General features: G+C 60.0%; 46 protein-coding genes (1 of these 46 running past the window's edge). 19 read left to right on the top strand and 27 right to left on the bottom strand.

Annotated features, from left to right (window positions below):
• The 5 genes from qatC to WNB94_RS00210 form a co-directional block, all read right to left on the bottom strand.
• Nucleotides 1-647, bottom strand: the 5' portion of a protein-coding gene (gene qatC / locus WNB94_RS00230) for a Qat anti-phage system QueC-like protein QatC (RefSeq protein ID WP_290871139.1). The gene continues 622 nt to the left of window position 1, outside the view; 647 of the gene's 1,269 nt are visible here — the first part of the coding sequence; it begins with the start codon at nt 645-647; its stop codon lies beyond the left edge, outside the window.
• On the bottom strand, nt 644-1,210 hold the full coding sequence (qatB, locus tag WNB94_RS00225; RefSeq protein WP_341387568.1) for a Qat anti-phage system associated protein QatB: 567 nt from the start codon (nt 1,208-1,210) through the stop codon (nt 644-646). Before qatB ends, qatC begins: the two co-directional genes overlap by 4 nt.
• 269 nt (nt 1,211-1,479) lie before the next feature.
• Nucleotides 1,480-3,336: a KAP family P-loop NTPase fold protein gene (locus WNB94_RS00220; protein ID WP_290871141.1), complete on the bottom strand. Its 1,857-nt coding sequence runs from the start codon at nt 3,334-3,336 to the stop codon at nt 1,480-1,482.
• A 284-nt stretch (nt 3,337-3,620) separates the two neighbouring features.
• Nucleotides 3,621-3,887, bottom strand: a complete 267-nt coding sequence (locus WNB94_RS00215) for a hypothetical protein (RefSeq protein ID WP_290871142.1) — start codon at nt 3,885-3,887, stop codon at nt 3,621-3,623.
• On the bottom strand, nt 3,884-4,924 hold the full coding sequence (locus WNB94_RS00210; RefSeq protein ID WP_290871143.1) for a PRTRC system protein D: 1,041 nt from the start codon (nt 4,922-4,924) through the stop codon (nt 3,884-3,886). Before WNB94_RS00210 ends, WNB94_RS00215 begins: the two co-directional genes overlap by 4 nt.
• 1,214 nt (nt 4,925-6,138) lie before the next feature.
• On the opposite strand from WNB94_RS00210, the gene WNB94_RS00205 reads away from it, so the two are divergent.
• Complete coding sequence (locus tag WNB94_RS00205) at nt 6,139-7,332, top strand: phage integrase N-terminal domain-containing protein (protein WP_341387566.1); 1,194 nt, start codon at nt 6,139-6,141, stop codon at nt 7,330-7,332.
• A 61-nt stretch (nt 7,333-7,393) separates the two neighbouring features.
• Here WNB94_RS00205 and WNB94_RS00200 read toward each other — a convergent pair whose 3' ends face one another.
• Nucleotides 7,394-9,445, bottom strand: coding sequence for a ParB/RepB/Spo0J family partition protein (locus WNB94_RS00200; RefSeq protein ID WP_290871145.1), 2,052 nt, complete (start codon nt 9,443-9,445; stop codon nt 7,394-7,396).
• 302 nt (nt 9,446-9,747) lie between these two features.
• On the opposite strand from WNB94_RS00200, the gene WNB94_RS00195 reads away from it, so the two are divergent.
• On the top strand, nt 9,748-13,152 hold the full coding sequence (locus WNB94_RS00195; RefSeq protein ID WP_341387562.1) for a DEAD/DEAH box helicase: 3,405 nt from the start codon (nt 9,748-9,750) through the stop codon (nt 13,150-13,152).
• Between the two features lie 283 nt (nt 13,153-13,435).
• Here WNB94_RS00195 and WNB94_RS00190 read toward each other — a convergent pair whose 3' ends face one another.
• The 6 genes from WNB94_RS00190 to WNB94_RS00165 form a co-directional block, all read right to left on the bottom strand.
• The gene (locus WNB94_RS00190; RefSeq protein ID WP_341387561.1) at nt 13,436-14,845 is read right to left on the bottom strand and encodes a toll/interleukin-1 receptor domain-containing protein; all 1,410 of its coding nucleotides are present in this window, start codon (nt 14,843-14,845) and stop codon (nt 13,436-13,438) included.
• 107 nt (nt 14,846-14,952) lie between these two features.
• Complete coding sequence (locus tag WNB94_RS00185; RefSeq protein ID WP_341387559.1) at nt 14,953-15,846, bottom strand: hypothetical protein; 894 nt, start codon at nt 15,844-15,846, stop codon at nt 14,953-14,955.
• A gap of 16 nt (nt 15,847-15,862) precedes the next feature.
• On the bottom strand, nt 15,863-18,820 hold the full coding sequence (locus WNB94_RS00180) for a type I restriction endonuclease subunit R (protein WP_341387557.1): 2,958 nt from the start codon (nt 18,818-18,820) through the stop codon (nt 15,863-15,865).
• 14 nt (nt 18,821-18,834) lie between these two features.
• On the bottom strand, nt 18,835-20,124 hold the full coding sequence (locus tag WNB94_RS00175) for a restriction endonuclease subunit S (protein WP_300504133.1): 1,290 nt from the start codon (nt 20,122-20,124) through the stop codon (nt 18,835-18,837).
• On the bottom strand, nt 20,124-21,245 hold the full coding sequence (locus WNB94_RS00170) for a PDDEXK nuclease domain-containing protein (protein ID WP_341387555.1): 1,122 nt from the start codon (nt 21,243-21,245) through the stop codon (nt 20,124-20,126). Before WNB94_RS00170 ends, WNB94_RS00175 begins: the two co-directional genes overlap by 1 nt.
• Nucleotides 21,242-23,647: a type I restriction-modification system subunit M gene (locus WNB94_RS00165; protein WP_341387554.1), complete on the bottom strand. Its 2,406-nt coding sequence runs from the start codon at nt 23,645-23,647 to the stop codon at nt 21,242-21,244. The genes WNB94_RS00170 and WNB94_RS00165 overlap by 4 nt, the downstream gene beginning before the upstream one ends.
• Nucleotides 23,648-23,890: 243 nt before the next feature.
• Between WNB94_RS00165 and WNB94_RS00160 the strand changes: the two genes are divergently transcribed.
• The 7 genes from WNB94_RS00160 to WNB94_RS00130 all read left to right on the top strand — a co-directional run bounded on the left by WNB94_RS00160 (nt 23,891) and on the right by WNB94_RS00130 (nt 30,827).
• A complete protein-coding gene (locus WNB94_RS00160; RefSeq protein WP_341387553.1) occupies nt 23,891-24,922 on the top strand; it encodes a CBASS cGAMP-activated phospholipase in 1,032 nt (343 codons plus the stop codon).
• A gap of 12 nt (nt 24,923-24,934) precedes the next feature.
• A complete protein-coding gene (locus WNB94_RS00155) occupies nt 24,935-26,107 on the top strand; it encodes a CBASS cGAMP synthase (protein ID WP_341387552.1) in 1,173 nt (390 codons plus the stop codon).
• A complete protein-coding gene (locus WNB94_RS00150) occupies nt 26,107-27,816 on the top strand; it encodes a ThiF family adenylyltransferase (RefSeq protein ID WP_341387550.1) in 1,710 nt (569 codons plus the stop codon). Before WNB94_RS00155 ends, WNB94_RS00150 begins: the two co-directional genes overlap by 1 nt.
• Entirely contained in the window at nt 27,788-28,255 is a 468-nt protein-coding gene (locus WNB94_RS00145) for a Mov34/MPN/PAD-1 family protein (protein ID WP_341387549.1), read from the top strand. Before WNB94_RS00150 ends, WNB94_RS00145 begins: the two co-directional genes overlap by 29 nt.
• A gap of 905 nt (nt 28,256-29,160) precedes the next feature.
• A complete protein-coding gene (locus tag WNB94_RS00140; RefSeq protein ID WP_341387548.1) occupies nt 29,161-29,667 on the top strand; it encodes a hypothetical protein in 507 nt (168 codons plus the stop codon).
• A gap of 172 nt (nt 29,668-29,839) precedes the next feature.
• Complete coding sequence (locus WNB94_RS00135; RefSeq protein ID WP_341387547.1) at nt 29,840-30,070, top strand: hypothetical protein; 231 nt, start codon at nt 29,840-29,842, stop codon at nt 30,068-30,070.
• Between the two features lie 85 nt (nt 30,071-30,155).
• Nucleotides 30,156-30,827, top strand: coding sequence for a hypothetical protein (locus WNB94_RS00130; RefSeq protein ID WP_341387546.1), 672 nt, complete (start codon nt 30,156-30,158; stop codon nt 30,825-30,827).
• A gap of 26 nt (nt 30,828-30,853) precedes the next feature.
• On the opposite strand, the gene WNB94_RS00125 is transcribed toward WNB94_RS00130, so the two are convergent.
• Nucleotides 30,854-31,069, bottom strand: coding sequence for a hypothetical protein (locus WNB94_RS00125; RefSeq protein WP_304785865.1), 216 nt, complete (start codon nt 31,067-31,069; stop codon nt 30,854-30,856).
• 391 nt (nt 31,070-31,460) lie between these two features.
• Between WNB94_RS00125 and WNB94_RS00120 the strand changes: the two genes are divergently transcribed.
• Both WNB94_RS00120 and WNB94_RS00115 read left to right on the top strand, forming a co-directional pair.
• Nucleotides 31,461-32,042, top strand: a complete 582-nt coding sequence (locus WNB94_RS00120) for a JAB domain-containing protein (RefSeq protein WP_341387543.1) — start codon at nt 31,461-31,463, stop codon at nt 32,040-32,042.
• Nucleotides 32,043-32,102: 60 nt separating this feature from the next.
• On the top strand, nt 32,103-32,408 hold the full coding sequence (locus WNB94_RS00115) for a DUF5983 family protein (protein WP_058087153.1): 306 nt from the start codon (nt 32,103-32,105) through the stop codon (nt 32,406-32,408).
• Between the two features lie 21 nt (nt 32,409-32,429).
• Here the strand turns inward: WNB94_RS00115 and WNB94_RS00110 are convergent, their stop codons facing one another.
• The 11 genes from WNB94_RS00110 to WNB94_RS00060 form a co-directional block, all read right to left on the bottom strand.
• The gene (locus WNB94_RS00110; protein ID WP_341387539.1) at nt 32,430-34,916 is read right to left on the bottom strand and encodes an AAA family ATPase; all 2,487 of its coding nucleotides are present in this window, start codon (nt 34,914-34,916) and stop codon (nt 32,430-32,432) included.
• A gap of 486 nt (nt 34,917-35,402) precedes the next feature.
• A complete protein-coding gene (locus tag WNB94_RS00105; RefSeq protein WP_341387538.1) occupies nt 35,403-36,167 on the bottom strand; it encodes a hypothetical protein in 765 nt (254 codons plus the stop codon).
• A gap of 135 nt (nt 36,168-36,302) precedes the next feature.
• Entirely contained in the window at nt 36,303-37,265 is a 963-nt protein-coding gene (locus tag WNB94_RS00100; RefSeq protein WP_341387537.1) for an IS5 family transposase, read from the bottom strand.
• Between the two features lie 68 nt (nt 37,266-37,333).
• The gene (locus WNB94_RS00095) at nt 37,334-38,197 is read right to left on the bottom strand and encodes an SMODS domain-containing nucleotidyltransferase (protein ID WP_341387536.1); all 864 of its coding nucleotides are present in this window, start codon (nt 38,195-38,197) and stop codon (nt 37,334-37,336) included.
• Nucleotides 38,198-38,601: 404 nt separating this feature from the next.
• A complete protein-coding gene (locus tag WNB94_RS00090; RefSeq protein ID WP_341387535.1) occupies nt 38,602-39,486 on the bottom strand; it encodes a LysR family transcriptional regulator in 885 nt (294 codons plus the stop codon).
• Nucleotides 39,483-40,493: a phosphonate dehydrogenase gene (locus WNB94_RS00085; protein WP_009238667.1), complete on the bottom strand. Its 1,011-nt coding sequence runs from the start codon at nt 40,491-40,493 to the stop codon at nt 39,483-39,485. Before WNB94_RS00085 ends, WNB94_RS00090 begins: the two co-directional genes overlap by 4 nt.
• A gap of 24 nt (nt 40,494-40,517) precedes the next feature.
• Complete coding sequence (gene phnE, locus WNB94_RS00080) at nt 40,518-41,315, bottom strand: phosphonate ABC transporter, permease protein PhnE (protein ID WP_009238668.1); 798 nt, start codon at nt 41,313-41,315, stop codon at nt 40,518-40,520.
• A gap of 12 nt (nt 41,316-41,327) precedes the next feature.
• Nucleotides 41,328-42,188: a phosphate/phosphite/phosphonate ABC transporter substrate-binding protein gene (phnD, locus tag WNB94_RS00075; protein WP_004629229.1), complete on the bottom strand. Its 861-nt coding sequence runs from the start codon at nt 42,186-42,188 to the stop codon at nt 41,328-41,330.
• Between the two features lie 2 nt (nt 42,189-42,190).
• Entirely contained in the window at nt 42,191-43,009 is an 819-nt protein-coding gene (gene phnC, locus WNB94_RS00070; protein WP_020200553.1) for a phosphonate ABC transporter ATP-binding protein, read from the bottom strand.
• Nucleotides 43,010-43,442: 433 nt separating this feature from the next.
• On the bottom strand, nt 43,443-44,600 hold the full coding sequence (locus WNB94_RS00065) for a metallophosphoesterase family protein (RefSeq protein ID WP_341387532.1): 1,158 nt from the start codon (nt 44,598-44,600) through the stop codon (nt 43,443-43,445).
• Nucleotides 44,601-44,717: 117 nt separating this feature from the next.
• Nucleotides 44,718-46,013 carry a recombination directionality factor gene (locus tag WNB94_RS00060; protein ID WP_341387531.1) on the bottom strand — a complete coding sequence of 432 codons (1,296 nt, stop codon included), beginning with the start codon at nt 46,011-46,013 and terminating at the stop codon, nt 44,718-44,720.
• Between the two features lie 91 nt (nt 46,014-46,104).
• Here WNB94_RS00060 and WNB94_RS00055 point away from each other — a divergent pair, with 91 nt between their 5' ends.
• The 6 genes from WNB94_RS00055 to WNB94_RS00030 all read left to right on the top strand — a co-directional run bounded on the left by WNB94_RS00055 (nt 46,105) and on the right by WNB94_RS00030 (nt 53,778).
• Nucleotides 46,105-46,485 carry a YkvA family protein gene (locus WNB94_RS00055; RefSeq protein WP_125244135.1) on the top strand — a complete coding sequence of 127 codons (381 nt, stop codon included), beginning with the start codon at nt 46,105-46,107 and terminating at the stop codon, nt 46,483-46,485.
• A 104-nt stretch (nt 46,486-46,589) separates the two neighbouring features.
• On the top strand, nt 46,590-47,021 hold the full coding sequence (locus WNB94_RS00050) for a MerR family transcriptional regulator (protein ID WP_304795207.1): 432 nt from the start codon (nt 46,590-46,592) through the stop codon (nt 47,019-47,021).
• Nucleotides 47,018-47,434 (top strand): hypothetical protein, encoded by a 417-nt coding sequence (locus WNB94_RS00045; protein WP_230179408.1) that lies wholly within the window; start codon nt 47,018-47,020, stop codon nt 47,432-47,434. Before WNB94_RS00050 ends, WNB94_RS00045 begins: the two co-directional genes overlap by 4 nt.
• 137 nt (nt 47,435-47,571) lie before the next feature.
• Nucleotides 47,572-48,936: a TolC family protein gene (locus tag WNB94_RS00040; protein WP_341387528.1), complete on the top strand. Its 1,365-nt coding sequence runs from the start codon at nt 47,572-47,574 to the stop codon at nt 48,934-48,936.
• A 13-nt stretch (nt 48,937-48,949) separates the two neighbouring features.
• On the top strand, nt 48,950-50,620 hold the full coding sequence (locus tag WNB94_RS00035) for an efflux RND transporter periplasmic adaptor subunit (protein WP_341387527.1): 1,671 nt from the start codon (nt 48,950-48,952) through the stop codon (nt 50,618-50,620).
• Nucleotides 50,617-53,778, top strand: coding sequence for an efflux RND transporter permease subunit (locus WNB94_RS00030; protein WP_341387525.1), 3,162 nt, complete (start codon nt 50,617-50,619; stop codon nt 53,776-53,778). Before WNB94_RS00035 ends, WNB94_RS00030 begins: the two co-directional genes overlap by 4 nt.
• A gap of 14 nt (nt 53,779-53,792) precedes the next feature.
• On the opposite strand, the gene WNB94_RS00025 is transcribed toward WNB94_RS00030, so the two are convergent.
• Nucleotides 53,793-54,047: a heavy-metal-associated domain-containing protein gene (locus WNB94_RS00025; protein WP_125244032.1), complete on the bottom strand. Its 255-nt coding sequence runs from the start codon at nt 54,045-54,047 to the stop codon at nt 53,793-53,795.
• 177 nt (nt 54,048-54,224) lie between these two features.
• On the opposite strand from WNB94_RS00025, the gene WNB94_RS00020 reads away from it, so the two are divergent.
• Together WNB94_RS00020 and cueR are read left to right on the top strand one after the other, a co-directional pair.
• Nucleotides 54,225-56,684 (top strand): heavy metal translocating P-type ATPase, encoded by a 2,460-nt coding sequence (locus WNB94_RS00020; protein ID WP_341387524.1) that lies wholly within the window; start codon nt 54,225-54,227, stop codon nt 56,682-56,684.
• Between the two features lie 8 nt (nt 56,685-56,692).
• Nucleotides 56,693-57,139 carry a Cu(I)-responsive transcriptional regulator gene (gene cueR, locus WNB94_RS00015; RefSeq protein WP_125244136.1) on the top strand — a complete coding sequence of 149 codons (447 nt, stop codon included), beginning with the start codon at nt 56,693-56,695 and terminating at the stop codon, nt 57,137-57,139.
• 34 nt (nt 57,140-57,173) lie between these two features.
• Here cueR and WNB94_RS00010 read toward each other — a convergent pair whose 3' ends face one another.
• A complete protein-coding gene (locus tag WNB94_RS00010; protein ID WP_137839884.1) occupies nt 57,174-57,464 on the bottom strand; it encodes a CopK family periplasmic copper-binding protein in 291 nt (96 codons plus the stop codon).
• Between the two features lie 11 nt (nt 57,465-57,475).
• A partial coding sequence (locus tag WNB94_RS00005) for a hypothetical protein (RefSeq protein WP_341387520.1) occupies nt 57,476-57,671 on the bottom strand: 196 nt, incomplete at its 5' end.

The raw sequence follows: 57,671 nt of genomic DNA, 5'->3' as shown, positions 1-57,671 counted from the left end.
AACACAATCGAGCGAGCGCGAGTAGATAGTTCGTGATCCACCGTCGAACGGACGTTGCTATTCCACAGCAGGTGCCGGTCAGCGCCCCCCAAACGGCGAGCAAAATGGTGCTGATCCTCCCGGTTGCCCTTCACAAGCTGAGAGACAAACAATGGCTTCTTGCCAAGTACCGTGAGGTCGATTGCACCGACCAGGCTGTCCATTCCGCCTGACAAGAGGCACACGCAGTCAGCGTCGAAGCGCGCCGGAGCCGTGGAGAGTGCCCGCGGCCGCCCCCCTTCAAGAAAGGTCAGATGCCAAAAGTCCCCGGTTAGAAAGCGAAGCATCTCTTCAATGTCTCGCTTGCGTGCGCTGAAGGGCTCAGGATTCTGTAAGGCCACTTCCATTTCAATCACGCGTGTCCATCCGTCTGCGCTGTTAGACCGCTGAACAGCCAAGTCTGACGCCCCGACAGCCAGGGCGAAAGTTGCGAAATCCCACGCCGGCAGGCTTGGGTAAATGCCTTTGAGTTCGAGGTCGTCGAGCAGACCGGTGCCTACGGAGCCCACGTCTTGGCGCTGCGACGCGGTGTACATCGAGTAGTACACCGTACCGCGCTCCAAATCACGTGGCAACATCTGCTGGGGGAGACAGATGACTCGGCTCATATCGAATCCTCGAACACCATGAAGGTTGTCTGTACCGCCTCACGCAACACTGTTTCCAGCTGCTGGCGCGTCGGGTTCGGCGTCGCGTCCCGGATAGTCTCCAACTGTGCGGCCACGGAGTTCTTTAAGAAGCTTCGCATTTCATTGGTCCGCTGGACGATGGTCGAGGGAGAAAACCTCGCGCTCTCGAACAGTTGACCGATGTCTGCGTACATGCGGTTGCAGGCTTCATGCCCCAAATACAGTTGCATGAGGGTCCAGATCTGAGGGTCTTGCAACGCAAGCAGATCAACATCCGGGTCGAGAACCGTGAGTTCGGAAAGGGCCTGTGCCATTGAATCCTTCGCTGACTCCTCATCGACGCTGCCACCCTCCGGAATGATCTGAGCAACGATTGCATCGATAACGGTCTGTGCCGAGGGGCTGGTCGCGCGCAGGGTATCCATCCACTCGTTGATCCGGGGATCCGATCGCTCCCGTGCCGCCTGCAGGAACGAGCCTAGGCCGGCCCCCGCTTTTGTCGAAGTGCGCATACGCGCGGCAACGTTGCGCGCACCACCCATACCGGTCCGCGAGTATTGGCCGGCCGCGCGCCCTAGCGCTTGGGTGTCGCCACTGCGGGCGAAGGCTCCTAAACTGGCACGCGCACCTTTGAATCGACTTGCAGGGGCCACGCCCTCCGCAGCAGGTTGAGGCGACGCAGTCGCATCGCCACCTCCCGATCGAGCCTCCGCATCCACTTCGCCAGCTCCACCGACAGGAATGTCATTCAGCCATGGAGGGTCGAAAGAAACGTTGCCGCCTGGGCCAGCGCTTGACGCGGAAGTTCCCATTACGATTTCCCCCTCTTCGCGGAGATCGCTCGCTTGACTGGAGTCGGGGTATCAGCATCAACCTCCCAACGCTGCAACTCACTTGTGGCCCATGTCTCGTTCTGCAGAAGCGGTACAAGCGCGATGGGCCGACGGGTAGAAGGTATTTCACCCAACAAGAGAGCAAGTTGAGGTCCTAGCGCGGGGAAGGCCTTCGTAATGTTCAGGCAGCGTGCGACGGAGTCGGCAGTGAACTGCTCGGTTCGTGCCTTGCGACCCAAACGCATCAGCACGCGCTCGGCCTCGCTTTCGCCCAGGGCTTTGATCTGGTCGACCAGAGTTGGAATCACGGAGGTCGCCCCAAGAAGTGCATCGAGCATCTTCTGCGCTTCCTGGCTGAGTTCGTCGTACGCTGCGATCGCAAGCTTCCGATCACGACTTAAGTGCATGAGCGGACGCAGATCGACATCACCCAGTTGCGGTGCGAGCTTCACCCACTGCTCGTAAAAGGGCTGAGGCCAGGCCGTGGGCGCGACCCATGCGTCTCCCTTCTGCGCCGCAGCTTCCAAGTCAGCGATGAACTGCACCTTGCCGTCATCGCTCGCTGCCACAGCCTTGGCCAAGTGCTCAAAACCAACCGCGTTGGCGCACCTCTCAAACAGCTGAAGCTTCACCAGCTCGGGAAAGCCGATGCTCATACCTTGGGACTTAGCGATTGCCTCGCGAAGCACCAAGTTGTTGAGGAAGCGCTTGATCAACCGAGGGTTTCCGGCAATCTGCTCGGCGCTCGCAAGAATATGCGCGAGCTGGTCCGCTAAGTCGATTTCCTTCGCGACCTTGTCGACCTCGGCACCAAAGGCAGCGCGGATGTCTTTCGCGGACAATCCTGACCATCCTTTTTTTGCGAGTTCGAGGACCTTTCGCTGTGCCTCGTTCATGGTTTTTTCAGTGATCTGTTTGCGCCGACGAGCCAGATCGGTCAACAGCAGGACCAAGTACGCCTTGACCTCCGTGGTGCCTAAGCGCGGCACCTGCAGCGGAACTTGAATCAGCTTATCGAAATAGCTGGTGACAAGCTCATTGCTGATCTCAGCGTCCTTGAAGTGCGCGCGCACGGCGCTGCGGATCATTCCCTCATCAGCGGCAATGATGAAAGCCGTGCGCTCGACATGAAGAAGCAATCGCATCGCCTCCAGTGTGTCGATCGCGGTGTCTGGCAAGCAACGGTCCAAGTCATCGACAAGCACCACCAGGGTAACGTCCAGTTCTTTCAGCAGTTCAGTGAAGGCACCGCGAAGGGCCTCAATCTCCTGGGGCAAAGAGCGCTCGCTCTTCTCCTTGAGCAGACCGGCGAATTCGGGCTGCAGCTCACCATAGGCGGCCTTGACCTTCTCAATGTCCGCCGGAACAACCGAACCCGCCTGCACCATCCCGCTGACAGCACCTACAAGGGCTCCAAGTGGGCCGCCGAGAGTTCCACCGATCAGTGCTTGGACGCCAATGGGTGCAAGCATCCGGCCTACGCGCAAAAGCTTGATCCGTTTGACGAATCCCCAGGCTTTGTCGACGGCGGTTTTACGCGACTCAGCAACAGCGACCAGCTTGTCGGCCACAGCATCCAAAAGCGCCTGTCGAGCATCGTCGTATCCTTGGTAGAGCCAGGCATTGAATTCCAGGAAGATGTATTTCTCATCACCGGCGCTGGCCTTCAACTCGGCACCGATCATCTTCACCAATGACGATTTTCCGGCTCCCCAGTTTCCGGAAACACCGATGGTCAACGGTTCACCGCCAGCGTCCTGGATCAGTTGCGCGGCCGCTTTCGCCACATGTGAAAAATTGAGCAAGTCAATTTTGGCTTCGACATCGTTCCACATCCTAGATGGCTCCCTCATTCGTGCTTGGAATGCAAATATAGGCGAAGAAGATATTCGTGGCTGTTCGGCATTGAATGCCGGCATAACGACTTACGCATCGGCCCACCAAGACTTGTCGCTGCGTTCCGTAGTAATCGAGTTCCATCAGACGCCAGACCGGCTTATCCAAGATCACATTGAATACCCTGTCATTGCTCATGATGGCACCGCTGCGGGCGTAGTCACCGGCACTTTCGATCTTGCCCTTTTCAGTCGCGCCGCATCGAATTACGGGAGCAAACCACTCACTCGCTGGCCGATGGGCCAAACAGATCGTTGGTGATCATTGAGCCGCTGGACTCGGCCACCAATTCCCGATGACTTGAACCGCTGGGCACCAGGTGCCCACATTGGGCGAGCAATCCATCATAAGCAAGCACCCGCAGTCGATTGATCCTCTTCGTGCCCTTGGGGAACTGGATCAGATCGTCGTACAGCCTGGGGTGATCGGCACGCGCCAATTCAAACACCAGTCGGATCGGCTCCCCACTGACCTTGGCGTTGGCGCTCATTGCTTGCTCCCCGACGGCGTCGCACCTTCAGTCCGTGGCGCGGCCATCACCGTCCGCGCATAGTTCTGCCCTGCCAGTTGAAAGCCCCGCACATTGGCGAACATAGGTTCCTTGACCTCATGGATCTTGTGATTCGGGAACGCCGCCTTCACCGCCTTCTTGAACAGGAAGGCACCGCCGCCGACCAGGATGATGTTCTGCAAGCTGTGTGGCGATTCGATGTACTGCTTCATTGCCGACACGGCCTGCTGCGCCACCGCCTCAGCCATGGGCATGAATCTGGTGATGTCGTAGGACTTCTGGAAAATCACTGGCTGCTTGCCCGTTCGCAAGGCCAGGTCGATGGCGTCGAGGTCGCGATAGGGGCTGCCGATGTCCTTGGTGATCTCGGCGGCGATCAGGCGCAGCACATCCGACATGCCACGGTTGAACGAATGGCTTTGCTTTTGCACCTGCCTCATGCCCCTGGCCACCAACCAGTCGAAAGTTCTTGAGCCAGGGTCGATGATCAAGCTTTGCTCATTGCCGATGGTGGCCATCTTCTTGTGCACCGATGCGTAATGCGCCAATGCTCCCTGAGGCTGCGCCACAGCGAGTGCCTTGACGACAGTCACCGTCTTGCCACTCCCAACGTCATGCGTTCCCGTCATCGCCTTCTCCAGCGCCGCCTTCTTGAGGTGCAGCAGGGCCACAGGCAGGCCCACCACCAGGAGGTCGATGCGACTTTGCTTCATGAGATGCAGGGCGCCTCGAAGCAAGGCCATGTACTCGGGCGTGTCGGTGTACTCGTCGTGCAATTGGGTTGCACGCACGGAATCGGCCACCAGGTGGACATCGGGACCTACCTCGTAGAACAAGTGTCCGATGGGGATAGACACGGTTTTGCGCCGCTCGGATGCCGACCAGGCCTGAGTCTCGCTGGCGCTCGGGTAGGCAATGGAAGGAAAGCTGGCGCAGCGGATCTCGGTGCCCTCCGTGCCAACGACGTATTTGGTGTTGCCTGATCCGACATCCACCGCTCTGACGATCAAATCCATGATGAGCCTCCAAGGCGTGGGTTCATGAGCGATCAGCATCAGCAAGCTGACACGATCCCGCCACGGCAAACCCCGACTCAGAACACCCGATTTCGGCATCGGTGCAGATTCACTGTCAGCCCGCATGCGCCGCAATGACATTGGCCTGTTGCCAAACCTTCGGGCTCTGGGTTCTGGGGTCGCGTGTGTCACCACGTTCTCATTCGAATGACACTCGTCAACCCCTCTCGCCACGCCCGAGGCAGGCGCCGTCGATGTCCATCTCAGCCCATCGAGAACCTGTGTTGGGAACCAGAGGCAGGATTTTTTGATGTCAAGCCCACGGGCTGTCTGGCGCTTGAGCCCTATCAGTAAATAAGCACGACTCAAGGGCATGTTGCGCGCCCCTAGTTCGCCACGCTCAAACGCCCGGCTATGTGGGCCATTGCGGCTGTGGTCCTTGACCTAAGGGCCCCCGGCGATTCCACTACAGATTCCCGAGAGCCGTCCTGGCTCTGCTCCCGATGGAGCAAAAGGCGTCGCAGTCGTTACCTGCCCTCCAAGCTCCGGTCCTTGAACCGGAATTCGCCATCGCCCCTGAGGTGCTGGCCCTGAGGTCTTCTTCGCAGTGCATGCACCGATGGCCCTGCCAACTCCCTGAGTTGGGCGTTCCTGAAACGCGCCACGGTCTTCGAGCACGCAGTCGGCACCCGATGCTGAACCGCTGTTCCCGCCATCCCTTGAGCCTGCGCCTCGGCGCACCGCACGGTTGTGTTTGCCTCTTTAGGCTCCCCGTGCGACCTCGCTCATGAACTCGGCACCGCCCTGGATTTTCGGTCAGGGGTGGACCCATGCGAGTGGATGGCGCTCCGAATCCAGAACTGATCCACCACAGACGCGTGAGGCCAGACCTCCGCGCCGATGCCGTCCATGCCCCAGAGGCAAACCGGCATCACCAACCCCACGGCTGCAGAAATGCACGACTGGGACGGATCACCCGTTTCGTTTTTAAGAAAGACCGAGTTGGCCGGTGTCGATGCATCAACGCAGGCACACCGACCGACAAACCTTTGGGTAGGCGCCGCACCTGTCGTGGTCGCGTGCGGCGCTGAATGCTTGACCACGACCCGATGGGGCGACGGAATCCGCGCCATCGGCGATCTCCATGGGATTCCACCTTCACTCACGACCAACCCGCTGTTCGGGCGGCGGGCCCTTGACCATGGGCACACATCATGTCTGACTCATCCATCACTCGATCCACAAGGCCCAGATCATCACGGAGCCGGGTTCAGGAAGCATCCAGCCCTGGACGCTCAAGCCAGCACCAGCCCGCACGCCGTCAAAGCTGGGCGGGCAAGTCACCCCAGGACATCCTTGCCCACTACCCCACGGGCAAGACGCCACCGCTCAAGGTGCTGGAAGTGTTGATCGAACTGTTCAACGCCCTGCACACCTCGATGGCCAAGACAGTCTCACACAAGACACGGCAAGAGCGCGCCCAGTTCCTGCGCCGATTCTTTCGGGACTTGAAGACAAAGGCCGGGTTCAAGACGGTGCCTGACCCGCGCAACCTGGGGCAAAAGCACATCCGGGCCATGGTGCAGGTCTGGCAGCAGGAGCACCTGGCCCCGGCGACGATCCAGACCTACCTGAGCTTTCTGCGAGGCCTGGCCATGTGGATGGGCAAGCATGGCTTCGTGCGATCACCGGACCACTACGGCCTGAGCGTTGACGAATACCAGCGCCATGAGTACGCCAGCCGGGACAAAGGTTGGTCGGCAAATGGGGTGGACATCGACGCCTTGATCACCCAGGTCTGTGACCACGACCGCTTTGTGGGGGCTTCGTTGCGATTGATCCGCGCCATGGGCCTGCGCCGCAAGGAATCGGTGCTGTTTCGGCCGTTTGAGAGCGTCGTGCCCTTCGAGTCCACGGGCCTGCCGCCCGAGGACAAGTTGGCTGATCGGTACGCCAGGATCAAGGGCAAGGGAGGCCGGGTGCGCCACATCCCGCTGGACAGCCCTGCGCGGCTTGCCGCCGTAGCATTCGCGCAGGGCGTGGTCAGCAGCCAGGATGCCCACATGGGCAACCCCGCCCATGACCTGCGCAAGAACCTCAGGCACTTTGACTACGTGTTGACCAAGTTCGGCATCACCGTGCGCGAACGCGGGGTGACCGCCCACGGCCTGCGCCATGAGGTGTTGATCGGTCACTATGAGGCCCTTGTAGGAACCCCACCCCCGGTGCGTGGCGGGCAGATGGTGCCACCGGAACTTGACCGTCAGGCCAGGCAATCCGTGTCCAGATTGGCCGGGCATGCGCGCATACGCGCTTCGGGGGCCTACCTTGGTGCGGTGCGAGTGCAGCGCCATCCTGGATCACGTGATGCGGATGGCATGGACGACGCGCCGCCAGAGCGGGCGTGACCAACGCCAACGGCGCAGTGCCCTTGCCTGCGCCGGGTTGGTCGGAAAAGCTCTGTGAGCCTCAGGCCGCTGACTCCGCGAGTTCATCGACCTCAGAATGGGAATCGTCCAGGGTGGCAGCCCCGCCTTCGCCTATCGTCGCAACCGAGGCAGCTTGACCCCGCAGGCATGGAGGCAACCAACCGGAGCCCGCCAAGGCCAACTCAGCGGCCACCACGGCGGCATCCTTCTTCATACCTGCCAGCGGCGCTGCCGCGTTGATGTCCACCGCCTCGGTGACCACGTCCACCACGCGGCTCTTGGACACATGGTTCAGGTAGGAAGGGCCATTGGCTGTCCACCAGCGGCGCATGTCCAGACCCAAGGCCTCTGCCAACACATCGGTGCGTTGGGTGGGTGACTCCACGCCCTGAATGCCGGTGACCGAGCACGCCACCACCACGGTCAGCAGTTGGAGCACCGTGGCTTGATCTTGTGCCAGCAGCCAAGGGAACACGGCATCCAAGTCTTGCGGCAACTTCTGCGCCCAGGCGCTGCGCTCAGCCTCCATGCGCAACCATGCCGGGCAGGCCTCGATGTCATCGGCAGCGGATTGCAGCGCAGACTGGCTGTCCGTGACCGAGACATCCAGCACCTGTGGCTGCTGGTGGTAGCGGTAGTCGCGGCTCAGGAACAGCTTCTGGGCCAACTGAGCCGTGAGCGCGACCAAGGCCACATCAGGCCGTGCAATCAACTCGGCCTGCACGGCGGCGACCCGATGTGCCGTCAGGCGGCGCATCAGCTTGTCGGAGTAAACCGGGCGAACCTTGGCCGGTGGGCCGGACAGCATGTCCCCTTGTGCACCGCCCTCACCTGCCTGCCCAGCGCCCTGCGTCAGGACATGGGCCACGGCACTGCGGTCCTCCGGGCGGATCAGGCCACATTTCACCGTGGCCGCGCCGTTGTGCCCCACGTGGACCACGCACCCGGCCTGTGCCATCAGGTCAGCGGGCCACACGCTCAGTTCGTCGTTGAGGGCCTTGAGCCGCAGTTGCAAGGCTGCTTGCTCGCTTTCAAGCTCCTGGTATGCCGCGCCGTCACCCTGGTCCGCGTCATCGCCGTCCATGTCGTCCAGCACCTCCATGCGTTGTTGCACTGCCTGCATCGCAGCTTCCAGGTCCGCCAGCGCAGTGGCCTCTTGCTCTGTGGGTTCGCGCCGTACTTTGCGCAACTCGGTGTGGCCGGTGTACTCGTCACGGTCATAGCGCACCCGCACGTCCACCCACTTCCAGCCCTCGGCACGCACCTGCTTGGCCTTCTTGTTGAGTTTCTCCACGGCCAGACGTTCCAGCAACGGCGCATCCAACAGGTAAGCTTTCTTGTCATCGTCGCTGAACAGGTCACGGCGTGTGACCCCTCCTGCCTTCTCGTAGGTCTTGAGCGTCACGTACTTCGCCACCGGGTCACGGTCGGACTCGATGTCGCCCTGCGTCAGCAATTGCCGCAAGTAGTCGGGGCGGCGGTTCCATTGCGGCAAGCCAGCCCAGGCCTGTTCCTGCTTTTCGTGGTCATCGACCGAGGCCAGCACCATCAGGCATTCCAGGCTGATGTCATCCACCCGGAACTCGTCCATCAGCTTGGGCGACACGCTTGCCAGCTTCATGCGGCGCTTGACCACCAGGGGGGTGACCCCAAAGGCCGCAGCCACCGTCTCGACGGACTTGCCTTCGCCCAACAGGCGCGAGAAGGCCAGGTACTCGTCGGCGGCATGCATGGGCACATGGAAGATGTTCTCGGACAGGCTGGCCATCAGCGCCTTGTCGGCAGGCACGATGAGGATGGGCACGGGGTAGTTGTCAGGGATGTCGCCGTTGCTCATCAGCAAATTCAGCGACTCCAGGCGACGGCCACCGGCGCACACTTCAAACAGGCCACGCAGGCCCTTGATGACGATCAGGTTCTGCAACACGCCGCAGTCCAGGATGGACGCAGCCAACTCGGCGATGCTCATCTTGCTGGTGCTGCCGCCTGGGCGCACCTGATGGTCTGCCGACAGCACCAGCTTGTTCAAGGGCGCGGTGGTACGGGGGGATGCTGCAATCACGGCATCGATCTCTGCCTTGGTGAATTTCATGGGGGGCTCCTGCACGGTTGAGGGACATGCCTTGTGCGTGTCCATGCATTCAGAATCTCATCCGGCCCGCTGAAATCAAGGTCGTGAACTTGCCCCTCTACGGGCCCCACCAAGCACCGCCCCCAAACAATCAAGCCCCCTCCCCCCATCGATCCACAAGGGACTTAGGGCCGCAGCCCTGGCTTGAAGCGCTGTACCATTTCCACTGTTTCGGTCTGGTTGCCACGCGCGCAGATCGCCCACCCTTGATCGGTCAGGACACGCTGTAAGTACGCGCCGATATTCACCGACGAGGTCCTTCGTTGAACGCATCGGCTACCGCTCCGCTTTCTGTCCTGCGCTTCTGGCGTGACCTGGAAGTCTTCAACATCCCGACCGCACCATCGGCCAAGGACAGCAGCGACCAGGTCAAGATCGTCACGCTCAGACGCGGCGATGTCCTGCCTTGGCAACACCCTCACTTCCAGCCAACACCGGAGCATGGCTACGTCCATGTCGTCTATGTGGGCGTGGCCGACACGGAGGACCTCTCCCGGTTGATGCTTCAATCGGTGTTCCCAGAGGAAGACCTCAGTGAGCGCGAACGCCAGCGCGCAACCGGAAACGGCTGGCTTGCTGCCTTCGTCGCCAACGAAGATGGCCACCCCAAGCTCGACAGCTACCTGCCTGCCAGCTTTGCACACGGGGTCGATGCGCTGTGGCATTCCGAGCCGCTGGAGAACGTCAACACCCGACTGGCACGTGCCACGGATGAATTCGGTCAACGACGCCACCACCTGCGGCCTATCGCCACCGACGCGCAGCAAACACCGCCCACTGGCCAGCCCGACACCCCAACAGCGCCAAGCCCCTTGACCTGGAGCGATCTGGACGAAGAGTTGCGCACCGTGTGCAAGCTGCTGGGCCCAGGGGCCGATGCGGCAGGCCTGGACTGGCGTGTGGTGGTTCGGGTGTCACGGGTCAAGCGCCGCTTCCTCGATGACAGCCTCAACGCCGCCATCGACTACCTGAACTCCTTCTACCTGGATGACCTCAACCGCCTGATCACACAGGCGGGCAAGAACAAGCCCTTTGGCAAAGCCCTGAGCACCTTTCTGGGCGCGCCCATTGCCCCCGAGCAGCGCATCGACATCCTGAACGACCACGCGGCCATGGGTGAACTGGTGAGCGTGGCCCGCCTGCCCAGCGCACGTTGGCCAGCTTCACCAGAGGCCCCACTGGTGCTGGCTCAGCAAGCTGCGGTGGCCCAGGTGCTCAGCACCTTGGGGCGCGATGGCGGCACGCTGGGCATCAATGGCCCACCGGGCACGGGCAAGACCACCTTGCTGTGCGATGTGATCGCCGAGGTGGTCACCGAGCGTGCGCGCAAGATCGCCGCGCTCAGCCGCCCCATCGAGCTGTTCGAAGACAGCGTGAGCGTGGCGGGCAAAAACTTCTTCCCGCTCAAGGCCAAGGTGGTGGGCGGCTCGTCCATCGTTGTGACCAGCACCAACAACAACGCGGTAAAGAACATCACGCAGGAGCTGCCCGCGCGCGCGAAGGTGCACAGCGAGTTTGCCTCGGCCACCTACTTCGACGAGGTGATCCGCGAGGTGTTCGCGGCCCAGAAGGTGGTGGACGACGACAAGCAACCCATCGACTGCTGGGGCCTGGTGGCCGCCGCGTTGGGCAATGCCGGCAACCGCCGCTCTTTCGCCCGGGGGTTTTTTCGGGACGAACCACGTCAGGCGTCCAACACCGAAACGCCGTCGCCCGGCAACGCTCAAGAAGGCGATGCCCAACGTGCGACCGATCAAGCCACTACGCCTGCGCCCGCCGATCCGTTGCCACCGTCGATCAAAAAACTGCTGGAAGCCGCCAGCAACGACTACAGCCGCTACCAGGGCGAATGGCATGCGGCAAAGAAGTCCTTCCTGGCGCTGCTGGCTGACTTCGATGCCCGCCGTGGCGTCTTGCTTCAGGCCGAAAAGGCGGCTCAGCGGATCGATGCCTGCCAGCAGCGGGTCAATGCCCAGCGTGATGCCGCGCAGGCCCAGGCCCAAGTGATCGACCAAGCCAGCCGCCACCTCGCGCAGCTTCAGGACAACAAGGCCATCCAGCATGCCCTGGTCGATTCCCGCCGGGCCACGCTCGACCAGGCGCGTTCGCAATGCCTGCCCAACCTATGGGACAAACTGTGCGCTTGGTTTGGGCAGGACACCGAACGCATGAAGGCGCTGCGCGCCACGCTGGTCGAGCCCACGCGGGCCTTGGCGCAAGCCGCCGAAGCGCTGGCCCAACTGGCGCAGGATGGCGCCATGGCCGAAGCACGGCTGGAGCAACAGCGCGAGGTGCATCGTGCCCAGGTCCTGACACTGCAGGGTTCCGAGCGCGAATTGCAAGGCCACCAACGTGCGCTGAAAGCCGGACACGACGCCGGTGCACGGCACTTCCCCGATGCCAGTTTCTGGCAACTGCCCGCCGATCAGCGCCATCGCGCGTCGGTGGCGGTCAGCCCCGCGCTGGACGCACTGCGGGCCCGCATCTTCCTGCAAGCCATGGAGCTGCACCGACTGACGGTGTTGGCCAACGCAGGCAAGTTCATTGGCAATCTGCGCGCCGTCAACGGCATGCTCACCGGTTCGCTGAAAGACAAGCTGCCCCTGGAGCAGCGCCCTCTGTTGTGGGACGCCTTCTTCTTCATCGTGCCGGTGGTTTCGACCACCCTCGCCTCCTTCGATCGCCTGTTCGCTGGCATGGGCCAGGACAGCCTGGGTTGGTTGCTGATCGATGAGGCAGGGCAAGCCACCCCGCAATCAGCAGCCGGTGCCATCTGGCGCAGTCAGCGGGCGGTGCTTGTGGGCGACCCCTTGCAGATCGAACCCGTGTTCACCGTGCCCTTGATGCTGGTCGAAGAGTTCCGCCGCCGCCACGCCGTGGACCCCATGTGGTCACCCAATGACGAATCGGTTCAGACCCTGGCCGACCGTGTCACCCGTCATGGCTCCTGGGTCGCATCCCAAGTCACCAGCGGCGCCGTCGATGCGGAGAAGGCTCAGCCCATCTGGACGGGCATGCCCTTGCGCACGCACCGCCGCTGCGACGATCCCATGTTCAACGTGGCCAACCGCATTGCCTACGCCGAACAGATGGTGCATGGCCGTGTGGACGATCTGGGCCAGCCTGAAAAAACGAAGTTCACCTGCGTTCTCGGTGACAGCGCCTGGCTGGACGTGCGCGCCACCCGCGCCAGCCATCCTGTCATCGAAGACGAACTCCATGTCCTGGTGAACTGCCTGCGCCAACTTCAACAGCAACCGGCGTTCACACCTGCCAGGAAGGCCGGAGGCAAGGACAAGGCCGCCAAGGTGTACGTGATCTCGCCGTTTCGCAAGGTCAAGAACGCCTGCATCAAGCGGATCAAGGATGCAGGGTTGGGCCAGATCGAGTGCGGAACCGTGCACACCTTCCAGGGCAAGGAAGCAGAAATCGTGTTCCTGGTGCTGGGCACGGCCCCAGGGCAGGCCGGCTCAGGCGCGCGTGCCTGGGCTTCGGGCAAGCCCAATCTGCTGAATGTGGCCATCACGCGCGCCAAGCATCGCCTGTATGTGATCGGAGACGTCGAGCAATGGAGCGGGCTGAATCATTTCAGCGAGTTGAACCAATCCCTACCCATGATCAAAACGATGCCCATGGATAAGACGGCCCAGGTCGCCCCAATGCACTGAACTGCCGGGCCAAGAGTTATCCACAAAAACTGGGGATAACTTTGAATGGCCATCAGTTCAACGTCTAAGGTATGCCAGAGCGCTCTCGGGGTGCCTGTTTTTTGGTCAACGCGGTGGGCTGTATGGCCCGCGAACCGAATGCACGAGTGGATGCTGCCTGGTGGGAACGCGAACCCCACATACGACGATCGTCACAAGGACAAACCATCCGACCGGTGACGGCATTTGCCCGGCACGCCTCAGGCAGCACCGCCAAGTCTAACAACAGGCCTAGGCCAACGCACTACACGGACAACTGGGCCACGTTCGTCGCAGAACGCAAGTCAATGAATTCGCTGTCCATGCGCCAATTGCCAAAATTGTTCAGGGCCGCAGCAACTTTCTCAAAACGAGCGGCAAACTCCTTCGCGTCGGCCACGCCGAGTGCCTTCAGGAGCCCCGCCTTGATGGCACCACCACCGGCCTTCACAAACAGTGGCAAGCGGTTGCCATCCAGATACAGGAGCGTGCGCGGGAACCAGAAGTCCCTTGTCTGGCCCTCGGGTTGCTGAACCACTGAGCGCAGGCTTAGGAACGCGTCGGCCTGCATCATCTCGTTGAACGTCGTACCACTCGTGCTGACCCGATCGTGGATCATGTCAGTCTGAATAGAGATGCGGCGCAGGCCCAGGCGCTTGTTGCGCCTCTCGTCCAATGAGCGCAGATAAGGCTCGAACTCCAGGAAGCTGCGATCACGCTGGTCACCATTGCGGTGAAAAACGAACACCTCGCTGCACACCTGATCCAAGGTTTGCCAGGCTTGCTCTCGGAGCAAGGCCGCAACGGTCAACAACATGAACTCCCACCCCAAGAAGCGGTACACATCGAACCACTCCTCACGGTACGAAGTCATGCCCTCAGGCGGCGTGCGCAGGCCCAAGATGTGCTCCAACAACTCAAGAACCCGCCGACAAGCCCTCGGTGCGTCTTGGGCAAAAGCCGCCTTCATGGAAACGTACTGATCGAACTGATCCCGCAAGGGCTTCGCGCGGCCAATCGCTGCCACGATTTCGTCGTCATAGTCAGCGATCTCTTTGGGCACCAGGAGCTTGCCAAGTTCAACCTGGAAGCGCTTGAGGTAAGCGGCCTCCAGGCCATCTGCCGTCGCCTTGCCTTCCTCCGTGGCGCTGCGAAGGGCCTGAAACTCCCGCACCGGAATCGCCGTGGCGAGTGCGTCATCCAGGAACTCAGGCGCAGCCCCCAACTCTGGCCGTTTGTACTTGGGCCGGTCGTAAATGGCGCGCAAGAGCTGATCGAACCCGTCGCCGTACACATCGTCGTTCGACAGATCGATGTAGATCCTCGACTTCATGAATGTGGGCAACACGGCCTGCCGGCTGGCGTCGTACTCCACCACGATGGGGATGAACTTCTCTTGGTTGACTTGCCCGTAGATCTCCGCCGAGATGATCTCGGTCTCGGTGCCCACCCCGCCTTTGCGCGCATCGGCCTTGGCCTTGTAGTGCGAGTCACAGATCACCAGAACCTTTGAAATCTCGGGGTCAGTGACCATGCTCTCCATGAAGGCGAACTTGTCCTGCCCTTCCTTCAGATCCCATTTGTCGAGGCGCACCATTACGCCGTTGGCCATCAATTTAGAAGCCAGTGATTCGACAAAATCTTCATGCGCGGGGGAAGACCAGCTGTACGACACAAAAACGACTGGGCGTTGAGTTGAGGTAGCCAACAAGAACTCCAAGATGACATCGACACCAGAACACTGGCAAATACTTGCGCTGCGCGCCTAGGCCAGGTTTTGGCCTATCGCGCCCAGCCTAGATCACGAAGCACGAACCCCAGCGCCTCGATGGCAAAGGCACCATCAGCGTCCGTGACGTCACGGGTGCCCAGACGCAGCTGCTCATTGGACTTGCCCCTGGGGTGGAGCTTGCAGACCACATCTGCTGCCGCACGAAACAGCTTCGATTCCGATGGCAGCTTCGCAATCAGCGCGCCGAGGTCTTTTTCAATGACTTTCGCATCCTCACCGGCATCCAGATGAAGGTGTGCGGACAAGATCACACCCATCGCATCGCGGCAGAGATCAACCACCGTGATGCCGCTGGACCGGTGAGCCCCGTCCACCACCTTGATGACGGCGGCACTGACGCGCTCTCTCGCTGCCGACGGAATGGCATCCAGAACCAGATCCGGCAAGAAACCAAGGTTCGAGCGCGCACGCATCGTGACCAAGTCTTCGTTATTGCCAGCACGCTCCACCGACACGATGTTCCAGACGGTGACGGCCGAGCCGGCCCCCAGCACCACCAGCGTGCGGGGCGAGGTCACCAAGCGTTGGCTCACATTGCCCATCGGGCAGAATGAAATCAAGGATTTTTTGAACCGACCATCTGGCTCCTGACGACCAATGTCTTCAGCAACAACAGGATGTTTGTGAACGCGCCAGTCGTCAGGCTGAGAACGCCCTGCCACCTCATAGAACCTACCCCGCCGAATCCGGCTGACAGGGTCAAAATAGTCCTCACGGAACACACATGGCGCATCACGCAAGGCACCACTGGCTGGTACACGGCGCCAGTCCGCTTCGGCCTGAACAAACGTGGCGACAGACACCACAGGTGCAGGCGAGACGCCATGCCCGTAGTTGGAAAGGCCTTCATACATCAGCCAGGTGTTGGGATCAAAAGCAATCATGTGATGACAAGGCCGCTTAGGCAGAAGGCCGGTCCATCCAGCCTCCACTGGAAATCAACCGGGAGATGCTGGCGTCAAATGCGCGCTTGAAATCCGGGTCAGAGGCGTACTGTTTGTACAAGTCCAGTTCCCGCCTGCGCTCCATGCTGATGGCCTGCTGGATGATCTTCTCCAGGGCCAACTGCCTGTTCTGTGCATCGGGGTTGTCTTCAACCTGGGCACGGTAATCAACGTGCGCCACAACGTGCTTGGCGATGTTGATGAACTTCACCCGCTGCTCTTCAGGCGTTGCTTCCCAGCCTGCAAAGTGGCGCTCGTTGAAGGTGCGCACAATGTCTTCCAACGGATCCTTATCGCCCTCCCCCATGTGCGCACCGCGCAGATTGGGGTTGGCTGGCTCTTGTTCAGCCTCGGATTCATCCAGGCCGATCTTGACCTCCAGACGCGAGCGCTCCAGGCCGTAGGTCGACAGGTCCACGCTGTTGAGCAGCTCGTCCAGCTTGTCCTGATCTGGGTCTTTGACCTTCAGCTTGGGGATGAGGAACTTCAAGAACCAGTGCAGCATCTCCCAGTTCACGTTGTTGAACGGCAAGATGGCCGCCACCTGGGCATAGATCTTGACGAACTGCTTGGCCTTGATCTTGAAGTCGATGCGCTTTTCATCGTCAAGATCGGCATCAAACCGTGCCACCACTGCGTCGATGATCGGCGCCAGTTCCTCTGCCTGTGCGCTGGCGAAGAACTTCTCGTTGAAGCTCTTCACCTCGCTCCAATCGAAGATGCCAAAGGCATCCAGCGCATCCTTCAGGTCATGCAGCACGTTCACGTCGGTGGGCTCGCTCAGCGACGTGGCGGTGTAGAACGGATCGAAGGCGGCCTTGATGTCGTCCACTGAGTTATAGAAGTCCAGCACAAAGGTGTCGCGCTTGTCGAGCTTCCAGTTGCAGCGGTTAAGGCGAGACAGCGCCTGTACCGCCAGCACGCCCTGCAGCTTCTTGTCCACGTACATGGTGTGCAGCATGGGCTCGTCAAAGCCGGTCAGGTACTTGTTGGCCACCACCAGGATCTTGAAGTCATCCTTCTCGAACTCGTCGGGCAGGTCGCGCACGGCGATGCCGTTGATGCTGTCTTCGGTGTACTTGACGCCGTCCACCGTCTTCTCGCCAGAGAACGCCACCAGCGCCTTGAACGGCGCGTTGGCTTCCTGCAAGGCGGTGCGGATGGCGAAGAAGTAGCGAATGGCACACTCGATGTTGCGGGTGACCACCATGGCTTTGGCCTTGCCCTTGAGCTTCTTGGCCTGCCACACGCTGCTCATGAAGTGATCGACCATGATGCGGGCCTTCACTTCGATGGTCTTGGGGCTGGCTTCAACAAATGCCTTGAGCTTCTTGTGGGCCTTGGCGGTATCGAACAGCGGATTGCCTTCGACTGACTTCTGCACCTCGTAGTAGCTCTTGTACGTGGTGTACTTCTCCAGCACATCGAGGATGAATTTCTCCTCGATGGCCTGCTTCATTGAATACAGGTGGAAGGGGTAAAACTTGCCGTCAGCGCCTTGGCGGCCAAACTTTTCCAGCGTCGCAGGCTTGGGCGTGGCCGTGAACGCAAAGTAACTGGCGTTCTTGCTCATCTTGCGGCCCGCCATGGCAGCCAGGATCTTGTCCTGAACGTCCTCGGGCGCCTCGGCGTCTTCGCCGCCAATGGCCTCGTTCAGGCTGTCGGCGCTCGTGCCGGATTGTGATGAGTGGGCCTCGTCAATGATCACCGCAAAGCGGCGGTCCGTCAGGGCGTCCATGCCTTCAACGATGCGCGGGAACTTCTGCACCGTGGTGATGATGACCTTCTTGCCCGCCTCCAGGTTGTACTGCAGCTCCTGCCCGCTCTCGCAGTGGGCCACGATGTTCTTGGTCTCGGAGAACAGCTTGATGTTGTCCTTCAACTGGGTGTCGAGCACGCGACGGTCTGTCACCACGACCACAGAATCAAACACGTTGGCCGTGCCAGCCTGGTTGTACAACTCCACCAACTGATAAGCCAGCCAGGTGATGGAGTTGGACTTGCCCGAGCCCGCCGAGTGCTGGATCAGGTAGCTCAGGCCCACGCCGTTCTGCTGGGCGTCGGCCAAGATGCGGCGCACCACGTCCAGCTGCTGGTAACGGGGGAAGTACAGCGCCTTGCGCTCCTTGCCGGTCTTCTTGTCCTTCTCAACCGTGAACTTGGCAAACTGCTCGATGATGTTGCTCAGGCTGCGGCGCGCCAGGATCTCTTCCCACAGGTAGGCTGTTTTGTAGCCGTTCGGGTTGACCGGGTTGCCCTTGCCGTGGTCCACACCCTTGTTGAATGGCAGGAAGTTGCTGTCCTTGCCAGCCAGGCGGGTGCACATGTAGACCTCGTCCGGGTCTGCGGCCAGATGCACCAGGCAACGTCCGAACTCGAAGATCGGCTCATTGGGATCGCGCAGGTTGTACTGCTTGTAGATGGCGTTCCAGACCGTTTGCCCGGTCCAGGGGTTCTTGAGCTCAATGGTGGCGATGGCCAGGCCATTGACGAACAGCACCATGTCGATGGACTTGAGGCTGTCGGTCTCGCTGTAGTGCACCTGCCGGGTGACGCTGAACACATTGGCCTCGTAGCGGGCCAGCACCTCGGGGTTGAGCTGGTTGTAGGGCTGGCGGTAGAGCAGATCGAAGTGGGCGTCATCCACATCGAGCCCCTTCTTGAGCACGGCCAGCACGCTGTCTTTCTTGATCTTCTTGCTGAGCCGCTCCAGCACCAGACGCTGCCAGTTGGGGCGGTCCTTGAGCTTGGCCACCTCTTGGGGTTGGGTGGATTCCAGAAAATCCCAGAAGAGCTTGCGATCGACCGCGAAGGTCCGGTCAAAGTCAGCAGGGTTGCCAACGCGATAGCCGTCCTTGACCAAGGCAGTTTCGATGTGCGTTTCAAGCGCGGCTTCGTTGGTTTGACTGACCATATTGCATCCCTTTTTTAGACTTTAATACCGCCGGTCACCATTGCCGAAATAGTTGTCTGTCGCAGTTCAGCCAATTGCGCCAATTGCCGCTTAACTCGACCGACAACAGCATTGATGGCAGAAAGTCGCTCATCAATATGTCGAGCGATCTGATCCTGCTCATCTTCTGGCGGAACCAGAACTTTCAAAGCGCGAACTCGACCAACACTAAGTTGTTTCAGTGCCGCCCCCCGAACGACTGGTCCAAACTGAGCGGCAACCACATCTGCGGCAAGTTGCCGATACATGAACTGGACGTTCATCCCGCTCTTGATATTGACAACACAGAGCGAGTCGAGAAGTGCGAACCTCACGCCTGTAGGTAGGCGCCGTACAGCCCCGATGGTGCCCTTTCTAGAAAAAGCAATAGAAGCCGCGCTGAACCTGCATCTAGCCTCCTGCTCTAGCACCGTTGATTCAGCTACCCGACGAGTTGAATCAAGCAAGATGTCGTCATCACCTTGAAATTCAACAGTTGAAATGAACGGTAAGCCGGCGTCGGTGTATTTTGGATTCCTGTGACTAGGATTGGGGTCGATTACCTCTGCAACGCCGAGCAAGGGCGAAATATGCCAGCCCATTGGGATGCCTTTGATCCAACCCTCTCCAGATGATTTAAGAACCGGAGACTCATGCACACCCTGCGTGACAGCTCGGTCAATAACGATTTTTTTCTGCTCTTCAAGTAGATCAAGCAGCTCAACCTTTTTGGCCACGGCGACGTCGATTTCTGCGGTCTTTTTATCGAGGAAGGCAACGATGCGGTCTTGCTCCTCAAGCGGAGGGATGACCACTGGCATGTCCAGAAACCGATCTGGATAGAGCCGCAACCGAGATGAGTTCACCCCCGTAGATCGGCGCGTGTACTCAGCCACATACATGGGCGTGCGGAACAACCAGTCCATGTACCGAGGTCGCAGGCGTTGTTCAAGCTGTCGGTACACGCCATATGCCGGGCTGACGATGCCAGTGGTGCTGGACACGCCCAGAGCCCCCATCCAGGCCCACATGGTGTTGATCACCAGGTCACCATCTTTGCAGAGCTTGGCTCCGGTGTAGTCCTCGGCCATGAACATGGTGACGTTTTTCTCACTGCGCGGTGTAACGCCAGTCAGGTGCGACACCGACAGCAACTCCTCGTCACCGGCCACGGAGCGGTCGTCGATCTCCCGAAAAACATACTTGGCGCGAAGAATGGACCAATGTGAAGGCAGGTCGCCAAGCCAGTCAAAGCCACTCGGGGCGTACTGCTCATACCGCCGCATCACTTGCCCGCCTTCTTGCTGGCCACAGGCTGGCTGCCATCTTGACCACTCGCCACGGCGCTCTCGGCCGCCCACTCCTGCAAGCGCTGCTGCAGCTCGTCTTTGCTGGGCAGGTACAACTGGTATTCCGAGGCGTGCACATTGGCGTCCTGGGGCAGCGTGATCTCCACCAGCGCGTCGTTCTTTTTCTTGCAAAGGATGATGCCGACGGTCTTGTGCTCGTCGTCGCGCTTCACGAAGCGGTCAAAGTAGTTCACATACATCTGCATCTGCCCCAGGTTCTGGTGGGTCAGCTTGCCGAGCTTGAGGTCGATCAGCACATAGCAACGCAGCAGGCGGTTGTAGAACACCAGGTCCACGAAGAAGTGTTCTTCTTCAAAGGTGAAGCGCTTTTGCCGGGCCTCGAACAAGAAGCCTTTGCCCAGTTCCAGCAAGAAGTGCTCGATCTTGTTGATGATGGCCGCTTCCAGGTCGGATTCTGAATAGCTGCTGCGCTCTTCCAGGCCCAGGAACTCCAGCACATAGGGCGTCTTGATGAGGTCCTTGGGCGCCTGGATGAGATCGCCTTCTGCGGCCAGTTGCCCGATGGTCTGCGGATCGCGGCTCAGTGCGAGGCGTTCAAACAAGCCGCTGTCGAACTGGCGGCGCATCTGCGCCAGCGTCCAGGTGCCACGGGCCGCCTCGATTTCATAGAAGCGGCGCTCGTCGGCATTGCGCAAACCCGTCAGGAACACATAGTGCGACCACGACAGTTCAGCCAGAAACCCCAAGGGGCTCGATTCGTCAGACGCTGTCTGACGAATTTCGGGCTGGCGCTCCGCGTAGGCCTGGTAGAACAAACGGCAGTTCTTGAGGTTGGTGGCCGAGAAGCCGCGCCCAAAGCGGGTGGTCAACTCAGAGGCCAGCCCGTCCAGCAGGCTCTGGCCATAACCCGCCCGATCTTGCCCGCCCTGCAGCGCCTGCACGATCTCGCGCCCGATGAGCCAGTAGGCCAGCACCATCTCGCTGTTGACCGTGCGCGCGACGCGCTGGCGCGCATCTTCCAGGATGGTGACGACACGGCCCAGTAACTCGCCAGGCAAGGCCGTTGCCTGGGGCGCCACAACCTTGCGCGGGCTCATGCCCCTGCCCCCACAAAAGCCACCAAGGCCTTGAGCAGGCCATCCGTCTCGGCCTCCAGGGCCAGGATTTCCTGGGTTACCGCTTCCAGGCTGCGCAATGGCTTGTGCTGGTAGAAGTATTTGTTGAAGCTGATTTCATAGCCGATGACAGTCTTGTCCAGCGCGATCCAGGCCTCGTCCACATGAGGGCGCACTTCCTTGATGAAGTAATCATGGATGACGCCAGAGGCGGGCAGGCTGGCGTCCAGTGAGAGCGGCACGTTTTCGGTGTCGCGCAACTCGCTGTCGGGCTCGTACTCGATGTACTCGCCCGCCTTGGCCGCTTTCTTGCCGCCTTTGGCTTCAGCGGCGGCCTGCACCTCTGCAGGCCAATAGCCATGGTCGGCCAGCTTGTCGGCCGTGGTTTTCAGTTCGGCCAACAAGTCCTTGAGCTTGGCTGCGGTGAGCTGGTGTCGCTTCTTGATCACCTTGGCTGCGCGCGGGTCTCGCCAGCTCACGGCGTTCAGGATCTGCTTGCGCTCGTTCGCAGCAAGCTTGAGGCCCACAGCTTTGATGGCATCGTCCACCAGGGCTTCGAACACATTGAAATCAAGGTGCTCCGCACTGCCGATCACCCCAGCCAATTGCTGAGCGGCCTGCATGATGGATCGCTGCGCCAGCCAGGTGGTCTCAGACAACAGCTCTTTGCGGCTCTTGGGCGAAAGGGTGATTTCTTCGCGCTCAAGGTGGTTCTCAATGGCCTCGGCATGGGCCTGCAGGCCGGTATAGACCTCTTCGCCATACTTGCCGTGCACCCATTCCATGATCTCCTGCATGCCCGGCGTGTAGCGCAAGGTGGCCATGCGCTCGGGTGTGAACTGGGCCGCCAATCGCAATGGGCGCTCCACCGTGACTTTGTAATAGCCGAAGTCCCGGTTGTGGAAGACCTTCGAGATGCCATCCGCCGGCATGGTCAGGTACAGCTGGGTGATCTGCTCAATGTGCTCGTCAGTGAACTCGCAGTTCTTCTCACCCAGGTTCTTGCGCAGCTTCTGGAACAGGTTGGAAGCGTCGATCAACTGCACCTTGCCCTGGCGCTTGGCAGGCTTGTTGTTCGTGAGCAGCCACACGTAGGTGGTGATGCCGGTGTTGTAGAACAGGTTGTTGGGCAGCTGGATGATGGCTTCGAGGTAATCGCGCTCGATCAGGTGGCGGCGGATGTTGCTCTCGCCACTGCCTGCATCACCTGTGAACAGGGCCGAGCCGTTGTGGACCGATGCAATGCGCGAGCCGGCAAACCGCACAGGGCTGTCGGCACGGCGCTTCATCTTGTCCACCATCTCCATCAGAAACAGCAGCTGGCCATCTGAGGAGCGAGGGATGGCCGGGTAAAAATCAAAGCGCTCGCCCGTGTAGTCGGACAGGTTGACCTGGAAGCGGTGGTCAATGACTTCCTTGCCTTCAACAATGCTCTTCTGGTCGCTCTTCCATGACTTGCCGTAGGGCGGGTTCGTCAACATGAAGTCGAAGCGCTTGCCAGAGAAATCGTTGGTGGCCAGCGTGGAGCCAAAGCGGATGTTCTCGGGGTCGTTGCCCTTGATCATCATGTCGGACTTGCAGATGGCATAGGTCTCGGGGTTGACCTCCTTGCCGTACAAGAAGACGCCCACCTTGGCCTTGATCTCGCCTTCTGGGTCGGTCACAAAGTCCTGGGACTCGGTCAACATGCCACCGCTACCGCAAGCGGGGTCGTAAATGGTCAGCGGGTTGGGAAGCTGATCCTTGACGGGGATGAACACCAGGTTCGTCATCAGCTTGATGACCTCACGCGGCGTGAAGTGTTCACCGGCCTCTTCGTTGTTCTCTTCGTTGAACTTGCGGATCAACTCTTCGAACACGTAGCCCATGCCCAGGTTGGACAAGCCAGGCTGTGCGCGGCCATCCGGGCCCTTGCGATCATCCGGGCTGAGGTTGATTTCTTCGGAGACGAATTTTTCGATGACGTCGTGGAGCACGTCGGACTGCGCCATCTTGCGGATCTGGTTGCGCAAGTCGAACTTGTCGACGATTTCCTTCACGTTGTCCGAAAACCCGTCCAGATAGTTCTTGAGGTTGGCCTCCAGTTGGGACGGGTTGCCCAGCAGGCTCTTGAGCGTGAATTTAGAGGTGTTGTAGAAGACGTAGCCAGACGCATCGCGCAGGCCATGCGGGTCCAGATCAGCCATCGCCGCGTCTTCTTGCTGGAACCGCACTTCTTCGAGCACACCCGCCTTGCTCGACTCAAGCAAGCAGTCCAGGCGGCGCAGAACGAACATGGGCAGGATCACGTCACGGTATTTGCCCCGTACAAAAACGTCGCGCAAGCAGTCATCTGCAATGGACCAGATGAACGAGACGATCTTGTTATGTGCTGCGTGATCCATAAATACCTGGGAAATCGGGGGAAATCGCGATGGGCATGATTTTCCACCGAGCCAAGGCTCGATTGGATCACTGAATGTCTGGCGGCTGCGCGATACAGCAACGCCTAAAAGCTCGGAATCGCTGGGCGAGAGCCCCGGAGACTTGACACTGTATAAATCCACATGGAAAATGTGATAAAACGCTACCTGTAGTGTTTTTCGCCCCACTCAGACACTAAATAGCGCCTGCCACAAGTACACCTCATGTCAGCACCTGCCCCCTGTTCAGCGTCGCAGCCAGATCAAAACAAGGCATTTCAAGTCCTTGCGCTTTCAGGCGGCGGCTACAGAGGCCTGTACACGGCAAAAGTGCTTGCAGACATCGAGCAAGAGCTCCAGGGGCCCATCGCATCCAAGTTCGATCTGATCACGGGCACCTCGATCGGCGGCATCTTGGCGCTGGCCCTCGCCTTGGAAATCCCGGCGCAAACGATGGTTGACCTCTTCGTCAAGCATGGCGAGGAAATTTTCAAGAAGCGCTGGTCTTTTCTGGGAATGGTGCGCGCCCCCTATTCGCCTGCATCGCTCAAGGCGCAGCTTGAGGCCCCCGAAGTCTTTGGCGACCGACTCCTGGGCGCTTGCCTTCACCCTGTGATGGTCCCCTCCATCAACTACACAACGGGTGAGCCTGTTGTCTTCAAGACGGGGCATCACCCCATGTTCAAACGAGACCACAAACATCGCTTGGTGGACATCGGGCTTGCAACCAGTGCGGCGCCGGCCTACTTCCCGCGTCATGTCTTCAATGGGGGGCAGTATGTCGATGGTGGGTTGTTCGCGAACTCACCGGGACTGCTCGCGCTCCATGAATCGCAGCATTTCTTCGGTAGAGATATCAAGCACATCCGCATGCTGAGCATCGGGACGATGTCGTCGAAGTTCACCGTTGACCCTCGGCACAACCGGCAAGGTGGCGCCTACGACTGGGGTGGCTGGAACCCCAGCAACATGCCCAAGAGGCTCTTTGGATTGTCCATCTCCGCACAAGAGGTGCTGACCGACAAGATGCTGGAGCACCGGCTGGAAAGCCGATACCTGCGCATTGATGATGACCTGTTCGATGAGCGTGCCCGTGCAGTCGCACTTGACAAGGCCGATGCTCACGCGCGTGAGGTGCTGCTCGGCGCCGCCATTGAGCGCTCGAAACGATGCATCAGTGACCCACGCCTCTTGGCTTTCTTGGAACACTCGCCACCCAAGTCAGTCTTTTATCACGGCGAACACGCAACTCCTTGACCGGGGTCCCTCATGCTGAAACTCAATCGACTGCTGTTCGCCACTTCCGAGACCGATGTCTTCATCGATCGCCTCGCCCCCACCCCACATCAACGGGAGACCTTGGTTCAGGCCAAGAACGACATTCGGGATCATCTGCGGCCACGCATTCGAGCGGCGACAGTAGCCGTGCTCGGCATGGACAAGGCAGTCGACCCCAAATTCCGCACCCAAGGCTCCTGGTCGTATAGGACCTGCATCCAGCCAGCATGGCAGCCACCCCAGGAAATGGATTGGGACTTCGGTGTGTACTTGCCGGTCACGGTTTGGGAAGACAATGGCCCGCCGCACAAGATGGCGAAGCTCTACTTTACGCTGGTGGAGAAACTGCTGGCGGACCTTTGCACGGACAAGGGTTGGGAGCTGATCACCGGCAAGGACACCTGCATCAGGATCCAGATCAACAACTGGGCGCACATCGATATCCCTTTGTACGCTGCACCTGAAGCAGAGTTCGCGACGATCCTGGAAAAGTCCTTCTCCGCTCAGTTGACGCTTGACTCGGCGCGTGGTGCCCTGGTTGAGAATGCGGCGTTCGGTGAGATCGCAGAACAAGAGTGGGCCGACCTGGATCACATCGTCATGGCGACGCGGTCTGGCGAATGGAAATCATCAGACCCTGAAGCTGTCTCGAAGTGGTTCCTTGACCGCCTGAAGGAACATACCGATCAGCTGCGCCGGGTGTGTTGCTACCTCAAGGCTTGGCGTGACCTGCATTGGAAAGCTGGCGATGGGCCCACGTCCGTTTGCATCATGGTTGCCGTCGCACAGAAGTTCGAAGCGATCCGTGGTCGTGACGATCTGGCTTTGGAGGCGGCGGCCAAGACCCTCGCCAACGCTTTGCGCGGAGACATCCGTGCGCCAGGCATTGACGAAGGCAAGGAAGACTTCAACAAGCGCTTGAATCCGGCGCAACGGGAAGAGGCTTCAGCCATGGCCATCACCCTGGCGCAGCAAATTCAGGCGGCGCGGCTGAAGCCCTTGCACGCGCCGGGTGATGCCATCGACATCATCCAAAGCCAACTTGGTTTGCGCATCCCAATGCGGACCGATCTGATCGAGCCAGACAGCGGCAATGATGCGGTGAGAAGCGTGCCTGCTCGTGAGGTCAGCCGCCCGATCGTCAGAGCCACCACGGCTGGCTGATGACCCCGAATGATGCGCAGCTGACCGACGCCCTGCGGTTGCTTCGCACGCGTGGCTTTGAGCCTGCAGGCAACCGTGCTGGCACGCGTTCTTTTGAGGGCGATTTGCCTTGCCGTGGTGGCAATGTGCGCGTTCGGCTGAGCATCACGGACTGGGACTTTCTGCGTTATCCATCGATCATCGTGCTCGATGGCACCGACGGTTTCCCTCCCCTCGTTCCGCACCTGACTGCCGAAGGATGGCTTTGCTACTTTGCAGCAGGATCAGTTGTCCTTGATCGCTACAACCCAGCTGAAGCACTCGCTCAGTGTCTTGACCAGGCCAAGCTGGTACTTGAACAAATCCGCTTTGATGCCGACTATCGCAGGGGCGACATCCAAGACGAATTCATGGTGCATTGGCTCAATGGCCAATCGACGGCCATCTGGGATGTGCTCATTGGCACCGTCGCACCCGGTGCCACCTGTACCAACTACTGGCTCGTCGACATCAACGGCGTGCCGACCGCATTGATCGCAGACTCAGAAAAGGAAGTTGCTGCCTTCTCTGGAGCACTCGGTGCTTCAGCTCCCGAAAAGACAACCTGCCCGTGCTGGCTGTTCCAAACCGACGTGCTTCCTGTTGTGCCTGATGTCATGCCATCAACCGTGAAAGCGTTATTCGCCTGGCTAAAGGCGTGGGACAAGGGCATCTCGAACGGCGTTCAGCGCATCCTGGAGAAGGAGCCCCGATACCTCGAATACAAGCAAGCGACCTTTGCCGTAAAAACGCCCATCGGCTGGCTCGGATTCGGCTTCGATCTCGACCAAGTCCAACGGCTGGGCGCCATCAAGAAGCCGCGGCTTTACAAACAGCACCTCCACGGCAAAGGCGGCACACGCGGCATCATGCGATTGTCCATTTCGGAGTTCGGGCCTGCGTTCGTCCACAGTCGAAACTTGACTTTCAAGGACCTCAGCGGCCGGCAGATCAAGGTTGTGGGGTGCGGTGCGATTGGCTCCTATGTCGCTCTATCTCTGGTTCGACTTGGCGCTGGAGCCAATGGTGGAAAGTTGACGTTGATCGACCCCGACAAACTCAAACCGGAGAACATCGGAAGGCATGTGTTGGGCTATCCGGCACTGTTCAAATCCAAGGCGACCGCCTTGCGTGATGAACTTGTTCGCCAGTTCCCTTTCTCCACCATTGACGCGAGTCCGACTGACGTCCGTGGCGTTCCTGCCTTGTTCTCCGCCGATTTGGTGATCGATGCCACTGGCGAAGAGTCTGTGAGCGAGTTTCTCAATGCCCGCAGAATTGCCGAGGCGACGAAAACACCTTTGTTGCACGCGTGGATCAAAGGGAATGGGCAGACTGTTCAGACGCTTTGGGTTCAAAGCAGCAAAGGGGGATGCTTCCGGTGCCTGCGCTTGGCAGATCACAAGAACTACAGAGAAGAAAGATTCAAGGTCCTTAAAGAGGACCCCGTGCGCAGACTCATCGGGTGCACCGGCTTTACACCATATGGTGTTGCGGCGCCGATGCATGCCGCGACATTGGCCACTGAAACCATCCTTGACTGGTTGCAGCGCGATAGCCCAAGCCCCCGGTTTCGCACCCGCTCAGTTGCGAGCGCCGACGTGTTCGAAGTAAAGAACCAGGATCTCACCCGCCTGGCTGCCTGCCCAGCGTGCGGTGCCAATGATGTTGCGATCCCAGCCGTACGGTAGCACTGAGGCACGGGTTCTCATTGAGCCCAAAGTTCTCGCTCGTCTGTCCATCTACAAGCAACTGCGACCCCGAGACCCTGAGTCGGGTGGAATCCTCTTGGGATACCGTCGAGGAGAGCACCTGCATGTTGTTGACGCCACCGAGCCCCATCCACACGATCGCCGGAGCCGCTTTGGATTCCACCGTAAGGAGTCGTACCACCAGTCCATGGCCGTCAGGAAATGGACTGAAAGCGGCCAGAAGATGGACTACCTCGGGGAGTGGCATACGCATCCAGAGCACCTGCCAACGCCTTCATCAACCGACATCAGAAGCTGGCTGGACATCACAGACAACAAGACCAATCCCATGGTGTTTCTAATCATCGGTATCTCCAATGTCTGGGTGGGTGTCGGGCTTGGTAGCGGCCACAGATCAACCGACTTGCTGGTGCCATGAGCGCATGCATGCGTGGACAACGCCACCGTCAATCGACGGGATTTGGGGGGCTTCTTCGCATGGATAACACGCCGTGAGGCTCAAGTCATGTTGATTTGGCACCATCTCTCCAGCAGACTGAAAGGGCTACCTGTGGACATCGCGTTCACGCAGCCTTCAATGGAGATCTAGGTCTCCCTGAAGTCCAGCTTTGCTGGCGTCGCAGTCGTCACCTGCCTTGTAGAAGCTGAACCTCGGTTCAGCTCGGCCATGTCCCTGGCCTTGTGCCTCGTTCAGCCCTCATGCTGAACACCGTGTCATCGGCGCACCTCACCGTGCCGCCGCCGAGCCGCTTCAACCGCCAAGGCTGAAGCATCCCAAGTTGGGGAACCACCATGTTCCCCATCGGGACGAGGCGTTCCCCTTCACACCCTGAAGGAGAACGTCATGAACGCATGCCCTCATGCGACAAGGGAAACGCGCGCCATTTGCGTGCTGTTGGGTGGCTCCGGGCTTGCCCGCGAGCCTGTGATCAGTCCTGCAGTGCTACCCGCATTGCTGAAGCCTGCGCCGCCTGTCTCGCGACAGGTCGAACAGGTCATGGCTTACCGTGCTGCCGCCTGAACCACTTGACTGTGGTCCAGCATCAGCACATCGATACCGTGGCGATTGACCTCGCCCGCAGTTCGGGTCGAACACGAAATGACGCGTAGACCTCCCCGGTTTCGCCCAACTTGTGTTCACCCGCGTTCGCATCCCATTGAAGTCAAGCCCGATTGATCGGGAGCCCTCGACTTCATGGGATGTGAACCGTCTTTCATGTGCCCCGGCCATTCGGCTGTGCTGCACTTCCACACAACCCTTTGGGGAGTCCACCGTCTCCCCACCGGGATAGGTGTGCCCTCCTCCTTTTTGGAGTTCACACCATGAACCATGAAGCGTCCCGCGTTCGCCCAAAACGCAGCTGTGTCGAGATTGAAGAGTCTCGCGCCTGGATGGGCTTTTACCGCCGTGTGGGCCAGGACCCCGTCATGGCCGCCGAAGTCATGGCTCAGTTGGAAGCTGATCCGCTGATGAAGAGTAACCACCTGGCCTTGTACCTGTGCTGTAAGCAATCCTTGCGCACACACAAAGCCTCGGCTGCACGCAACAGGCGCATCGGTCAGTTCGTGCGTTGGCTGTTCCATGGCGTTTTTGTTGCGCCAGCTTTGGCGCTTCGCCACATGCTGCGCCAAGGCGGCGACATCGCCGTTGAATGCCTGCCACCCACGGCCAACGAACCGGCAGCAACCCAAGTCAAGCGCCTGAAGAAAGCGCCGGAGTTTGCCCAGGCTCAATCGTCTTTTGAAGCTCAAGCTCCTGTTCCCAAGGACGCGCCATCCGCCACGTCGGGAGAGCCGTCAAAGCCCAATGCTGTGTCTCAAACAGCCTGATTCCCCGCACGTCAAGACCACCGCGTCTTGACCGTGCCGGGGCCAGCGCCCTGGCCCTGCCCAGATCGACCCACGCGCCTGCCCATCTGCTGGTGGTGCATGCCGCGTCCTCCCCCATTTCGCCCGCATCTGCCCGAGTGGCAGTGCGGCACACCCACGGAAGGAATTTCCCATGACCACTGCAACCGACGCCTTGTGCGCCATCGAGAAGCGTGCCCACCGGGCCATCGTGCAGGAACTGTGCTTGCTGATCAAGGAAGTGCAGGCCCTTCAGCCTGGCCTGGCAGGCGATGACAGCGCACATGCCCATGCACTGCTGCTGAAGCTGGAGCACCTCCGACAAAGCCAAGTGGTGGACAGCGTCTGCGATCAGCCCCCCATCCGGTTGGTCGCGCAAGGCTGATACCGACCTGATAGCGACACAACACGCCTGCGGGGCCACGGCCCGAGCGGCGGTGCGTCCCCAAGCTTCCACACAAGGAATCTTCATGACCACCGTCACACTCAACCTGGAAAAAAAGCTCTATGTCATCACGGAGCGATCAGGCCACAGTTGCTTTGGCTTTGGCAATGCTCGCGATCATGCCAACCAGATCGCACAGCAACTCGACCAAAGCCACCTGGCCTTTGCGCCAGGCGACTACGCCACGCTGGCGGGCTATCAGAAATACCTGACGGCCACAGCCGCATGGGGCCGATCCCCACTGAACCACCGCACCTACTTTGCGCCCGGGACCGATCCCAAAGCGGCCAAGGTGCTGGAGTCCTATCGCCGAACTGGCGAGAAGATCCGCCTGATACTTGGCGACCTGGCCACGGGTGAACCGTGGCTTGATGAGCATGGCGTGGTCGGCCGCATTGGCCGATCTGGCGGCATGCTCAAAATCCCCTTGCTGGTCGAGCCTGGCGAGTCAGGTGGCGGCGCCATTTTGACCGACTGCATCCTGTGCCTGGTGGACTGGCAGACCGGCAACACGCCGTATCGGCATCCAGCCTATCGCGAGGCCAACTTGAGCCTGTCGCCCAATGAATGCCCTGACCTGCCATGGGCCGTGAGGCGAGGCTGCGATGCCATCGCTTGTTTCGCGGACATCGGCAAGGCCGCTGCCTACCTGGCCTTCATGCGCGGCGCCACCATCGAGCCACGTGTCTTTGCTTGATGAACCGCCAGGCGGCGTGCTCCATGCTACGCCGCTGAACGGCATTGCTGGTACTCCCGGTCGATCAGCCAATGCAGAAACTGGGTGTCCCTGGAGACGCCCCAATAGTGCGCCTTGCATTGCGCGATGTAGGCATCCAGGTCAGGCAGCGTGCGGATGCCGACTGGCTCCAGATCGGTGATCAGCTTGAAGCGCTCAGTCTCTCGCCGAGTGAGCCGGATGTGAGGGCCAAAACGGATCATGGTCGTGCTCGTTGCATGGGTGCGAGTCGCCATCTTGGCGAAATTTCAGGCCCGTGTCACGGCTTTGGCCACCCACTGAAACAAGATTTCTGTACTGAACTTCAGGTGATATTCAGCTGTCACCAAGCCTTGCATTTCGCAATGCCCCGATTCCATGGCCCCTTGTCCATGGCATGCAGCGATCAAGGCTTGAACGCTTCTGACCATCACGACACACTGCCCACCGCTACCTGCATTCCATCGCGGAATGCGCTCCCGACCTTGCGTCGGCGTCGCAGTCGTCACCTGCCTCATTGACCGTGCTGGCCTCGCGTCAGCACATCCCGAGCGGGAACATCCATCCCCTCGGGACAGGACGTTCCCGCTTTTCCTTTTTGTGAAGGAGAAATCCGTGAATGTCACCCACTTGTCCAGTGCCGAACTGGTCAGCGAGTTACTCGCCGCACCTGTTCGCCAAGCCCCCCTCCCTTTGCCCTGCGCCTGCGATGCAGCAGCCACATACCAGGCCGTTGAGCATGCTCCCCATGAGCTGGCCCACAAACTCAGCATCGCACGTGAGCTGCTGCTGCGCGACATGCGCGCCAAGATGCTGGAAGGCCCAGTCATGGCCTCACCCAAGGTTGTGAAAGACTGGCTGAGCATGTACTGCGCCGGGCTGGAGCACGAAGTGTTCCTGGTGCTCTACCTCGACTCGCAGCAAGTCCTGATCGAGGCCGAAGAGATGTTCCGGGGCACATTGACCCAAACGTCTGTTTACCCTCGTGAGGTCGTCAAAAGCGCGCTGGCCCACAACGCGGCATCCGTTTTGTTGGCCCATAACCACCCGAGCGGTCAATTGTCGCCAAGCAGTGCAGACGAACTCTTGACCCAGACGCTGAAATCCTCTTTGATGATGGTGGACGTGCGCGTGCTCGACCATTTCGTCGTGGGAGGCGACCGCGTCCTGTCTTTTGCGGAACAGGGCTTGCTGTGAAGATGCCAGCCACCCTACCCCGCATGGCACAGCCTCATTCTTGCCAAGAAGGAGTACGCCTTGGATAAGACCATCGTGACCAGGTTCTTGGAACTGGTTGAGCCTCTCGCCGCCTTGTCGATCAGCCACCTGACGGCCACCACACGCCAGAAACTGGCCAATGACGATTTGTCGGTCAATGTGTATCCGAACGACTATGGAGGTTTCGTCTACGTGGGCGCCCCGCCCTACACGGTGCCCGCTGAGACCGACATGGCCATGATCTTCGAAGCGGCCAGATTGGCTGGGATCGTCTGGCTCAAATTCGACAGCGATGCCGCCATCGTGGACGGCCTGCCGATCTTCGAAGAGACCGATCCCCTTTGACCCCCACCGGGCGTCGCGCCATCAGGCCGACGCCCATTTTTTTGCGCCATCCTCGGTCACCCCGTGATCGCGAATCGCATCCAGGTCGATCACGGCGTCGGCCATGGCGGTCAACTCCGGCGTTTGCGACACAAAAAACTCCCGCTGGTAGCCGCCCACGCGCAGCACCTCGCGCTTCATGGCCATGAACATGCGTTTGCGATCGGGGTCCAGCGCCCCATCGGCTTCGTCAGAAAACAAGGCGTCGTAGCGCCGACCTGCATGCTGCGCCAGGTACAGCGCCACCGCCCGCGTCAGGCACTCGTTGACCCACACGCGCTCCCCTCCGCTCATCAGCCCCAGGCTCTTGCTGTCCCCCGACTCGCCGTCATGCACGACGATGTCAAAGCCCTCGCGTTGCTCTCCCTTGCCTGTCTCCACCAGCGTGAGGATGGACACGGTGAAGCGTGGGCCATAACAGGCCAGCAGCAAGTCATTGGCCAAGCCAGACAAAGCCGGGCCGGCATCGTCAATGGCCAGGGCGATCAGGCCATCGTTGCTCATGCATCGGGCAAACAAGTTCCAACTTCCCAAGCTGTCCTCCGCTCGGGCCATGCGAGATTGCACCTGCACACGCCGCTCAGCCAGGGCCCGCGCCTGAGCCATCAATTCGATCCTGGACTGGGCATCGCGCTCGGCGGCCAAGTGGGCTTGCTCTGCGGTGGACAAGGCCAGGCGCGCTTGCGCCTCAGCCTGGGCGGCAGCGGCCAGCATCTGATGGTCAAAGGGCGTTGGCAAACCATGAAGCACCGCGTTCAGGCGATTGAGCGCCTCCCGGAAATGCTGCGCCTGTTGCACCAGGGCCTGCGCGATCCGCTGGCGCGTTGCCTCGATCTGTTGGCGCTCGGCCTGCTCTTCGGTCGCTTCGTAGTCTTGAGTCCGGCCAAGCTCGGCTGCCAATGAGGACAGTTCAAGCTCAATGGTCTGCAAGGCGGCGCGGGCTTGGGTGATCTGACCCGCCCTGGTCGCCAGCAGCGACAAGCGGGACACCCGTGTTCGAGCCATATCGACCAAGCGTTCGGCCCGAGCCAGCGCTTGCGGCGCCAGGGACAGTTCTTCGTACCGATGGCGGATCAGGGACAGTTCCTGTTCTGCCAGGGCCTTGTCCTGTGCCAGACGACCTATCTGGCCTTGTGCGCTGGGCATCAGGGTCTGGGCTTCATGCGCATCCCCCAGCAGCTTGCATTGCCCTTGCAGATCGGTGCCTGCACAAGGCACCTCACCGACCAGGCCAAAGCGGTGCGCCAACTCCTGGGCCTTCAAAGCCGCCCTGCCTGCCTCCAGTTCGATGCTGGCTAGCTTCTGCACTAGCAGTCGTTCCGTGGCCTGTGCATCCCTCATCGCCTGCACCTGCTGTCGGCACACAACGATCTCCTGTTGCCTGGCACTCAGCACCAGTTCAGCCAGAGGCAGGCGATGTGCCGCACGCTGGACCGTGTCAGCTTCTTCCAGCACGTTCAGGCACTGGCGACGTGATTGCATGAGCGCGCTTTGCCGAGACTGCGCTTGCGTGCGCCTACTGTTGATGCGTTGCGCCAAGCGCTCCAAGCCTTGCAAGGCATCCTGCTCTTGAGCCTTGAGCCCCTCGATGGCTCGCGTGCCGGCAACGATCAACGCCTTGCGCTCCTCAAGCAACTGCGCACGACGCGCCTCGGTGCTCTGTGACTGATCCCGTTGTGCCTGCAAGCGGGCATGGCCAACCCGATGCCCATCCAATGCCTGCTGCGCTTGTTCTCGCTCAATCAAGGTCTGCGTAACTCGGTCGGAAGCACCTTGCAAGCGATGCAGTCCCGCATCCAGGCGAGCATGCTCCGCATCTAGGCCGGCCAACTCCTGCCTGATGGACGACAGCCCGGCCTTGATCAGTTTGGCGGTGTCATTGGCCTTTTGCCCCAACGCTCGGATTTCTTCCTGGCCGAGCAAGTCGGACAGCAGGCTCTTGATCTCGGCATTGCGGTAGGTGCTGAGTTGGCGCTTGCCCTGCGCTGAGAACGCGGAGGTGAAGAAGGTATCAGCGCTGCCACAAATGGATTCCACACAGCGGCTGTAGGTCTCGACCTTGCCATCGGACACCAGACCATCGTCGAGACAGACGGGGCGCCATTGGCCCTCATCACTGAGTGCATGCAAATAGGCCTCGGTCTTGCGGCGCCCGTTGAGCCGGATCACCACTTGGGATCGATAGCACCTGCCTTCATGTGACCAGGTCAGATCCTTTTCGTTTTCCGGTAGACAGACATGGTCGTAGTAGGAAAAGCCGCCGGGGCCGCTCAAGGCCGCCCGTGACGGCATCGTCAGATAGGGGTGCATGTTGTCCATCAGCGTGGTCTTGCCCCGCCCATTGGCCCCTGCAATGGCGACGAGTTCAGCGCCATCGGCCAGGCGCTCGAAGTCCAGGGTCAACACGTCTTGCCCCAGGCCATAACGGATGCCCCGAAAGCCTTTGAGGGTGAGTTTCAGTGGTTGCATGGTTGGCTCCAGCGGTTTGCTGAAACCAGTTTCCGACGTGATGTCACGTTGTCAACGTCTGCCTGTCAGTACGGTGAATGCCAGCACTGCAGCGGGAGCGGCCGGTCAACCCGAAACGGTCGCGCCGCAGCATGGTCGCAGCGTTGGAAGTCGCGCAGCGGTCATTCGAGAGCGCCGGCGATCGACGCGAATGCGACATCTAAGACCTCGGCTTCGTCGCTCCGAAGCTGTCCCTCAAACCAGGCGAAGCACCCGAAGGTAGTCTCTTGACTGAGCGCATAGGTTGATCGGTGGCACACGGGGCAATTAAGGCCAAGCACGTGCCTTGAGTCCGCATGTGTGCTCAGCGCTTCGGAAGCCTCGCTTGCAGCGTACTAGCCGGTTGTTACCGCGGGCAGCTGATGGCACTGCACTTTGCGGAGAACGCCAACATCGGCGAGAAACATCGGACCATCCATCTTGGCCGACATGGCCCTGCCAACGTGGTTACATCTTCAAGGTCGACTTAACCTTTTCCCAATCCGTCGCCAGGGTTTGATTCAGGTCGTCAAAGATTTTCGACGACAGCGCGATGCCTGCGTTGGCCTTAGCCGCCTCGTACATCGTTAGCGCGTCCAGAGCGTGTGCGGTGAACTGCGTGACAGAGGGCTTAGTCTGAAACAGTCGAAAAACGTCCTCGAATGTCTTCTCGAACCGGATGCGGAGCCACTCCAGACGGAACAACTTGGACAAGATCTGCTCGCTGAAAATCGCTTGCGAGGCGGCGACGATCCAGCCAAGGTCCGTTCGACGGTTGTGCAGAAGCACAAGCCATATCAGCGCATACACGGCTACCTTGGCACGCTCACGGCGAGCCATGCGAAGCGCGATCTCCTTGCTGAAAAAACTGTTCTCTAGCACCTGCGCGGCCATCCGCTTGATCGGGTCCTTGAAGTCGTTGTTGTAGTACCCGTCGGTCTGCTGATGAATCAGGTTGACATGGCACGCTCGGCTGAAGAAGTCTTGGCGGCGCTTGTCCTCTGCCCTCGGCGTCAGATACAGGCGGAGCGTTATGCCAAGCGCGAACATTGCGATGACCGAAATACCGAACAGGAGTAGTACAAGTTCGTACGCATCGGGGTGAGTCTTTTGCTCCACCAGCAGCGCACAAAACGAGAGCAGCGCGCTCAGGTAGAACAGCCAGTCGCTCACCTTCTCCACCTTTTGCACAGCGTCGAAGTAGTTGGTGCGGATCGGGTCAGAGTGAGACATGCGGTTAGGGAAGGTCTGCACAAATGAGCGCTGACCATGGTTGGGCGTACTGACATGACCAAATTGCTGTCTGGCCGGTCCTCTGGCAGGAGTTTTGGGCGCGTTTGGCGCCCATCTCCCATGCACCAGGCGCACTCATGCCTGGCTCCCGCTCAAACGCCTGCGCACCATCCACAGATTGGCCAACGCAAACAGCGTTTGCAACTGCGCCGTGTTCTTGGCCAGGCCGCGGTAGCGCACCTTCACATGCCCGAACTGGCGCTTGATGACACGGAACGGGTGCTCCACCTTGGCGCGGATGCTGGCCTTGATGCGCTCGAGCTGATCGGTCAGCGCATCCATGGGGTCAGCCTTGTCCAGCAACTTGCGCAAGCCTGGGCGCATGGCCACGTGCCACTGCACATCGTCCTTGGCGTCGGGCCGCTTATGGGCGCCTTGGTAGCCCGCATCGGCAAACACATCTGTCTCTTGCCCATGCAGCAAGCTGTTGGCTTCGACCACATCGTTGACGTTGCCAGCCGTGCCGCGCACGGTGTGCACCAGGCCGGAATCAGCGTCCACGCCGATGTGCGCCTTCATGCCGAAGAACCATTGCTGGCCCTTCTTGCTCTGGTGCATCTCCGGGTCGCGCTCGCCGCTGGCGTTCTTGGTCGAGCTCGGCGCCGAGATCAGCGTGGCGTCGACCACCGTGCCGCTGCGCAGCATCAGGCCCTTGGCGCCCAGCAGCAGGTTGACGGTCGCCAGGATCCGCTCGGCCAGCTTGTGCTTCTCCAGCACGTGGCGGAAGCGCAAGATCGTGCTCTCGTCAGGCAACCGGTCATCCCAGCCGCCCAGGCCGGCGAAGTCACGGAAGAGCGGCATGTCATGCAACGCTTCTTCCATGGCCGGGTCGCTCAGCGTGAACCACTGCTGCATGAAGTGGATGCGCAGCAGCGACTCCACCGGGAACGGCGGGCGCCCGCGCTTGCCCTCGGGCATGAACGGCGCGATCTCTGCCACCAGGTCGGACCATGGCACCACCCGGTCCATCTCGTCGAGGAACTCCCGACGGCGCGTGCGCTTCGTCGAGGTTCCCAATCCAAGGCTGCTCTGCTTCATGGGCTCAATGGTCTCAGGCAATCAGGCCGGCGCCAAGCACATGGCTGGGCGGTTTATGCAGACCTTCCTTAGCCGTACGCAGGAAACAAGTCGCCGAACATTTGCTTCCAGATCTCTATTGCGCCCTTGTGGTCGTCGTTCTTGTCGTAGGTCTTGTGCCAAGCTGATCGACTCTTATCGATGGCCGTGTCGAACCTCTTGAGTGCCTCTTGGCGATCTGACCAAGACAAGTAACTGTCGACAAATCCGAGTTCGTGCCACAAATTGCTGGCGAGCAGTGGTCGAGCCTTGTCGAAGAATTGAAAAACGCTCCAGGGTGTGTCGTCCAAGTTGGAGTCGAACACCTTCAGAGCCAGCACCTCGATGTGGTAGCTCTGTAGGTAATCGCTGTGAATCCTATTCCAGTGCTTGATCATCTTGATGAGCCGCCTAAACTTGTACCCGCAGTCAGAGGATTTCTTTTCTATGTCCGCGGCGTGGGTCTTGGGTCGAGAGGCGATCCAAGTGTCAGTGTTGGAGTCAGGCACGTCGTAGTACACGACGATGCCATCATCGTTCACAACACGACTTACGGGAACGATATCGACGTTTGGCCAAGTCTTGTAGTAGAGAGTCACCGCCTGCCCATTCTTTCGCGCGCCCGTTCTCCACTCTGCCAGCGCATCTCGTACTGACTGTAGGACTTGCGTTGGCGTTTTTCCGTCAATGTGCTTGCCGTGATGTAGTGCGACTATCACGTCTAGATCGGAGTGATTCTTAAGAGCGGTGTACTTCGGGATCGAACCCGCCCCGAATGCTTCAATGATCGAAAAGGTCTTGCCTAGCTTGTTGACGATGTCATCGCGACGTTTGTTCGCGGTCTCTCGGTGATCGCCGCCGAGGTTGATGTTCTCGTAGAACGCGTCGAACGATCCCTCTACGGTGTACGCCATGTTGTGCCCCCTAGGCAAAACTGTATCAGGGGTGGCTACTCCTTTGCGCAGCGCCGCGGTCTTATGCCCGCACGCTCGAATTTCACCGGTGTGCCAGTCTCGACCTGAAGGAACGCGAATGAGCGGTCGCATGAAACGCATGACGGGATCGGTGGTCGCGCGCGAGCTTCGTTCCCTTTCGGCGCAGACAAATTGCCTGCGAAGTCTGATATTCGGCGGTGAACCGGCTGACCGGAAAGCTGACGTTGGCAAAAGTCAGCTGCTGGCCGGGTGCGGGCGCCCCCTCGGCCAACCACATCGCCCAAGAGCAGTCGCTCAGGGGGCACGTCCTGACCGGCCGGTTTAGAGCGAGCAATTTCGTGAGCTGGCGGGCTCGACTCGGCCAGAAGCAGACATTCGTTTTGCTATTTATATTCTATTGAGCCTAAATCCGGAGAATGGAGAATCAAATCTGCAAGGCTTGCCACCGGACCGCTTAACGAAGTTTCTGAGCGATGTACGAGATAAAGATCTTTGTAAACATCTTCTTCAATCGGAATTGCATGTAACCATCCGCTTGCCTGTTCATGCTTGACCGCGCTTTCCATCACAAGCGAGATTCCTAGCCCTGCGTGGACCGCGTGTTTGACCGCCTCGGTGCTACCTAACTGCATACCCACTGTGAACTCTGCCGAGTCGGGACCGGCATATTGTTGTAGTAGGCGCCCAGTTCCGGTAGCCGCTTCGCCTCCAAGCAAGTTCTGGGATTTTAACCACTTAAGTGGAATGGTCGACTCGGCAGCCCAAGGATGGCCGGGGCGAACAATGACAACCATCCTCTCGCGCCGCCATACTGTTGAGACGAACCCAGGACGTGAGTCCCACCACTCCATTACCGCTACATCCACTTCAAGCGTTTCCAGCAAAGCGGCAATCTCGATATTTTTGCCGATCCTCACATCGATCTTGTTTGCTAATTTATCTTGGAGCGCCTTGATATAGGGTTGTAAAAGATAAATGCCGATATTGGAGCTTGCACCAACGACCAGGCTTTTATTGTGGAGGGCTGCCGTAGCCTTATGGCTAGTACGGAGCAATTGTTCCGCATAGGGGAAAAAAATCTTTCCCTCCAATGTCAGGCTTTGCGGCATTGTTGCGCGGTCAATCAGCCGGGCCTGCAAAGACTGCTCCAGCCGCTTGATATGCTGCGTTACTGTTGGCTGGGACAATCCAGTTTGCTTCGCCGCTTCGCGAAAGCCCCCGCATTTGACGACGGCAATGAACGTCGCCACACGCTCCAGATCTATCACGCCGCCTTTACTCCCGGATACGGCTGATTAATCGCGCCCATCGGTTTTTCACCAGCGAGTGCCTGGATGATGTTCATCGCTGCCTGCCGCTCGATTTCAAGCCGAACTTCCTTGACCGCCGATCCCAAATGCGGCGTAAAAAACGTTTGTGCCGTATTGTCGAGCAGCGCCTTGGGGATAGCCTGCGGGCGATCAGCGCGTATCCATTCTTCCATCTCGAAGACATCGGCTGCATATCCAGCTAGTTTTCCAGACGCCAGTGCTGCTATCACCGCATTCTCATCCACGACCGAGCCGCGACATGCATTGATCAGGTAGCTACCGGTTTTCATCTTGGCCAACGCGGTGGCATCGATTAGATGCAGTGTCTCTGCGGCCATCGGAACCATCGGCACGACATAATCACATTTTTCGAGCAGTTCATCGAGCGTGACGCGCTGTACGTGCCAAGCCTTTTCTTGTTCGGCATTGAGCGGAATCGGATCGCAATACAAGAGATTCATTTCAAAGCCAGCCAAGCGCTGGGCGATTGCACGGCCGACCGCCCCCATACCAATGATGCCAAGCGTTTTTCCTGTCAAACCAGAGCCATATAGTGTCGGCCGCCAGCCTTGGAAGTGTCCGCTACGGATTTGCCTATCGCCTTCCAGCATATGCCTTGTCAAACCGAGAAGAAGGCCGATAGTCAGTTCAGCGGTCGGGATCGTAAGCAAATCCGGCACAATCGTAAGCCATACACCGTGGCGTGTGCAGGCGTTGACATCGAAGTTATCATAGCCTTTAAGCGCGGCGCCGATGACACGCAGCTTTGGACATTCCTCGAGAAACGCGCTGTCGATGCTGTCCGGCATGAAAGCCATGAGTGCATCCGCATCTTTGGCTCGCGCAATTACCTCAGAACGCGGCAAGGTTTCCCGTGTGGTGTTGGGGATAACATCGGCGCTAGCGGACAACAATTCGATGATTTCCGGGTGCACCCAGTGGGTGAGGACGACTTTGGGCTTCATAAAAACCTTTGTAAGCTTTGGGAGTTATTTGAACTTGCGACGCAGGAAGGAGCTGAAGGCGTCGACGAGGGTAACCATGCCTAAAATAACCAGCAAAATAGCCGAGACATCCTGGTATTGCATGATGCGCAGAGAGCCCATCAGCTCGAACCCGATTCCACCGGCGCCGACCATGCCCATCACGGTCGAAGCACGGAAGTTGTATTCCCATCGATAGATCGCGGTATCGGCCATTTGCGGAAGCACTTGGGGAAAGATCCCATGAAAAATCACCTGCAATGGCGTGCAGCCCGCTGCATGCGCGGCTTCTACCGGTGCCGGATCGGCATGTTCGATCGATTCCGAAAAAAATTTGGCGATCATGCCAACCGAATGTAAGCCTAGGGCTAAAACACCCGGCAATGCGCCGAAGCCAACGGCTGCCACGAACAGGATGCCCATGATCAGTTCGGGTATCGATCGCAAAGCGTTTAACAGGCCGCGTGTGGCTTGATACACGAGTGGATGAGGGCTAGTATTCCGCGCGGCGAGCACTCCTAAGGGAATGGATAGCAATACCGCGATTGCCGTGCCGGCGATACTCATGGCCAAGGTATCCAGTACCGGTTTGACCCAGGTGCCAGCCTGCGAGAAGTTCGGTGGGAACATCTCGCCGGCAATTTTTACCAGGCTTGGCATGCCATCCTTCAATCGCTCGGCATCAAATAGGCCGACGTAATACCAGCAACCGATCACAATCGCCAGCACAACGGCAAACTGCAGTATCGTGCGGTTCCATACGCGCTGGCGCTCGGCCAGAATCAAACCAAAATCAGCTTGCATGCTGTCGCTCACTTAGAACTTCGACAGATCGAGCTTGAGCAGTGTGCCAAGGCTGCGCACCACGTCATAGTCTTTGTCGCTGATCGGGCCGAAACCATCGGCTTTGAAAGGTTTCAGGACTTCCGGATCTTTGAGATTCAAGAAGGCTGCACGGATCTTTTCCTTCAGTTCCGGCTTCAGATTGCTGCGCATGGTCCACGGGTATTGCGGATATGGCTTCGATTCGGCAAGAACTTTTACTTTGTTGGGATCGACCAGTCCGCGCTGAACCAGGGATTCAAAAATCGGCTTACTCAAGCCGCCAGCCTGCGCGTGACCGTTTTGCACGGCCATGGCCACCGCGTCATGCGCACCGGCAAAGTGTTCGCGATAGTTTTCGCCGGCTTTCAAACCGTTTTCCGCCAATATCGACTTCGGAATCAAATGGCTGGAGGTGGATGCCTTATCACCGTAAGCGACATTCTTGTTGACGATATCACTGATTTTGGCGATGCCGGCGCCAGTATTGGCGATCAATACGGACTGGTAGGTAGTGCTACCCTTTTGCTTCATCGCTGCGAATGGCTCGATGTCGCTCTTTTGCTTAGCCAGCACATACGACAAGGGGCCAAAATATGCCATGTCGATACGGCCGTGACGCATGGCTTCGATCATTGACGAGTAATCAGTGGTAACCACCAGCTCAATTTTCTTTCCCAGCTCTTTTTCCAGATAGATTTCGAGCGGCTTGTTGTTTTTAATTACGGTCGATGCGTTTTCGTCCGGCAGCAGCGCAACTTTGAGCGTTTCTGGATCGGGATTGGATGATGCATGGCCAATGCTGCAGACGGCGGCAAGCAAGACAGACATTAATGCGGATGCGAGTTTTTTCATAATCAATCCTTTACGGTAGCAAGTTGCATGGGAAATGAAGTATCGATAAGCCGTTCCTCTCGAGCGTCTTGTGGAACGCTCAAAGAAGAACGGGGTACTTGTTCATACAGCGTGTCGTAACTGGCTTGATCCAAAGTCTGCGGGGCGGCATCAAAAATGACTCGGCCATGGGACAGGCCAATAATACGGTCGGCATAACGTTGAGCGAGGTCTACCTGATGCAGGCTGACGACCGCCGAAATCCCGTCCTCTTTACAAATGCGGTGCAGCAGACTTAGCACTCGCTCTGCAGTAGCAGGATCGAGGCTGGCTACCGGTTCATCAGCCAACACCAGTTTAGGTTGCTGAGCCAGAGCCCGGGCAATACCGATGCGTTGCTGCTGGCCGCCGCTCAATGCGTCGACACGGCTTAAGGCTTTGTGCAATAAGCCGACTCGGTCCAGACTTTGCAAGCATATGGATTGATCCTTCGCCGGGAGGGGGAATAGACTGCGTAATGCCGTGTGGTAGCCCATTCGGCCCATCGAAACGTTTTGCAAAGCCGTCAGTCGGCCAATCAATTGATGCTGTTGAAACACCATGCCAGTCTGTCGGCGATGCATGCGCAATGCACGCGAGTTCGCCAAATTTCCTAAGCCGGCGACAATGGTGGTGCCGCGCTGCGACGCATGCAGCGAATTAATACAGCGAAGTAGCGTGGATTTTCCAGCGCCGGAAGATCCGAGCAATACGGTGAACTGTCCCTGATGGAGTTTGAGAGTGGTGGGATACAGTGCAATCGCATCACCATAACTGACTGAGACATTCTGTAGTTCGATCATGACACCTCCGGCAGATTTGAATTCGTAATCAAAAATGATGACCTGATTACGAATCTGAATTGCAGCGATGGTAATGTCGTGATATGACACCCTGATGACTCGTTGATGTCATTTTTGTGGCATGGTCGCGGGTGCCTGTGAGGGAAATAAGTTGTGCTATCTATGCCAAATATAGACGTCTGCTATGGGTCGATAGCTGGCCCTTGTGAATGACCGCTGATGGGCATCTGACCCAGCGCTTGCATCGCAATGAGGTCGACGAGTGGTAAGCGGCAGCTCCCAGCCTTGGCCTGCCGCTCAGGTGCGTGGGCACAACGACTGCTCATGGCAGATCCGCGTTGGTCGATGGCACCCCTCATCCACCCTGCACGTGTATGACTGCGGAACGGTAGATCGACACAGCAGAACGTCATCGCTAGACACCATTCGCGGCTCATACGCCCTTGATGCCACCATCACCGCAACTTAGGCATTTCGCTTCCAAAATTCTGCCAGCGATTTCATCGGGCTGTGAACACACCAATTCACCAAGGCATCTCAGCAGCCCCGCATGCTGAACACCCGTTGCCTGCGCCCAAGCCGTGACTTTCTGTTCCAAACTGTCCAACTGCGAAATGCCCGCCGCTCTGGTCCGCACAACCGGCACAATGCGCCCTTCTAACTTGACTTCAGCTGCCGCACCCAACGCCTCCTGAATGGCCTGGCGATTGACCTCATGGCGATCTTCGTCCGCCACCGTCCACCGGACACGCACGAACGCCCCGGCAACGTCCTGTTGCGCCACCGCATCCCGCAAGGTGTCGAGGTCTGGCTTGCCGTCAAACACAATGTCAACCGTTCGCCGAGCAGGTGTCGGCTGCAGCGTGCAGACCGCTGACGAGGTATCCACCTCCCACAGCAGCCAGCCCTTGTCGCCATCCTCCCCATAGTGGAAGCGCCCGATGGAGCCCGCATAGGCGATGCGCTGCTGCCCATGCCGCGCCTCACAGTCCCATGCCTGATGTCGGTGGATGTGCCCCAGCATGAAAGCCTGGGCCTCGGCAGCAAACAATGCGCCCGTGGTGAACTCGTGGTCGAATCCGGCCATGGGAACGCCGTGCTCGCTCATGCAGCCAAAGACGGTGCCATGCGATACGCCGATGGACGGCACCGCCAAGGTCTGTGCGCGTCGGTGGCTCTCGGCAAACCCGGCCAGCAAGACGGCCAGGTGCTCGCCCACTGCCTCGGCAGCAGCCCCCGCCCCCACCGTCGCCGCCACAGCAGCCTTGTTGACCGTGGGCACGCAACTGAACAGGGCCATGAGCCCATCTGGCAGCACATCGAAACGCCAGCTTGAAGAAACCTGCCAGCAGCCGTTCGGCATGAGCGCCACTTGTCCAATCTGGTCGACCACATGGACAGGGTAACGCCCGCCCAAGGATTTGAAGATGGACAGGGTGCCCGGTGGCTCATGAGAGAACGTGCCTTGCAGCATCAGCACCGGACAATGGTCAGCCAGGCGACGCACCTGCGCCACCAGGCGTTCGGCAGCGGGCGAATGCAGGTCCAGGGCGTGATCGGTTGAATCCCCAGACAGCACTGCAGCCTGCACACCTGAGGCCATGGCCATGTCGATGGCTGCCCCGAAACAGCGGTCGGCCTCGATCAGGTTCTTGGGGCCGTAGTGAAGGTCAGAAAAATGAGCAATGCGAACCATGCCGTATCTCCTTCATGTCACCCGGTGCAGTTCGCTCTCGATCTTGTCGAGGTAGCCCTGCGGGTCGTTGCGATAGCGATCCAGTTCATCCCAAGCACGGCGACGACCATGCGGGTTAAGCCGCCACCCTCGGCCCCACCGTCGGTCGGCGTAGGCCTGGTATTGGTCCGCAGCAATGCCATAGGCTTGGGCACGCGCCAGGAGGTGTTCCAAGGTGAGATCCCCGTCATGCACCGGGGCGTCCTTGGGTGCCTCAGCGATCACCGACGCCACAACGGCATCCACATCGGCATCCACATCGGCACCAGCACCCTCCCACGTTGGGGCCCCATCCAGGACCTGAGTGGCCAGTTGCGCTTGAACAATGGCCGTGTCTTCGTCCTCCCTGTCACGCAACAAGGCGGTCACATCCACAGGCGCTTCCAATTCGATGATCCATTGCGGCACACGGGTGGGCAGGCCCGTCTCGTCGATGTGGGCAACCTCCATCAAGCGCTTGGTCAGGTAAAACGGGGTGCGTTGCCGATCCAGAAAGCCAGAGATACGACCGCCACGCAGAAAGCCGATGGTTTCGAACTTCTGGATGGCCGCGTTCATCGCGTAGAAGCTGTTTGTAGGCAACTCGAACGCACTGATGGAGCGGATACCCGGGATGAAGAACAGGAACCGCCCGGTCAGGTTGCAGCGCCGCTGCTGGTAGTCAGCGCAGGACTCGGGCTCGCAAATGCCGCCGTTGTCTTCGCGCAGAACCGTCTTGCGCCCACCGAAGATGCGGATAGAGCGCCGGCCCGTGTTGTCCATGGGCACAGGTGCATGGCACATGCAGTGGCGCACACGGCCATCAGCCGAATACTGCGACCAGTAGCGCTTGTCCTGCGCCCCCCAGGCCGCGAGTTCATGCGGCATCACGGTCTGCCACTGGTCAGCCGGAAAGACGATGGGGAAGCGATAGAGGTGAAGGCCTTCACCACGGTCCTCGCCATAGGCTTGCAGGATCTGCTTCGGTGTCTCGGGATTGGGGAAGTCTTGTGCCCGCACGGTAAACCAGGGCACGTTGCGCGGGATCAGCGGTGACTTGAGTTGCGGCATCGCACCCACGATGGCGCGTTCGATCTGATCGAAGGACTGGCCGGCTTCAACGCCCTCGTCGTAGAGGCGTTGAGCCTGGGGTTGCTCCGCCGCCTTGCGGGTGAGCACCTTGATGCCTGCGCGGATCTTGCCGCCTGTGGGGATGCGGGCGGGGCCTTGCCCGAGCAGGGTCGGCAGGGCCGCCGAACCGCCCTGGACGGTGACAGTGGTTTTTACCATGGTGGCGCTCCTTCATGAACATGCGATGGTTCATGCTCTCGCGACTTCATGCGACGTCAAGCCCGAGCGCGTATGTGGCATTCTCGATAGCATGAACATCAGCGGCAAGCTCAGAGGCTGGGCAAGGCGGATCAAGCGAGACGGTGTAACGCTCTGGTTCGCTGGCAAACACCCGGCAACGCCGTGGTATGCGAAAGCCATCGGTCTTTTCGTCGTGGCCTATGCACTCAGTCCTATCGATTTGATCCCGGACTTCATCCCGGTGCTCGGTTACGTGGATGATGTGTTGCTGCTGCCTTGTCTCATCTGGCTGACCATTCGGCTCTTGCCCGCTGAGGTTTTGGTCATCTGCCGCGAACAGGCTGACAACTGGCTGAAAGTGCAGGGATCCAAACCAAGCAGCCGTTTTGGTGCGGTTCTGATCGTGCTTATCTGGATTGGGGTCTGTACAGCACTCTGGATATGGCTTTAGCCATATCGCAGGTCAAGGCAACGCCCGCCAGGCAAACTTGACACATGGGGTAGGCCTGCCTAAACTTCGTTCACTTGTACAGACTTACGGCGCAACTGCCTCTCATGCCCACGCACGCCTTCACCGTTCGCAAGCTCGCTGACACCGCAGGGGTCGGCGTGGAAGCGGTGCGCTTTTACCAGCGTCGCGGGTTGTTGCGTGAGCCTGCCCGTGAAGGCAATGGCTTTCGGCAGTACGACGAGGGTGACGTGCGGCGCCTGCGTTTCATCAAGCGCGCGCAAGAGCTGGGCTTTTCCCTTGACGATGTGGCCTCGCTGGTGTCTCTGAGCGCTGAGACCGATCAGCTGCGCGTTCGCGAGATCACCCAGCAACGTGTGCTGGACATCCGCCAGCGAGCCACCCAACTGGAAGCCATGGCCGTTGCCCTTGAAGGCTTGGTCACTTGTTGCCAGAAGTCAGCCAAGGGAGATCACTGCCCCATCATCGCGGCCCTGGTCGATCACGCCCCCCGACCCGCAGAGCAGGTGGCCGCATGACCATGCCTCGCGCGCTCAAGCATTGGATTTGCCGACTGATGGTCGGCGTGATCTTGTTTGCGCAGATGAGCGTGGCAGCCTACGCTTGCCCCAGCAACATGGTCTCCGGCAATGCCACAGCCGACGCCATCACCGCGATGGGCGCCATGGTGGATTGCGAGCAGATGGGCGAAGGCATGGGAAGGCACCTGGACCAAGCCAACCCTGGCCTGTGCGCCGAGCATTGCCACCCCACCCAACAAAGCGATCACACCCAGGCGCCTACCGTGCCTGCGGCGCTGTTGATCGCGCTGTACACCGTCGCCCTGACGGTGGATGCGTCAAGGCCGGATGGCCTAGCGCCGACTGCGGACAGCCGCCTTCACGCGGCGCCACCACCGCTGTCCATACTGCACTGCTGCTTCCGAATTTGACACGCCGAGTGACGCGGCGCTGAAAGGCCTGACGGCCGCTTCAGCGCCTGGTCGCGCAGGTTGCTGGCCAATGCAGGCGCGTGGCGTTCTGCCAAGTCCTGCACACGCCCACGCCATTGGCTTCATTCGGAGGTGTCATGTTTACCCATTCTTCGCTCCTGCCGCGCAGGGGCATGCAACTGGTCGATCTCGGCCATCCCATTTGCATGCGCATGCTCACGCGCATTCGCACGTGCTTCCAAGGTGTCGCCGTTCTGGTGGCCCTCAGCCTCGCATCCTTCCACGCCCATGCCGGGGATGTCCTGACGTTTGAACAGGCTCTCAGGCTTTCCCAGGCGCGCTCACAACAACTGGTGGCCCAGAACCACGCCACGGCGGCTGCCCGCGACATGGCGGTTTCGGCCGCACAGCAGCCCGATCCCGTCCTCAAACTGGGCATCAACAACCTGCCCATCAGCGGACCTGATCGCTTCAGTGTCACCCGCGATTTCATGACCATGCGCTCGGTGGGCCTCATGCAGGAGTTCACCCGTCAAGACAAACGCCTTGCACGGTCCATGCGCTTTGAGCGGGAAGCCCAGGCCAGCGAGGCCAGCCGGGCCCAGGCGCTGGCTCAATTGCAACGTGACACGGCCATGGCCTGGCTGGATCTCTACTACCAGGAACGCATGCTGGCCCTGGTCAAGGCCCAGCGCGATGAAATCCGCCTGCAAGTGGAGGCGACTGAGGTCGCCTATCGAGGGGGCAGAGGATCGCAAACTGAAGTGCACGCTGCCCGCGCAGCGCTTGCTCAGGTGGATGACCGCATCGACCAGGCCATGCGTGAAGTGAGCACAGCGCAGACCGCGCTGCGCCGGTGGACAGGTCGTGCAGCCGACACGCCCCTGGGCGATGCGCCCGACACCCGCCATGTTCCCTCGCACCTGAACGATCTGGAAAGCACCCTGACCGCGCACCCTGACATCACCGTCCTGATCCGGCAGGAAGAGATGGCCCAGGCCGACGCAGACCTGGCCCGAGCCAACAAACAAGCCGACTGGGGTGTGGAGCTGATGCTCAGTCAACGTGGGCCCGGCTATTCCAAGATGGCCTCTGTCAATGTCTCCGTTCCCTTGCAATGGGATCAAAAGAGCCGTCAGGACCGGGACCTGGCTGCCAGGTTGGCCACCGTGGAGCAAATGCGCGCCCAGCGCGAAGAGGCCACACGGGAGCACCTTGCCCAGGTCACGGTGATGCTCCAAACCTGGCAGAGCAGCCGGGATCGCCTGCGCCGCTACGACAGCGCCTTGATCCCGCTGGCTGCCGAGCGAACACAGGCCGCCTTGACCGCCTACCGAGGCGGCAGCGGCACGCTGGCCTCCGTGCTGGAGGCTCGCCGCATGGCCTTGGACACCCAAATGGACCGGCTGCGACTCGACATGGACACCGCTCGCATCTGGGCGCAGCTCAACTACCTGATCCCGGTGGAACACGACGCGGCCATACCCGTTCTTGACCACTGACACGGAGCCTCACATGAAACTCAAAAATCTGGTGATCGCCATGATTGCCGCCACAGCACTGAGTGCCGCTGCATATGGCCTGTACGCATTGGGCATGCAAAGAGGCATGGGCATGAATGCCGATGCTGAACTGCGCCCCGCTCAGCCTGCCACAGAAGCAAACGCCACCCAAGCCCTGCCGCAAAGCGTGGCCGAGGGTGAAGACGCCACCCGGCGACACATCGCCGATGGCCTCAAGGCTGGCGACATGGACCCGGTCACCGGCAAGAAGGTCTTGTACTACCACGACCCCATGGTGCCGGGCAACAAGTTCGACAAGCCCGCGAAGTCGCCTTTCATGGACATGATGCTGGTGCCCGTCTACGCAGACAGCGATGGTGACCAGGGCAAGGTCACCGTCAGCCCGCGCATCCAGCAGAACCTGGGTGTACGCACTGCAGAGGTCACAGAAGGGGTGCTGTCGCCCCAGGTCTCTGCCGTGGGCAGCATCGCTTACAACGAACGCGACCAGGTTGTCATGCAAGCACGGGCCGCCGGGTTTGTGGAGCGGCTGCATGTGCGCGCCACGCTGGATGCGGTCAAACAAGGTCAGCCCCTGGCCGATCTCTATGTGCCTGATTGGGTGGCCGCGCAAGAAGAGTTCTTGTCTGTTCGCCGCATGCGGGGTGCCGACCTGGGCAGCTTGGTGGATGGCGCTCGCCAGCGCATGCGTCAGGTGGGCATGAGCGAGGATCAGATCAAGCGCGTCGAGCAAACCGGCAAGACCCAGCCGCGCATCACCCTGGTGGCGCCCATCGGCGGCGTGCTCAGCGAGTTGATGGTGCGTGAAGGCATGTCCGTGATGCCGGGGGCCACCTTGTTGCGCATCAACGGCGTGTCCACGGTTTGGGCCAACGCCGAAGTGCCAGAGAGTCAAGTCGCGCAACTGCGCGAAGGAACCAAGGTGCTGGCCCGCAGCCCGGCTGTGCCTGGCACCACCTTTGAAGGCACGGTTCAGGCACTGGTGCCGGAGGTCAACCCTGGCACCCGCACCCTCAAGGCACGGGTGCAGTTGAACAACCCAGGCATGCGCCTGGTGCCGGGCATGAGCGTGGCCATGCAGTTCATGGACATGCGTGCCGAGAAGTCCTTGCTGATCCCCACCGAGGCAGTCATCCAGACGGGTAAACGCACTGTGGTGATGCTGGCCGAGGACAAAGGTCGGTTCCGCCCGGTCGAGATCGAGGCGGGCATCGAGAGCGATGGGCAAACCGAGGTCAAGCGCGGCCTGGATGTGGGCCAGCGTGTGGTGGTGTCATCGCAGTTCCTCATCGATTCGGAAGCCAGCCTCAAGGGTGTTGAGGCGCGGCTCAATGGCGCACCGGCACCGACCGTGGACAACACCGCACCCAGACACGAAGGTCAGGGCAAGGTGGAAGCCCTGACAGGCGAGGCCATCACCTTGTCGCACGGGCCGATTGCCTCACTCAAGTGGGGCGCCATGACGATGGATTTCAAGGTGCCGCTCAAGGGCGGACTGCCCCGCCATCTGGAAGTGGGGGACCCGGTGAGCTTTGAGTTCTACATGGATGCCGATGGCATGCCGCAGTTGACCCGACTGTCGCACCTGGCACCTAAGCCCCAGCCTGCGTCCGAGGCGCCCCATCACACCCATGGCCCAGCCAAGCAAGGGAGCAAGCCATGATCGCCCGCTTGATCCGTTGGTCCATCACCAACCGCTTCCTGGTGCTGCTGGCCACCTTGATGCTCAGTGCATGGGGGGTATATTCGGTCGCGAGAACGCCGCTGGACGCCTTGCCCGACCTGTCTGATGTGCAAGTCATCATCCGCACGACCTACCCGGGCCAGGCGCCGCGCATTGTGGAGAATCAGGTCACCTACCCGCTGACCACGACCATGTTGTCGGTGCCTGGTGCCAAGACGGTGCGGGGGTACTCCTTCTTCGGCGACTCTTATGTCTACGTGCTGTTCGAGGACGGCACCGATCTGTACTGGGCCCGCTCGCGTGTGCTGGAGTACCTGAACCAGGTTCAGTCGCGCTTGCCCGCCAGCGCCAAGGCGTCGCTGGGGCCCGACGCCACGGGCGTGGGCTGGATTTACCAATACGCCCTGGTGGACCGTGGTGGCACCCAGGATGCGGGCCAGTTGCGCGCCTTGCAGGACTGGTTCTTGAAGTACGAACTCAAGACAGTGCCGAATGTGGCGGAAGTCGCCTCGGTGGGCGGCATGGTGCGCCAGTACCAAGTGGTGCTGGACCCCGACAAACTGGCCACCTACGGCATCGCGCACACCCAGGTGGTCGAGGCCATCCAGAAGGCCAACCAGGAAGCGGGCGGCTCGGTGCTGGAGTTGGGCGAGGCCGAGTACATGGTGCGCGCCTCGGGCTACTTGCAATCGCTGGACGATTTCCGGCAAGTGCCCTTGATGACCACCGACGCAGGCGTGTCGGTGCGCCTGGGGGATGTGGCCCGCATCCAGATGGGGCCGGAAATGCGCCGGGGCATCGGTGAGCTGGACGGTGAGGGAGAAGCCGCTGGCGGCGTGATCGTGATGCGCTCAGGCAAGAACGCATTGGAGACGATTGCTGCGGTCAAGGCCAAGCTCAAGACCCTGCAAGCCAGCTTGCCCAAAGGGGTGGAGATCGTGCCTGTGTACGACCGATCCACCCTCATCGAGCGTGCGGTGGAGAACCTTTCGCACAAGCTGCTCGAAGAGTTCGCCGTGGTGGCCGTGGTGTGCTTTGTCTTTTTGTTTCACCTGCGCTCGGCCCTGGTGGCCATCATCTCGCTGCCCCTGGGCATCCTGGCGGCTTTCATCGTCATGCACTACCAAGGGGTGAACGCCAACATCATGTCGCTGGGAGGCATCGCCATTGCCATCGGCGCCATGGTGGATGCAGCCGTGGTGATGATCGAGAACGCACACAAGCACTTGGAACACTGGGAGCAAGCCCACCCCGATCAATCGCTGGAAGGTGCCGAGCGCTGGAAGGTCATCGGCGATTCGGCGGCCGAGGTCGGGCCCGCGCTGTTTTTCTCACTGTTGATCATCACGCTGTCTTTTGTGCCAGTGTTCACGCTGGAGGCGCAAGAGGGGCGGCTGTTCTCGCCGCTGGCCTTCACCAAAACCTATGCCATGGCGGCGGCAGCGGGCTTGTCGGTCACGCTGATCCCCGTGCTGATGGGCTACCTGATCCGTGGCCGCATCCCCAGCGAGCAGAGCAACCCGCTCAACCGACTCCTGATTGCCATCTACCGCCCGCTGCTCAATGCGGTCTTGCAAGGCCCCAAGCGCACGCTGGCGGTGGCCACCGTGTTGCTGTTGCTCAGCTTGTGGCCCTTGCAGCACATTGGCGGCGAGTTCATGCCCAAACTGGACGAGGGCGACCTGCTCTACATGCCCACGGCCCTGCCGGGCTTGTCCGCAGGCAAGGCCGCCGAGCTGCTTCAACAGACCGACCGTTTGATCAAAACCGTGCCCGAGGTGGCCAGTGTGTATGGCAAGGCAGGTCGGGCCGAAACCGCGACCGACCCGGCGCCCATGGAGATGTTCGAGACCACCATCCAGTTCAAACCCAAAGACCAATGGCGCCCGGGCATGACGCAAGACAGGCTGGTTGAAGAGCTGGACCGCATTGTCAAAGTGCCCGGCCTGGCCAACATTTGGGTGCCCCCCATCCGCAACCGCATCGACATGCTGGCCACCGGCATCAAGAGCCCCGTGGGCGTGAAGGTGGCGGGCACCGACCTGGCCACCATCGACCGACTCACGGGTGAGATCGAGCGGGCGCTCAAGGATGTGCCCGGTGTCAGCAGCGCCTTGGCCGAACGCCTGACAGGTGGCCGGTATGTGGACGTCAACATCCGCCGCGATGCCGCCGCGCGCTTTGGCATGAACATCGCCGATGTGCAGTCGGTCATCAGCTCGGCAGTGGGCGGCGAGAACATCGGCGAGACGGTGGAAGGTTTGCAGCGCTTCCCGATCAACCTGCGCTACCCACGCGAGACACGCGATTCGCTGGAGAAATTACGCACTTTGCCTATCGTCAACGAGCGTGGACAGCGCCTGGTCTTGTCCGATGTGGCCGACATCCGCGTGACCGATGGCCCGCCCATGCTGCGCAGCGAGAACGCCCGCCTGTCAGGCTGGGTGTATGTGGACATCCGGGGGCGGGATCTGCGATCAGCGGTGCAGGACATGCAAAAGGCTGTCGCGGCCAAGGTCAAACTGCCGCCTGGCTACTCGGTGTCCTGGTCAGGCCAGTTCGAGTTCCTGGAGCGGGCCACGGCCAAGCTCAAGGTGGTGGTGCCGTTCACGCTGCTGATCATCTTCGTGTTGCTGTACCTGACATTCGGCGCGTTTGACGAAGCCTTGCTGATCATGGCCACGCTGCCCTTTGCCCTGGTGGGGGGCATCTGGTTGCTCTACCTGTTGGGTTACAACCTGTCGGTGGCCGGGGCAGTCGGGTTCATTGCATTGGCTGGCGTGTCCGCCGAGTTCGGCGTGATCATGCTGCTCTACCTCAAGCAGGCTTGGGGTGAGCGCATCGACAAGGGCCAGGTCAGTGTCGATGACCTGCTGGACGCCATCCGTGACGGTGCCGTGCTGCGCGTGCGCCCCAAGGCCATGACGGTGGCAGTGATCCTCGCGGGCTTGCTGCCGATCATGTGGGGTGCAGGCACGGGCTCCGAGGTCATGCAGCGCATTGCTGCACCCATGGTCGGGGGCATGATCACGGCGCCACTGCTGTCGATGTTCGTGATTCCGGCTGCGTACCTGCTGATTCGCCGCAGCAAAAAGGCAAGGCGCGCCACGCAAGCGCCTCACATGAAACATGCCTGAAGGCTGTCACGCCATCACCCACAACAACAGCCACCTCGACTGGCCTTCTCGGGTTTGAGCGGCCCATTTGTCACCACCACAGGGGTGTAGCCAGCCTCCTGGATTGCGTCGCGAAGTTCATCTGCATCCGCCTCTGTGGGTTCGATCTGGACTTGGTGCGACTGCAACTCGATCCGTACGGTGGCCTCTTTATCGACGGCCCGCACCGCCTTGGTGATGGTGCTGACGCAATGGCCGCAAGTCATGTCCTTGACTTCAAAAGTGATCATCAGAAACTCCGATTGGTTTGGGGTGGATTCACTTTCAAGCTTCCTACAGCAGGAAGGTCAAGCACCTGTTTTCAATAACCCCGCAGTTAACGCATGTAATTGCCACACGGCTTTACATTCCCACGATGGGAAGCTTGAGGATCCACGACAAACATCAACCACCTATACGGGCACACCATGATCTCCCCGCAAAAGCCGCTGGTCACATTCCGAATCGACATCCCCATCTCGGGGATGACTTGCGCTTCTTGTGTGTCCAGGGTAGAAAAATCGCTCAAGGCAACGGCTGGTGTGCAAAGCGCCAACGTCAATTTGGCCACCGAAGTGGCCTCGGTCCAAGCGGACCCATCTGTGAACCTTGAGGTACTCAGCGCAGCCGTCCGCGAGGCCGGCTACGACCTGAAGACCACCGATGTGGCCCTCCATGTCGAGGGCATGACCTGCGCCTCTTGCGTCACCCGGGTGGAAAAAGCCTTGCTCAAGGTTCCCGGCGTCTTGTTGGCCTCCGTCAACCTGGCAACCGAACAGGCCGCCGTGCGTGCACTCTCCACGATCCCACCCGCATCTCTCGTGGCAGCCGTCACCAAGGCAGGCTATGTGACTCAATTGAAGCAGGAAGCCGAGCCCGCAAAGCCCAACACCCTGCCGACATGGGGGCCCGTGGCGATCGCTTCTGTTTTAACCTTGCCACTGGTATTGCCCATGGTGCTGCAGTTGGTGGGGATCGACTGGATGCTCAATGGCTGGCTGCAACTCGCACTGGCCACGCCGGTGCAATTCTGGCTGGGCTGGCGCTTCTACCGGGCAGGATGGCGGGCCGTCAAGGCCAAGGCCGGCAACATGGACCTGCTGGTTGCGCTTGGCACGTCCGCAGCCTTCGGCCTGTCCGTCTACCTTCTGATGCGGCATTCACAGCACGGCATGCCGCACCTCTATTTCGAAGCCTCGGCTGCAGTGATCACGCTCGTTCTCCTGGGCAAGTGGTTGGAAGATCGCGCAAAGCGGCAGACCACGGACGCGATTCGCTCTCTCAACGCCTTGCGGCCGAGCACGGCACTGGTTCGACGCGATGGCGTTGACGTCGAAATGCCCGTGGCCGACGTGAGGGTCGGTGACCTGGTGAGCATACGCCCGGGTGACCGCGTGCCCGTTGATGGCGAAATCATTGAGGGGCGCAGCCATGTGGATGAATCGCTCATCACAGGCGAAAGCCTGCCTGTCGCCAAACAAGTGGGTGATCAGGTGACCGGCGGGGCCATCAACGCCGAGGGCATGTTGATTGTCAAGACGCAGGCCGTCGGTGCCGAAACAACCCTGGCACGCATCATCCGGCTGATCGAGTCGGCCCAGGCGGGCAAGGCACCCATCCAGCGCATCGTGGACCGTGTCAGCGCCGTGTTCGTTCCCGTGGTGTTGGGGGTCGCGCTACTCACCTTTCTGGCTTGGCTTGGCATCAACGGAGACTGGGAGCATGCCTTGATCAACGCCGTGGCCGTGCTGGTGATCGCCTGCCCATGTGCATTGGGCCTGGCCACACCCACGGCGATCATGGTCGGAACAGGTGCCGCCGCACGCCGAGGCATCCTCATCAAGGATGCTCAGGCATTGGAGATCGCGCATTCGGTGACCGTCGTGGCGTTCGACAAAACAGGCACACTGACGGAAGGCAAGCCGACGCTGGTAGCCGTTGTCCCTGCCGAAGGGTCAGGCATTGACGAAGTGGTCGCTCTGGCCGCAGCGTTGCAACAAGCAAGCAGCCATCCGCTGGCACTGGCAGTCACCACCCACGCCCGCGACGCCAGCCTCACCATCCCCTCTGTGCGAGATGCCAAGGCACTGGCGGGCCGGGGCGTCGAGGGCATGGTGAGGGGAGCCAAGTTGATGCTGGGCAACACCAGACTTTTGAATGAACTGGGGGTGGATGCAGGTGCGCTCGGCACGCAAGCCGATGTGTTGGAGCGGCAAGGACGGACCTTGTCATGGCTTGTGCAGCAAAACGCAGGCGGCTTTGAACTGTTGGGGCTGATGGCCTTCGGAGACACCGTCAAGCCCACGGCAACTGCAGCGGTGAGAAACCTGCACCAACTGGGCATCAAAACCCTCATGCTGACCGGCGACAACCAGGGCAGCGCTGATGCGGTCGCGCAGGCCCTGGGTATTCTCGATGTGCGAGCGGAGGTGCTGCCCAGCGACAAAGCGGCCATCGTGCAAGCCTTGCGCGCCAGCGGTGAGGTCGTGGCCTTCGTGGGTGATGGCCTGAACGATGGCCCTGCCCTGGCTGCAGCATCTTGCGGTTTTGCGATGGCCGGAGGTGCTGACGTGGCAACCGAGACCGCAGGCGTCACGCTGATGCGCGGCGACCCCAGGCTGGTGGCCGACGCCCTGGATGTGTCGCGGCGAACCTATACCAAGATCAAGCAGGGGCTGTTCTGGGCCTTTGCCTATAACGTCCTGGGCATCCCACTGGCGGCACTGGGCATGCTCAACCCCGTCATCGCGGGTGCCGCCATGGCGCTCAGCAGCCTCAGCGTCATCGCCAATGCGCTCTTGCTGCGCCGTTGGCGGGGTGCGATGGAAAACGAGTTGCCACAGCACACCAAGCCTGCCACCGTCAATTCACAAGGAGCCGCTGCATGAGCGAACACATGAACATCGGAGAAGCAGCCAAGGCCTCTGGCGTGTCGGCCAAGATGATCCGGCACTATGAAAGCGTGGGGCTCTTCCCCGGCGCTTTGCGAACCGATGCAGGTTACCGCCAGTACACCGACAAGGAGGTCGGCACCTTGCGCTTCATTCGGCAAGCCAGAGACCTCGGGTTCTCGCTGGATCAGATCCGCGAACTGCTGGGACTATGGCAAGACCGTCGACGCCCAAGCCGCCAAGTGAAGGCGCTGGCCCAGGCCCATCTGCAGGAGTTAAATCAGAAGCTCCAGGAATTGCTTGCCATGAAGGCCACCCTCGAACACCTCGTTCATTGCTGCCATGGTGATGACAGACCGGACTGCCCGATCCTCGATATCCTGGCAACCCCACATGCCCAAAGCGAAACGAAGCCCGCGCGGAGCGGGCTGCGGTCAGGTCGGCAAAGTTGACCTGGACGATGTGGGCAAGCAGCGCATCATCCAATCAATCCAGGTGTCCTTCGCTGATCAGGTTGCCAAGCCTTGCCACCTCGTTGCTGCTCGCAACTATCTTCTTCCCGTCGACGGTTTCTAACGTTTCACCTTTTTTCATGTAAACGGCTTTTCCATACTTACTTTCCTTCGCCATTTTTCCATCCTTGAAAATGTAAAGCGTGCCACCATCTTTCAGTTGATGCGTAGCAGCGGCCTGATTTTTAGCCGCATCACCAGCATAAGCAGACCCGACAAATCCAATCAAGGCGACAAGCGTGATCAACGAGGTAGAATTTTTCATGGTGTTTCCTCTTAGAAATTGGCAAAAATGTGGCCTTCGAATAAAATATATAAGGCCACGACATGCAATTTAACCGCTGCCACCTTAGGAAGGTCTGCAAAACCCGCCGTCAAGGCGCGAGTCTTGCATGATGATGTCGTCAAGTTGATACGTGGCGCAAGGACATGAAGCAAGTCAGCCTGGGATTGAACCTGTCGACCAAGAAGA

The organism is Aquabacterium sp. A3 (genome assembly GCF_038069945.1).
Lineage (GTDB): Bacteria > Pseudomonadota > Gammaproteobacteria > Burkholderiales > Burkholderiaceae_C > Aquabacterium.
The sequence above is the reverse complement of the archived record's forward strand: the minus strand, read 5'-3'. Positions and strand labels throughout refer to the sequence as shown.

Bases quoted from the DNA above. Each gene is read 5' to 3' on its own strand.
- qatB (WP_341387568.1), bottom strand. From the start codon at position 1,210: ATGGGTGGTGCGCGCAACGTTGCCGCGCGTATGCGCACTTCGACAAAA.
- WNB94_RS00220 (WP_290871141.1), bottom strand. From the start codon at position 3,336: ATGTGGAACGATGTCGAAGCCAAAATTGACTTGCTCAATTTTTCACAT.
- WNB94_RS00215 (WP_290871142.1), bottom strand. From the start codon at position 3,887: ATGAGCGCCAACGCCAAGGTCAGTGGGGAGCCGATCCGACTGGTGTTT.
- WNB94_RS00210 (WP_290871143.1), bottom strand. From the start codon at position 4,924: ATGGATTTGATCGTCAGAGCGGTGGATGTCGGATCAGGCAACACCAAA.
- WNB94_RS00205 (WP_341387566.1), top strand. From the start codon at position 6,139: ATGTCTGACTCATCCATCACTCGATCCACAAGGCCCAGATCATCACGG.
- WNB94_RS00200 (WP_290871145.1), bottom strand. From the start codon at position 9,445: ATGAAATTCACCAAGGCAGAGATCGATGCCGTGATTGCAGCATCCCCC.
- WNB94_RS00185 (WP_341387559.1), bottom strand. From the start codon at position 15,846: ATGATTGCTTTTGATCCCAACACCTGGCTGATGTATGAAGGCCTTTCC.
- WNB94_RS00180 (WP_341387557.1), bottom strand. From the start codon at position 18,820: ATGGTCAGTCAAACCAACGAAGCCGCGCTTGAAACGCACATCGAAACT.
- WNB94_RS00175 (WP_300504133.1), bottom strand. From the start codon at position 20,124: ATGCGGCGGTATGAGCAGTACGCCCCGAGTGGCTTTGACTGGCTTGGC.
- WNB94_RS00170 (WP_341387555.1), bottom strand. From the start codon at position 21,245: ATGAGCCCGCGCAAGGTTGTGGCGCCCCAGGCAACGGCCTTGCCTGGC.
- WNB94_RS00165 (WP_341387554.1), bottom strand. From the start codon at position 23,647: ATGGATCACGCAGCACATAACAAGATCGTCTCGTTCATCTGGTCCATT.
- WNB94_RS00160 (WP_341387553.1), top strand. From the start codon at position 23,891: ATGTCAGCACCTGCCCCCTGTTCAGCGTCGCAGCCAGATCAAAACAAG.
- WNB94_RS00155 (WP_341387552.1), top strand. From the start codon at position 24,935: ATGCTGAAACTCAATCGACTGCTGTTCGCCACTTCCGAGACCGATGTC.
- WNB94_RS00150 (WP_341387550.1), top strand. From the start codon at position 26,107: ATGACCCCGAATGATGCGCAGCTGACCGACGCCCTGCGGTTGCTTCGC.
- WNB94_RS00145 (WP_341387549.1), top strand. From the start codon at position 27,788: ATGATGTTGCGATCCCAGCCGTACGGTAGCACTGAGGCACGGGTTCTC.
- WNB94_RS00140 (WP_341387548.1), top strand. From the start codon at position 29,161: ATGAACCATGAAGCGTCCCGCGTTCGCCCAAAACGCAGCTGTGTCGAG.
- WNB94_RS00135 (WP_341387547.1), top strand. From the start codon at position 29,840: ATGACCACTGCAACCGACGCCTTGTGCGCCATCGAGAAGCGTGCCCAC.
- WNB94_RS00130 (WP_341387546.1), top strand. From the start codon at position 30,156: ATGACCACCGTCACACTCAACCTGGAAAAAAAGCTCTATGTCATCACG.
- WNB94_RS00125 (WP_304785865.1), bottom strand. From the start codon at position 31,069: ATGATCCGTTTTGGCCCTCACATCCGGCTCACTCGGCGAGAGACTGAG.
- WNB94_RS00110 (WP_341387539.1), bottom strand. From the start codon at position 34,916: ATGCAACCACTGAAACTCACCCTCAAAGGCTTTCGGGGCATCCGTTAT.
- WNB94_RS00105 (WP_341387538.1), bottom strand. From the start codon at position 36,167: ATGTCTCACTCTGACCCGATCCGCACCAACTACTTCGACGCTGTGCAA.
- WNB94_RS00100 (WP_341387537.1), bottom strand. From the start codon at position 37,265: ATGAAGCAGAGCAGCCTTGGATTGGGAACCTCGACGAAGCGCACGCGC.
- WNB94_RS00095 (WP_341387536.1), bottom strand. From the start codon at position 38,197: ATGGCGTACACCGTAGAGGGATCGTTCGACGCGTTCTACGAGAACATC.
- WNB94_RS00085 (WP_009238667.1), bottom strand. From the start codon at position 40,493: ATGAAGCCCAAAGTCGTCCTCACCCACTGGGTGCACCCGGAAATCATC.
- phnE (WP_009238668.1), bottom strand. From the start codon at position 41,315: ATGCAAGCTGATTTTGGTTTGATTCTGGCCGAGCGCCAGCGCGTATGG.
- phnD (WP_004629229.1), bottom strand. From the start codon at position 42,188: ATGAAAAAACTCGCATCCGCATTAATGTCTGTCTTGCTTGCCGCCGTC.
- phnC (WP_020200553.1), bottom strand. From the start codon at position 43,009: ATGATCGAACTACAGAATGTCTCAGTCAGTTATGGTGATGCGATTGCA.
- WNB94_RS00060 (WP_341387531.1), bottom strand. From the start codon at position 46,013: ATGGTAAAAACCACTGTCACCGTCCAGGGCGGTTCGGCGGCCCTGCCG.
- WNB94_RS00055 (WP_125244135.1), top strand. From the start codon at position 46,105: ATGAACATCAGCGGCAAGCTCAGAGGCTGGGCAAGGCGGATCAAGCGA.
- WNB94_RS00050 (WP_304795207.1), top strand. From the start codon at position 46,590: ATGCCCACGCACGCCTTCACCGTTCGCAAGCTCGCTGACACCGCAGGG.
- WNB94_RS00045 (WP_230179408.1), top strand. From the start codon at position 47,018: ATGACCATGCCTCGCGCGCTCAAGCATTGGATTTGCCGACTGATGGTC.
- WNB94_RS00040 (WP_341387528.1), top strand. From the start codon at position 47,572: ATGTTTACCCATTCTTCGCTCCTGCCGCGCAGGGGCATGCAACTGGTC.
- WNB94_RS00035 (WP_341387527.1), top strand. From the start codon at position 48,950: ATGAAACTCAAAAATCTGGTGATCGCCATGATTGCCGCCACAGCACTG.
- WNB94_RS00030 (WP_341387525.1), top strand. From the start codon at position 50,617: ATGATCGCCCGCTTGATCCGTTGGTCCATCACCAACCGCTTCCTGGTG.
- WNB94_RS00025 (WP_125244032.1), bottom strand. From the start codon at position 54,047: ATGATCACTTTTGAAGTCAAGGACATGACTTGCGGCCATTGCGTCAGC.
- WNB94_RS00020 (WP_341387524.1), top strand. From the start codon at position 54,225: ATGATCTCCCCGCAAAAGCCGCTGGTCACATTCCGAATCGACATCCCC.
- cueR (WP_125244136.1), top strand. From the start codon at position 56,693: ATGAACATCGGAGAAGCAGCCAAGGCCTCTGGCGTGTCGGCCAAGATG.
- WNB94_RS00010 (WP_137839884.1), bottom strand. From the start codon at position 57,464: ATGAAAAATTCTACCTCGTTGATCACGCTTGTCGCCTTGATTGGATTT.